The organism is Pseudomonas sp. BJa5 (genome assembly GCF_030272875.2).
In the GTDB taxonomy this organism is placed as follows: Bacteria; Pseudomonadota; Gammaproteobacteria; order Pseudomonadales; family Pseudomonadaceae; genus Aquipseudomonas.
In genome coordinates, this window is sequence record NZ_JALRNG020000046.1 from 1 (window position 1) to 41,525 (window position 41,525).

Annotated in this window: 51 protein-coding genes, 1 tRNA gene and 1 pseudogene; 44 read left to right on the forward strand and 9 right to left on the reverse strand. The window is 61.8% G+C overall.

Annotated features, from left to right (window positions below):
• From M2D63_RS22070 to bfr, 31 genes and pseudogenes are all read left to right on the forward strand, one after another.
• Nucleotides 1-129: pseudogene (locus M2D63_RS22070) on the forward strand (elongation factor Tu); the annotation flags it as partial.
• Between the two features lie 142 nt (nucleotides 130-271).
• Nucleotides 272-583: a 30S ribosomal protein S10 gene (rpsJ, locus tag M2D63_RS22075; RefSeq protein WP_003186070.1), complete on the forward strand. Its 312-nt coding sequence runs from the start codon at nucleotides 272-274 to the stop codon at nucleotides 581-583.
• A gap of 80 nt (nucleotides 584-663) precedes the next feature.
• Complete coding sequence (gene rplC, locus M2D63_RS22080) at nucleotides 664-1,299, forward strand: 50S ribosomal protein L3 (protein WP_285865154.1); 636 nt, start codon at nucleotides 664-666, stop codon at nucleotides 1,297-1,299.
• A 12-nt stretch (nucleotides 1,300-1,311) separates the two neighbouring features.
• A complete protein-coding gene (gene rplD / locus M2D63_RS22085) occupies nucleotides 1,312-1,914 on the forward strand; it encodes a 50S ribosomal protein L4 (RefSeq protein ID WP_285865156.1) in 603 nt (200 codons plus the stop codon).
• Nucleotides 1,911-2,210, forward strand: coding sequence for a 50S ribosomal protein L23 (gene rplW / locus M2D63_RS22090; protein WP_010220306.1), 300 nt, complete (start codon nucleotides 1,911-1,913; stop codon nucleotides 2,208-2,210). The genes rplD and rplW overlap by 4 nt, the downstream gene beginning before the upstream one ends.
• Before the next feature lie 14 nt (nucleotides 2,211-2,224).
• Nucleotides 2,225-3,049 (forward strand): 50S ribosomal protein L2, encoded by an 825-nt coding sequence (gene rplB, locus M2D63_RS22095; RefSeq protein WP_010220307.1) that lies wholly within the window; start codon nucleotides 2,225-2,227, stop codon nucleotides 3,047-3,049.
• Between the two features lie 16 nt (nucleotides 3,050-3,065).
• On the forward strand, nucleotides 3,066-3,341 hold the full coding sequence (gene rpsS, locus M2D63_RS22100) for a 30S ribosomal protein S19 (RefSeq protein WP_002555486.1): 276 nt from the start codon (nucleotides 3,066-3,068) through the stop codon (nucleotides 3,339-3,341).
• An 11-nt stretch (nucleotides 3,342-3,352) separates the two neighbouring features.
• A complete protein-coding gene (gene rplV, locus M2D63_RS22105; protein WP_003103908.1) occupies nucleotides 3,353-3,685 on the forward strand; it encodes a 50S ribosomal protein L22 in 333 nt (110 codons plus the stop codon).
• Between the two features lie 13 nt (nucleotides 3,686-3,698).
• A complete protein-coding gene (gene rpsC / locus M2D63_RS22110; protein ID WP_010220308.1) occupies nucleotides 3,699-4,385 on the forward strand; it encodes a 30S ribosomal protein S3 in 687 nt (228 codons plus the stop codon).
• 12 nt (nucleotides 4,386-4,397) lie between these two features.
• Nucleotides 4,398-4,811, forward strand: coding sequence for a 50S ribosomal protein L16 (rplP, locus tag M2D63_RS22115; protein ID WP_003255479.1), 414 nt, complete (start codon nucleotides 4,398-4,400; stop codon nucleotides 4,809-4,811).
• A complete protein-coding gene (gene rpmC / locus M2D63_RS22120) occupies nucleotides 4,811-5,002 on the forward strand; it encodes a 50S ribosomal protein L29 (protein ID WP_002555481.1) in 192 nt (63 codons plus the stop codon). Before rplP ends, rpmC begins: the two co-directional genes overlap by 1 nt.
• A 2-nt stretch (nucleotides 5,003-5,004) precedes the next feature.
• On the forward strand, nucleotides 5,005-5,271 hold the full coding sequence (rpsQ, locus tag M2D63_RS22125; protein ID WP_003255478.1) for a 30S ribosomal protein S17: 267 nt from the start codon (nucleotides 5,005-5,007) through the stop codon (nucleotides 5,269-5,271).
• A 23-nt stretch (nucleotides 5,272-5,294) separates the two neighbouring features.
• On the forward strand, nucleotides 5,295-5,663 hold the full coding sequence (gene rplN, locus M2D63_RS22130) for a 50S ribosomal protein L14 (RefSeq protein ID WP_002555479.1): 369 nt from the start codon (nucleotides 5,295-5,297) through the stop codon (nucleotides 5,661-5,663).
• 11 nt (nucleotides 5,664-5,674) lie between these two features.
• On the forward strand, nucleotides 5,675-5,989 hold the full coding sequence (gene rplX, locus M2D63_RS22135) for a 50S ribosomal protein L24 (protein ID WP_009397501.1): 315 nt from the start codon (nucleotides 5,675-5,677) through the stop codon (nucleotides 5,987-5,989).
• A gap of 20 nt (nucleotides 5,990-6,009) precedes the next feature.
• Nucleotides 6,010-6,549, forward strand: a complete 540-nt coding sequence (gene rplE / locus M2D63_RS22140) for a 50S ribosomal protein L5 (protein ID WP_028944480.1) — start codon at nucleotides 6,010-6,012, stop codon at nucleotides 6,547-6,549.
• A 13-nt stretch (nucleotides 6,550-6,562) separates the two neighbouring features.
• Entirely contained in the window at nucleotides 6,563-6,868 is a 306-nt protein-coding gene (gene rpsN / locus M2D63_RS22145) for a 30S ribosomal protein S14 (protein ID WP_010220312.1), read from the forward strand.
• Nucleotides 6,869-7,077: 209 nt separating this feature from the next.
• Nucleotides 7,078-7,470, forward strand: coding sequence for a 30S ribosomal protein S8 (gene rpsH, locus M2D63_RS22150; protein WP_010220313.1), 393 nt, complete (start codon nucleotides 7,078-7,080; stop codon nucleotides 7,468-7,470).
• A 12-nt stretch (nucleotides 7,471-7,482) separates the two neighbouring features.
• Nucleotides 7,483-8,016, forward strand: coding sequence for a 50S ribosomal protein L6 (gene rplF, locus M2D63_RS22155; RefSeq protein ID WP_010220314.1), 534 nt, complete (start codon nucleotides 7,483-7,485; stop codon nucleotides 8,014-8,016).
• A 10-nt stretch (nucleotides 8,017-8,026) separates the two neighbouring features.
• Entirely contained in the window at nucleotides 8,027-8,377 is a 351-nt protein-coding gene (gene rplR / locus M2D63_RS22160) for a 50S ribosomal protein L18 (RefSeq protein ID WP_043861927.1), read from the forward strand.
• A 3-nt stretch (nucleotides 8,378-8,380) separates the two neighbouring features.
• Complete coding sequence (gene rpsE, locus M2D63_RS22165) at nucleotides 8,381-8,881, forward strand: 30S ribosomal protein S5 (RefSeq protein WP_010220316.1); 501 nt, start codon at nucleotides 8,381-8,383, stop codon at nucleotides 8,879-8,881.
• 2 nt (nucleotides 8,882-8,883) lie between these two features.
• The gene (gene rpmD, locus M2D63_RS22170) at nucleotides 8,884-9,060 is read left to right on the forward strand and encodes a 50S ribosomal protein L30 (RefSeq protein WP_097086946.1); all 177 of its coding nucleotides are present in this window, start codon (nucleotides 8,884-8,886) and stop codon (nucleotides 9,058-9,060) included.
• A 3-nt stretch (nucleotides 9,061-9,063) separates the two neighbouring features.
• Nucleotides 9,064-9,498 carry a 50S ribosomal protein L15 gene (gene rplO / locus M2D63_RS22175; RefSeq protein ID WP_010220318.1) on the forward strand — a complete coding sequence of 145 codons (435 nt, stop codon included), beginning with the start codon at nucleotides 9,064-9,066 and terminating at the stop codon, nucleotides 9,496-9,498.
• On the forward strand, nucleotides 9,499-10,830 hold the full coding sequence (secY, locus tag M2D63_RS22180; RefSeq protein ID WP_285865161.1) for a preprotein translocase subunit SecY: 1,332 nt from the start codon (nucleotides 9,499-9,501) through the stop codon (nucleotides 10,828-10,830).
• 28 nt (nucleotides 10,831-10,858) lie between these two features.
• Entirely contained in the window at nucleotides 10,859-10,975 is a 117-nt protein-coding gene (rpmJ, locus tag M2D63_RS22185; RefSeq protein ID WP_002555468.1) for a 50S ribosomal protein L36, read from the forward strand.
• A gap of 131 nt (nucleotides 10,976-11,106) precedes the next feature.
• Entirely contained in the window at nucleotides 11,107-11,463 is a 357-nt protein-coding gene (rpsM, locus tag M2D63_RS22190) for a 30S ribosomal protein S13 (protein ID WP_128323183.1), read from the forward strand.
• Nucleotides 11,464-11,493: 30 nt separating this feature from the next.
• Entirely contained in the window at nucleotides 11,494-11,883 is a 390-nt protein-coding gene (rpsK, locus tag M2D63_RS22195; RefSeq protein ID WP_002555466.1) for a 30S ribosomal protein S11, read from the forward strand.
• Nucleotides 11,884-11,898: 15 nt separating this feature from the next.
• Complete coding sequence (gene rpsD / locus M2D63_RS22200; protein ID WP_285865165.1) at nucleotides 11,899-12,519, forward strand: 30S ribosomal protein S4; 621 nt, start codon at nucleotides 11,899-11,901, stop codon at nucleotides 12,517-12,519.
• Nucleotides 12,520-12,541: 22 nt separating this feature from the next.
• On the forward strand, nucleotides 12,542-13,543 hold the full coding sequence (locus M2D63_RS22205; RefSeq protein ID WP_003186012.1) for a DNA-directed RNA polymerase subunit alpha: 1,002 nt from the start codon (nucleotides 12,542-12,544) through the stop codon (nucleotides 13,541-13,543).
• A 42-nt stretch (nucleotides 13,544-13,585) separates the two neighbouring features.
• A complete protein-coding gene (gene rplQ, locus M2D63_RS22210) occupies nucleotides 13,586-13,972 on the forward strand; it encodes a 50S ribosomal protein L17 (RefSeq protein WP_009397469.1) in 387 nt (128 codons plus the stop codon).
• A gap of 172 nt (nucleotides 13,973-14,144) precedes the next feature.
• Nucleotides 14,145-15,593 carry a catalase gene (locus M2D63_RS22215; protein ID WP_285865171.1) on the forward strand — a complete coding sequence of 483 codons (1,449 nt, stop codon included), beginning with the start codon at nucleotides 14,145-14,147 and terminating at the stop codon, nucleotides 15,591-15,593.
• Between the two features lie 154 nt (nucleotides 15,594-15,747).
• Entirely contained in the window at nucleotides 15,748-16,212 is a 465-nt protein-coding gene (gene bfr, locus M2D63_RS22220; RefSeq protein WP_285865172.1) for a bacterioferritin, read from the forward strand.
• A gap of 121 nt (nucleotides 16,213-16,333) precedes the next feature.
• On the opposite strand, the gene uvrA is transcribed toward bfr, so the two are convergent.
• Nucleotides 16,334-19,168, reverse strand: a complete 2,835-nt coding sequence (gene uvrA, locus M2D63_RS22225) for an excinuclease ABC subunit UvrA (protein ID WP_285865174.1) — start codon at nucleotides 19,166-19,168, stop codon at nucleotides 16,334-16,336.
• A 129-nt stretch (nucleotides 19,169-19,297) separates the two neighbouring features.
• On the opposite strand from uvrA, the gene M2D63_RS22230 reads away from it, so the two are divergent.
• The 9 genes from M2D63_RS22230 to M2D63_RS22270 all read left to right on the forward strand — a co-directional run bounded on the left by M2D63_RS22230 (nucleotide 19,298) and on the right by M2D63_RS22270 (nucleotide 30,629).
• Nucleotides 19,298-20,692, forward strand: coding sequence for an MFS transporter (locus tag M2D63_RS22230; RefSeq protein WP_285865175.1), 1,395 nt, complete (start codon nucleotides 19,298-19,300; stop codon nucleotides 20,690-20,692).
• Between the two features lie 9 nt (nucleotides 20,693-20,701).
• On the forward strand, nucleotides 20,702-21,229 hold the full coding sequence (locus tag M2D63_RS22235; protein ID WP_285865176.1) for a single-stranded DNA-binding protein: 528 nt from the start codon (nucleotides 20,702-20,704) through the stop codon (nucleotides 21,227-21,229).
• A gap of 206 nt (nucleotides 21,230-21,435) precedes the next feature.
• Nucleotides 21,436-24,501 (forward strand): formate dehydrogenase-N subunit alpha, encoded by a 3,066-nt coding sequence (fdnG, locus tag M2D63_RS22240; protein WP_285865178.1) that lies wholly within the window; start codon nucleotides 21,436-21,438, stop codon nucleotides 24,499-24,501.
• Nucleotides 24,501-25,451 (forward strand): formate dehydrogenase subunit beta, encoded by a 951-nt coding sequence (fdxH, locus tag M2D63_RS22245; protein WP_285865179.1) that lies wholly within the window; start codon nucleotides 24,501-24,503, stop codon nucleotides 25,449-25,451. Before fdnG ends, fdxH begins: the two co-directional genes overlap by 1 nt.
• A complete protein-coding gene (locus M2D63_RS22250; RefSeq protein WP_285865180.1) occupies nucleotides 25,448-26,101 on the forward strand; it encodes a formate dehydrogenase subunit gamma in 654 nt (217 codons plus the stop codon). Before fdxH ends, M2D63_RS22250 begins: the two co-directional genes overlap by 4 nt.
• Nucleotides 26,102-26,105: 4 nt before the next feature.
• Entirely contained in the window at nucleotides 26,106-27,023 is a 918-nt protein-coding gene (gene fdhE / locus M2D63_RS22255; RefSeq protein WP_285865181.1) for a formate dehydrogenase accessory protein FdhE, read from the forward strand.
• Nucleotides 27,024-27,180: 157 nt separating this feature from the next.
• Nucleotides 27,181-28,611: an L-seryl-tRNA(Sec) selenium transferase gene (gene selA / locus M2D63_RS22260; protein WP_285865182.1), complete on the forward strand. Its 1,431-nt coding sequence runs from the start codon at nucleotides 27,181-27,183 to the stop codon at nucleotides 28,609-28,611.
• Nucleotides 28,608-30,527: a selenocysteine-specific translation elongation factor gene (selB, locus tag M2D63_RS22265; RefSeq protein ID WP_285865184.1), complete on the forward strand. Its 1,920-nt coding sequence runs from the start codon at nucleotides 28,608-28,610 to the stop codon at nucleotides 30,525-30,527. The genes selA and selB overlap by 4 nt, the downstream gene beginning before the upstream one ends.
• Before the next feature lie 6 nt (nucleotides 30,528-30,533).
• Nucleotides 30,534-30,629: transfer RNA gene (locus tag M2D63_RS22270), tRNA-Sec, on the forward strand.
• A 4-nt stretch (nucleotides 30,630-30,633) separates the two neighbouring features.
• On the opposite strand, the gene M2D63_RS22275 is transcribed toward M2D63_RS22270, so the two are convergent.
• Entirely contained in the window at nucleotides 30,634-31,626 is a 993-nt protein-coding gene (locus tag M2D63_RS22275) for an asparaginase (RefSeq protein WP_285865185.1), read from the reverse strand.
• A 1-nt stretch (nucleotide 31,627) separates the two neighbouring features.
• Nucleotides 31,628-33,070 (reverse strand): sodium:alanine symporter family protein, encoded by a 1,443-nt coding sequence (locus M2D63_RS22280; protein ID WP_285865187.1) that lies wholly within the window; start codon nucleotides 33,068-33,070, stop codon nucleotides 31,628-31,630.
• 178 nt (nucleotides 33,071-33,248) lie between these two features.
• On the opposite strand from M2D63_RS22280, the gene M2D63_RS22285 reads away from it, so the two are divergent.
• Nucleotides 33,249-34,067, forward strand: coding sequence for a helix-turn-helix transcriptional regulator (locus M2D63_RS22285; RefSeq protein ID WP_285865189.1), 819 nt, complete (start codon nucleotides 33,249-33,251; stop codon nucleotides 34,065-34,067).
• Between the two features lie 3 nt (nucleotides 34,068-34,070).
• Here M2D63_RS22285 and M2D63_RS22290 read toward each other — a convergent pair whose 3' ends face one another.
• Nucleotides 34,071-34,910: an alpha/beta hydrolase gene (locus M2D63_RS22290; RefSeq protein ID WP_285865191.1), complete on the reverse strand. Its 840-nt coding sequence runs from the start codon at nucleotides 34,908-34,910 to the stop codon at nucleotides 34,071-34,073.
• A gap of 216 nt (nucleotides 34,911-35,126) precedes the next feature.
• Here M2D63_RS22290 and M2D63_RS22295 point away from each other — a divergent pair, with 216 nt between their 5' ends.
• The gene (locus M2D63_RS22295; RefSeq protein WP_285865192.1) at nucleotides 35,127-36,011 is read left to right on the forward strand and encodes a sugar nucleotide-binding protein; all 885 of its coding nucleotides are present in this window, start codon (nucleotides 35,127-35,129) and stop codon (nucleotides 36,009-36,011) included.
• The gene (locus M2D63_RS22300) at nucleotides 36,004-36,933 is read left to right on the forward strand and encodes an NAD-dependent epimerase/dehydratase family protein (RefSeq protein ID WP_285865194.1); all 930 of its coding nucleotides are present in this window, start codon (nucleotides 36,004-36,006) and stop codon (nucleotides 36,931-36,933) included. The genes M2D63_RS22295 and M2D63_RS22300 overlap by 8 nt, the downstream gene beginning before the upstream one ends.
• Nucleotides 36,934-37,010: 77 nt before the next feature.
• Here the strand turns inward: M2D63_RS22300 and M2D63_RS22305 are convergent, their stop codons facing one another.
• From M2D63_RS22305 to M2D63_RS22325, 5 genes are all read right to left on the reverse strand, one after another.
• On the reverse strand, nucleotides 37,011-37,694 hold the full coding sequence (locus M2D63_RS22305; RefSeq protein ID WP_285865196.1) for an OmpW family protein: 684 nt from the start codon (nucleotides 37,692-37,694) through the stop codon (nucleotides 37,011-37,013).
• 109 nt (nucleotides 37,695-37,803) lie between these two features.
• Nucleotides 37,804-38,319 (reverse strand): DUF3299 domain-containing protein, encoded by a 516-nt coding sequence (locus M2D63_RS22310; RefSeq protein WP_285865197.1) that lies wholly within the window; start codon nucleotides 38,317-38,319, stop codon nucleotides 37,804-37,806.
• Nucleotides 38,320-38,327: 8 nt separating this feature from the next.
• On the reverse strand, nucleotides 38,328-39,593 hold the full coding sequence (locus M2D63_RS22315) for an ABC transporter permease (protein WP_285865199.1): 1,266 nt from the start codon (nucleotides 39,591-39,593) through the stop codon (nucleotides 38,328-38,330).
• Nucleotides 39,593-40,312 (reverse strand): ABC transporter ATP-binding protein, encoded by a 720-nt coding sequence (locus M2D63_RS22320; RefSeq protein WP_285865201.1) that lies wholly within the window; start codon nucleotides 40,310-40,312, stop codon nucleotides 39,593-39,595. The genes M2D63_RS22315 and M2D63_RS22320 overlap by 1 nt, the downstream gene beginning before the upstream one ends.
• 47 nt (nucleotides 40,313-40,359) lie before the next feature.
• The gene (locus tag M2D63_RS22325) at nucleotides 40,360-40,935 is read right to left on the reverse strand and encodes a DUF2796 domain-containing protein (protein ID WP_285865203.1); all 576 of its coding nucleotides are present in this window, start codon (nucleotides 40,933-40,935) and stop codon (nucleotides 40,360-40,362) included.
• Nucleotides 40,936-41,068: 133 nt separating this feature from the next.
• Between M2D63_RS22325 and M2D63_RS22330 the strand changes: the two genes are divergently transcribed.
• Nucleotides 41,069-41,416: a hypothetical protein gene (locus tag M2D63_RS22330; protein ID WP_285865204.1), complete on the forward strand. Its 348-nt coding sequence runs from the start codon at nucleotides 41,069-41,071 to the stop codon at nucleotides 41,414-41,416.
• The last annotated feature ends 109 nt before the right edge of the window (nucleotides 41,417-41,525 follow it).

Genomic DNA, 41,525 nt, shown 5'->3' on the forward strand with positions numbered 1-41,525 from the left:
CCAGGTGACAACATCCAGATGACTGTCACCCTGATCAAGACCATCGCAATGGAAGACGGTCTGCGCTTCGCTATCCGCGAAGGCGGCCGTACCGTTGGCGCCGGCGTCGTTGCCAAAATCATCGAGTAATCGTTGATCGCTTGAAAAAGCCCCCGCTCAGCGGGGGCTTTTTTATTGGGTTGACACTCGGTGGGGCCCTCTATAGAATCACGCCTCCTTTTAACGGGCGTAGTGCGCCCGGTGGGAATAGCAGCCTGGAGTCTGAAATCCAATGCAAAATCAGCAAATCCGTATCAGGTTGAAGGCTTTTGACCATCGCCTGATCGACCAATCCACCCAGGAAATCGTGGAAACCGCGAAACGTACTGGTGCTCAAGTGCGTGGTCCAATTCCACTGCCTACCCGTAAAGAGCGGTTCACCGTTCTGGTCTCCCCGCACGTCAACAAAGACGCGCGTGACCAGTACGAGATCCGTACTCATAAGCGCGTTCTGGACATCGTCCAGCCAACGGATAAAACCGTTGATGCACTTATGAAGCTTGATCTTGCGGCCGGCGTGGAAGTGCAGATCAGCCTCGGCTAAGACTCTGTCTTAGTCGTGTAACGCTCTGAAATGGGCGGCCATAGCGGGTGAAAGCCCCGTACACTCATGAGGTTTACAACATGACTATTGGTGTAGTCGGTCGTAAATGCGGTATGACCCGTATTTTCACCGAAGAAGGTGTCTCCATTCCGGTCACGGTCATCGAGATCGAACCGAATCGCGTCACCCAGTTCAAAACCGAAGAAACCGATGGCTACCGTGCAGTGCAAGTCACTGTAGGTGAGCGTCGTGCTTCGCGCGTGACCGCAGCTCAGGCTGGTCACTTCGCCAAGGCGAACGTTGCCGCTGGTCGCGGCGTCTGGGAATTCCGTCTTGAAGAAGGCGAGTTCCAGGCTGGCGACTCGATCAACGCTGAAATCTTCGCTGCAGGTCAGCTGGTAGACGTTACCGGCCAGTCCAAAGGTAAAGGCTTCGCCGGTACCATCAAGCGCTGGAATTTCCGTGGTCAGGACAACACCCACGGTAACTCCGTATCCCACCGCGTCCCGGGCTCTATCGGCCAGTGCCAGACTCCTGGTCGTGTATTCAAGGGCAAGAAAATGTCCGGTCACATGGGCGCCGAGCGCGTGACCGTTCAGTCCCTGGAAGTAGTGCGCGTCGACGCTGAACGCAATCTGTTGCTGGTCAAGGGTGCCGTTCCAGGCGCTACTGGCGGTGACGTGGTTGTGCGTCCGGCTGCCAAGGCTCGCGGTTAAGGGGAAGCTGACATGCAACTTAATGTAAATGACGCTCAAGCGATCGAAGTTTCCGAACTGACTTTCGGTGGCGAATTCAACGAGACGCTGGTACACCAAGCAGTCGTGGCCTACATGGCCGGCGGCCGTCAGGGCACCAAGCAGCAGAAAACCCGTTCCGACGTTGCTGGTGGCGGCAAGCGCCCATGGCGTCAGAAAGGTACTGGTCGCGCTCGTGCCGGTACTACCCGTGGTCCAATCTGGCGTGGCGGTGGTGTAACCTTCGCAGCTCGTCCTCAGGATCACTCGCAGAAGCTCAACAAGAAGATGTATCGCGCAGCCCTGCGCTCCATCCTCGCTGAGCTGGTGCGTACCGATCGTCTGGTCGTGGTTCAGGACTTCTCCGTTGAAGCACCGAAAACCAAAGACCTGCTGAGCAAGCTGAACGGCATGGGTCTGAACGACGTACTGATCGTTTCGGACGCTGTTGATCAGAACCTGTACCTGGCTGCTCGTAACCTGCCGCACGTCGACGTACGTGACGTTCAAGGTTCCGATCCGGTCAGTCTGATCGCATACGAGAAAGTGCTGGTCACTGTCTCGGCCGTGAAGAAATTCGAGGAGCTGCTGGGATGAACCAGGAACGCGTATTCAAAGTCCTCCTTGGCCCGCACGTTTCCGAGAAGGCTACCGTTCTGGCTGAGAAAAAAGGCCAGTTCGTATTCAAGGTTGCTACCGATGCAACCAAGCTGGAAATCAAGAAAGCTGTCGAAGGCCTGTTCGGCGTAAAAGTCGAAAACGTGTCGACCGTTAACGTTCTGGGTAAAACCAAGCGTACCGCACGTGGTCTGGGCAAGCGTAATGACTGGAAAAAAGCGATCGTATCGCTGCAGCCAGGCCAAGATCTCGATTTCAGCAGCAGTGCTGAGTAAGGAAGGGGTGCATCATGGCAATCGTTAAATGCAAACCGACTTCCCCTGGCCGCCGTTTCGTGGTCAAGGTGGTCAACAAGGAGCTGCACAAAGGCGCTCCTCACGCACCGCTGCTCGAGAAGAAGTCGAAGTCTGGTGGTCGTAACAACAATGGCCGCATTACCACTCGTCACGTAGGTGGTGGTCATAAGCAGCATTACCGTATGGTCGATTTCCGTCGCAACGACAAAGATGGCATCGTCGCCACTGTCGAGCGTATCGAATACGATCCAAACCGTACTGCTCACATCGCACTGCTGTGCTACGCAGACGGCGAGCGCCGCTACATCATCGCCCCTAAAGGCGTTGTTGCTGGCGACCAGCTGATCGCAGGCGCTCTGGCTCCAATCAAGCCAGGCAACTCCCTGCAACTGCGCAACATCCCAGTGGGTAGCACCATTCACGGCATCGAACTGAAGCCGGGCAAAGGTGCTCAGATCGCTCGTTCCGCTGGTGCTTCGGCTCAGCTGATCGCTCGCGAAGGTGTCTATGTGACCCTGCGTCTGCGCTCTGGTGAAATGCGTAAAGTCCTGGCTGAGTGCCGTGCGACCCTGGGCGAAGTCTCGAACTCCGAGCACAGCCTGCGTTCGCTGGGTAAAGCTGGTGCCAAACGCTGGCGCGGCGTTCGCCCAACCGTTCGTGGTGTTGCCATGAACCCGGTTGACCACCCACATGGTGGTGGTGAAGGTCGTACCTCCGGTGGTCGTCATCCGGTATCGCCATGGGGCTTCCCGACCAAGGGTGCGAAGACCCGTGGTAATAAGCGTACCGACAACATGATTGTCCGTCGTCGCAAGTAACTAGAGGGATACGACAGTGCCACGTTCTCTGAAAAAAGGTCCTTTTATCGATCTTCACCTTCTGAAGAAGATCGAAGTGGCGGCGGAAAAGAACGATCGCAAACCAGTTAAGACCTGGTCGCGCCGTTCCATGATCCTGCCACAAATGGTCGGTCTGACCATCGCGGTACATAACGGTCGTCAACACGTCCCAGTTCTCGTGAACGAAGACATGGTCGGCCATAAACTGGGCGAGTTCGCCGGTACCCGCACCTATCGCGGGCACGTGGCTGACAAGAAAGCCAAGCGTTAAGGGGTTAGGAAATGGAAGTAGCCGCTAAGTTGTCGGGCGCTCGAATCTCCGCCCAGAAAGCCCGCTTGGTCGCCGACCAGATCCGCGGGAAGAAGGTGGGCGAAGCGCTCAACCTGTTGGCTTTCAGCAGCAAAAAAGCCGCTGAAATCATGAAGAAAGTCCTCGAGTCGGCCGTAGCCAACGCCGAGCATAACGAAGGCGCAGACGTTGATGACCTGAAGGTCTCCACCGTTTTCGTCAACGAAGGGCGTTCGCTGAAGCGCATCATGCCGCGTGCCAAAGGCCGCGCTGATCGCATCGTCAAGCGGTCTTGCCATATCACTGTCAAGGTTGCGGACAAGTAACGGAGTCGATCAGATGGGTCAGAAAGTACATCCCACTGGCATTCGCCTGGGAATCGTCAAGGAGCACACCTCCGTCTGGTACGCAGACGGTCGGACTTATGCGGACTATTTGCTCGCAGATCTGAATGTGCGTGAGTACCTCCAAGACAAACTAAAAAGCGCGTCCGTTAGCCGTATCGATATCCATCGTCCGGCTCAAACTGCACGCATCACCATCCACACCGCTCGTCCAGGTATCGTTATCGGGAAGAAAGGTGAAGATGTTGAAAAACTGCGTCAGGACCTGACCAAGCAGATGGGTGTGCCTGTGCACATCAACATCGAAGAGATCCGCAAGCCGGAACTCGACGGTATGCTGGTAGCTCAGAGCGTAGCTCAGCAGCTGGAGCGTCGTGTGATGTTCCGTCGCGCCATGAAGCGCGCCGTACAGAACGCCATGCGCATTGGTGCCAAAGGCATCAAGATCCAGGTGAGCGGTCGTCTCGGCGGTGCTGAGATCGCACGTACTGAATGGTATCGCGAAGGTCGTGTGCCACTGCACACCCTGCGTGCCGATATCGACTATGCCACCTACGAAGCTCACACCACCTACGGTGTGATCGGTGTCAAGGTTTGGATCTTCAAAGGCGAAGTAATTGGTGGTCGCCAAGAAGAACTGAAACCACAAGCACCAGCGCCTCGTAAAAAAGCTGCTAAGTAAGGGGTACGCCAAATGTTGCAACCAAAGCGTACAAAATTCCGCAAGCAGATGACTGGCCACAACCGTGGTCTGGCACTGCGCGGTAGCAAGGTCAGCTTCGGCGAGTTCGCCCTGAAAGCTGTTGCTCGCGGTCGTCTCACCGCCCGCCAGATTGAGTCGGCACGTCGTGCTCTGACCCGTCACGTAAAACGTGGCGGTAAAATCTGGATCCGTGTGTTCCCGGACAAGCCGATCTCCAAGAAGCCTCTCGAAGTGCGGATGGGTAAAGGTAAAGGTTCCGTGGAATACTGGGTTGCCCAGATCCAGCCAGGCAAAGTCCTGTACGAGATCGAGGGTGTTTCTGAAGAGCTGGCGCGTGAGGCTTTCGCCTTGGCGGCTGCAAAGCTGCCTCTCGCCACCTCCTTTGTTAAGCGGACGGTGATGTGATGAAAGCGAATGAACTTCGTGAAAAATCAGCACAGCAACTGAACGAGCAACTGCTCGGCTTGCTGCGCGACCAGTTCAATCTGCGTATGCAGAAAGCAACTGGCCAGTTGGGGCAGTCGCACCTGCTCTCGCAAGTTAAGCGTGACATCGCTCGCGTGAAAACTGTGCTCAACCAGCAGGCAGGTAAGTGATCATGGCTGAAGCTGAAAAAACCGTCCGTACGCTGACTGGCCGTGTCGTCAGCGACAAGATGGACAAGACCATCACCGTCCTGATCGAGCGTCGCGTAAAGCACCCGATCTACGGTAAATACGTTAAGCGTTCGACTAAGCTGCACGCGCACGACGAAGCCAACCAGTGCAAGATCGGCGACAAGGTTTCCATCCGTGAAACCCGTCCGCTGGCCAAGACCAAGTCCTGGGCACTGGTTGAAGTTCTCGAACGCGCTGTTGAAGTCTAAGGGCTAAGGGTCGGAGAAATTTTATGATTCAGACTCAATCCATGCTCGATGTGGCCGATAACAGCGGCGCTCGTCGCGTCATGTGCATCAAGGTTCTCGGCGGTTCGCACCGTCGTTACGCCGGCATCGGTGACATCATCAAGGTAACCGTCAAGGAAGCAATTCCTCGCGGTAAAGTGAAGAAAGGCCAAGTGATGACTGCTGTTGTAGTCCGCACTCGCCACGGTGTCCGTCGTGCTGACGGCTCCATCATCCGCTTTGATGGCAATGCTGCTGTTCTGCTGAACAACAAGCAAGAGCCGATCGGCACCCGTATCTTTGGGCCAGTGACCCGTGAACTTCGTACCGAGAAGTTCATGAAGATCGTCTCGCTCGCCCCAGAAGTGCTGTAAGGAGATCCGACATGCAAAAGATTCGTCGTGACGACGAGATCATCGTGATCGCCGGCAAAGACAAAGGTAAGCGCGGTAAGGTGCTCAAGGTTCTCGCTGACGACCGTCTGGTCGTTGGTGGGATCAACCTGGTGAAGCGTCATACCAAGCCTAACCCGATGTCGGGCGTACAAGGCGGTATCGTCGAGAAAGAAGCGCCACTGCACGCTTCCAACGTCGCCATTTTCAACGGCGAAACCAACAAGGCTGACCGCGTTGGTTTCAAAGTAGAAGACGGCAAGAAAATTCGTGTCTTCAAGTCGACCCAAAAAGCGGTTGATGCTTGAACACTGCTAGGTAGAAGACCATGGCACGACTGAAAGAGATTTACCGGAAGGAAATTGCTCCCAAGCTTAAGGAAGAACTTAAGCTGGCGAACGTGATGGAAGTTCCGCGCGTTACCAAGATCACCCTGAACATGGGTCTGGGCGAAGCTGTCGGCGACAAAAAAGTCATCGAGCACGCTGTTGCTGACCTGGAAAAGATCACCGGTCAGAAAGCCGTTGTGACTTTCGCTCGGAAATCCATCGCGGGCTTCAAAGTCCGTGAGGGCTGGCCGATCGGCGTTAAAGTTACCCTGCGCCGTGATCGTATGTACGAATTCCTGGACCGCCTGCTGGCGATCTCCCTGCCTCGGGTTCGCGACTTCCGCGGCCTGAATGCCAAGTCCTTCGACGGTCGTGGCAACTACAGCATGGGCGTGAAAGAGCAGATCATCTTCCCGGAAATCGACTACGACAAGATCGATGCTCTGCGCGGTCTGGACATTACCCTGACCACCACTGCCAAGAACGATGACGAAGGCCGCGCTCTGCTGCGTGCTTTCAAATTCCCGTTCCGCAACTGATTGGAGTAGGAAAATGGCCAAGAAGAGCATGAAAAACCGTGAGCTGAAGCGTCAGCTCACTGTTGCCAAGTACGCCAAGAAGCGTGCCGAGCTGAAAGCGACCATCGTCAACCTGGAAGCAACTCCAGAAGAGCGTTTCGCTGCTGTTGTAGCTCTGCAGAAGCAGCCACGTGATGCCAGCGCTTCGCGCCTGCGTAACCGCTGCCGCATCACCGGTCGTCCACACGGCGTTTACCGCAAGTTCGGCCTCGGCCGTAACAAGCTGCGTGAAGCAGCAATGCGCGGTGACGTTCCAGGTCTGGTTAAAGCCAGCTGGTAAGACGTACCGGCAGCGTCCAGGTGGCGGGGGAGCAATCTTCCGACCACCGGTGACCTTGCAACGAAACAAGCCCCTTATGGGGCTTGTTTCGTTTCTGGGAACTGTCTAGAATGACCGGCTCTCCTGAGCCCGGGTTTTTTGACCTGGCGATCTCAGGCGACTGTAGTAGCCGAGAGGCTAATTTTTCTTGTATCAGGAGCGTCTAGCCCATGAGTATGCAGGACCCGTTAGCGGACATGCTAACTCGCATCCGTAATGCCCAGATGGCTGAAAAGTCCGTCGTAAGCATGCCTTCGTCGACTCTGAAGGTTGCGGTAGCCAAAGTTCTGAAAGACGAAGGTTACATCGCTGGCTACCAGGTCAGCAGCGAAGTCAAACCATCGCTGTCCATCGAGCTGAAATACTTCGAAGGCCGTCCGGTCATCGAGGAAGTCAAGCGCGTAAGTCGTCCAGGCCTGCGTCAGTACAAGTCCGTCGAAGAACTGCCAAAAGTACGTGGCGGTCTGGGCGTGTCTATCGTCTCCACCAACAAGGGTGTGATGACTGATCGTGCTGCGCGCGCTGCCGGTGTCGGCGGCGAAGTTCTCTGCACAGTGTTCTAAGGGGGGATAAGCATGTCTCGCGTCGCTAAGAACCCCGTTAAGCTGCCAGCCGGTGTCGAAGTCAAATTCGTCGGCCAACAGCTTTCGGTGAAGGGTGCCAAGGGCACTCTCGAACTGAATGTTCACTCGTCGGTTGAAATCGTTGAAGAAGCTGGTGAGCTGCGTTTCGCTGCTCGCAACGGCGATCAACAAACCCGCGCTATGGCCGGTACTACCCGTGCCCTGGTAAACAACATGGTCCAGGGCGTAAGCCAAGGCTTCGAGCGCAAGCTCCAGCTGGTCGGTGTTGGTTACAAGGCACAGGCTAAAGGCACCGTCCTGAACCTGGCGCTCGGCTTCTCGCATCCAGTGGATTACGAACTGCCGGCCGGTATCACCGCAGAGACCCCAAGCCAGACCGATATCCTGATCAAGGGTATCGACAAGCAGCTGGTAGGTCAGGTGGCCGCTGAAATCCGCGACTTCCGTCCACCAGAGCCGTACAAAGGCAAGGGTGTGCGTTACGCGGACGAAGTCGTCCGTCGTAAAGAAGCCAAGAAGAAGTAGGGCCTAGCAAATGACCGACAAAAAAGTTACTCGACTGCGTCGCGCTCGCAAAGCACGCCTGAAAATGCACGAACTCGAAGTCGTGCGTCTCTGCGTGTTCCGCTCCTCGCAGCACATCTACGCCCAGGTCATTTCGGCCGACGGCAGCAAAGTCCTGGCCAGCGCCTCGACTTTGGACAAAGACCTGCGTGATGGCGCCACCGGCAACATCGACGCGGCCACTAAGGTTGGCAAGCTGGTAGCTGAGCGCGCGAAAGCCGCCGGTGTATCTCAAGTTGCCTTTGACCGTTCGGGCTTCAAGTACCATGGCCGCGTTAAAGCGCTGGCTGATGGTGCGCGTGAAGGCGGGCTGGAGTTCTAAGTTATGGCAAATAACGATCAAAAGCGCGACGAAGGCTACATCGAGAAGCTGGTTCAAGTTAACCGCGTTGCCAAAACCGTAAAAGGCGGCCGTATCTTCACTTTCACCGCGCTGACCGTGGTGGGTGATGGTAAAGGTCGTGTCGGCTTCGGCCGTGGCAAATCGCGCGAAGTTCCAGCCGCGATCCAGAAAGCCATGGAAGCTGCTCGCCGCAACATGATTCAGGTTGACCTGAACGGCACCACCCTGCAGTACGCTACCAAGTCCGCCCACGGCGCGTCGAAGGTGTACATGCAGCCTGCCTCCGAAGGTACCGGTATCATCGCCGGTGGCGCAATGCGTGCCGTCCTGGAAGTTGCTGGCGTTCAGAACGTCCTGGCCAAGTGCTACGGCTCGACCAACCCTGTAAACGTGGTTCACGCCACTTTCAAGGGTCTGAAGGCTATGCAATCTCCTGAGTCCATTGCTGCCAAGCGCGGCAAGAGCGTTGAGGAGATCCGCTGATCATGGCTACCGTTAAAGTTACGCTGATCAAGAGCACCGCCGGCCGTCTCCCTAACCACAAACTGTGCGTTAAGGGTCTGGGTCTGCGTCGCATCGGTCACACTGTAGAAGTCCAGGATACTCCCGAGAACCGCGGGATGATCAACAAGGCTTACTACCTGCTGCGCGTCGAGGGTTAATCGATGAAACTCAATGATCTGAGTCCAGCGCCGGGTTCCCGTCGCGAGAAGCATCGTCCGGGTCGTGGTATCGGTAGCGGTTTGGGTAAGACTGGTGGCCGTGGTCACAAAGGTCAGACCTCCCGTTCCGGTGGCACCATCGCTCCAGGCTTTGAAGGCGGTCAACAGCCGCTGCACCGTCGTCTGCCGAAGTTCGGCTTCGTTTCCCTGAAAGCCATGGACCGCGCCGAAGTGCGTCTGTCCGAGCTGGCCAAAGTGGAAGGCGACGTTGTCACCGTGCAATCCCTGAAGGATGCCAACGTGATTAACCAGAACGTACAGCGCGTGAAAATCATGCTGTCGGGCGAAGTTACTCGCGCAGTCACCATCAAGGGTATCGCAGCCACCAAAGGTGCGCGCGCGGCTATCGAAGCAGCTGGCGGCAAGTTCGAGGAATAAATGGCTAAGCAAGGTGCTCTCTCTTCGCTCGGCAAAGGCGGGATGTCTGAACTCTGGGCTCGTCTGCGTTTTCTGTTCCTGGCGATCATCGTCTACCGGATAGGCGCACACATCCCAGTTCCAGGTATCAACCCGGACCGGCTGGCGGAACTGTTTCGACAGAATGAGGGGACCATTCTTAGCTTGTTCAACATGTTTTCCGGCGGCGCGCTGGAACGGATGAGCATCTTTGCACTGGGGATCATGCCGTACATCTCGGCATCGATCATCATGCAGCTGATGACCGCCGTCAGCCCGCAGCTGGAGCAGTTGAAGAAGGAAGGTGAAGCTGGCCGTCGCAAGATCAGCCAGTACACCCGCTACGGCACCGTAATCCTGGCGCTGGTCCAGGCCATTGGCATGTCCATTGGTCTGGCCGGTCAGGGCGTGGCGTTTTCTGCAGGCTTTGGCTTCCATTTCGTTGCGGTGTCCACCTTCGTGGCCGGCGCAATGTTCATGATGTGGCTGGGCGAGCAGATCACCGAGCGCGGTGTAGGCAACGGTATCTCGATGTTGATCTTCGCAGGTATCGTCGCCGGTCTTCCGAGAGCAATCGGGCAGTCTTTCGAGTCTGCGCGTACAGGCGATATCAACATTTTCGCCCTGGTCGCTATCGGTTTGCTGGCAGTAGCGATTATCGGTTTTGTGGTGTTCATTGAGCGTGGTCAGCGTCGTATCGCCGTTCACTACGCCAAGCGTCAGCAGGGCCGCAAGGTCTTCGCTGCGCAGACCAGCCACTTGCCGCTGAAAGTGAACATGGCGGGCGTTATTCCTGCCATTTTCGCGAGCAGCATCTTGCTGTTCCCGGCTTCGCTGGGTGCCTGGTTCGGTCAGTCCGAAGGTATGGGCTGGTTGCAGGACATCTCGCAGTCGATCGCTCCTGGTCAGCCGTTGAATATTCTGCTGTTTAGTGCAGGGATCATTTTCTTCTGCTTCTTCTATACGGCGTTGATGTTCAATCCGAAAGACGTAGCGGAGAACCTGAAGAAGTCCGGTGCCTTTATTCCGGGCATCCGTCCAGGTGAGCAGTCGGCGCGCTACATTGATGGCGTTCTGACCCGCTTGACCATGTTCGGTGCTCTTTATATGACGGCCGTGTGCCTGCTTCCCCAGTTCCTGGTGGTTGCGGCAAACGTTCCGTTCTACCTTGGCGGGACCTCGTTGCTGATCGTGGTAGTGGTTGTGATGGACTTCATGTCCCAAGTACAATCGCACCTCGTTTCGCACCAGTACGAATCCCTGATGAAGAAAGCCAACCTGAAAGGCTACGGTGGCAGCGGTTTGCTGCGCTGAGAGACCCTTAAGGTTCGAGGAGTTGGTGATGAAAGTTCGTGCATCGGTGAAAAAGCTGTGCCGTAACTGCAAAATTATTCGCCGCGAAGGTGTCGTTCGAGTAATTTGCAGTGCGGAACCACGTCACAAGCAGCGCCAAGGCTGAGTGTGATCTGCGCTTCAAACCCAGCAGCTAGTGTGCTGCTGGGTTGATTAATTGTTTCTACAGCGATATTATCTCGCGCCCTATTTCTTGGCTTCCGGGGCGTAGGTAGCTGTCAATTGGAGTCCCACTGAATGGCCCGTATTGCAGGCGTCAACATTCCAGATAACAAGCATACTGTTATCTCGCTGACCTACATCTATGGTGTTGGTCGCACTACTTCGCAGAAGATCTGCGAAGCCACTGGGGTCAACCCAGCCGCAAAGATCAAGGATCTGAGCGACGAGCAGGTTGAATCGCTGCGTACTGAAGTTGCGAAGTACATCACCGAGGGTGATCTGCGTCGTGACATCAACATGAAAATCAAGCGTTTGATGGACCTGGGTTGCTACCGCGGCCTGCGTCATCGTCGGGGTCTGCCAGTACGCGGTCAGCGTACCAAGACCAACGCGCGTACCCGTAAAGGTCCGCGTAAGCCGATCCGCAAGTAATCGCACCAGCGAATCGACAGGAATTTAGAAATGGCAAAACCTGCTGCTCGTCCTCGTAAGAAAGTCAAAAAGACAGTGGTTGATGGCATCGCCCACATCCATGCGTCTTTCAACAACACCATCGTGACCATCACCGATCGTCAAGGTAACGCTCTGTCCTGGGCTACCTCCGGCGGTTCGGGTTTCCGCGGTTCCCGCAAGTCCACCCCGTTCGCTGCTCAGGTAGCTGCTGAACGTGCTGGTCAAGCTGCGCTGGAATATGGTCTGAAGAACCTCGACGTCAACGTCAAGGGTCCAGGTCCAGGTCGTGAGTCCGCTGTTCGTGCTCTGAACGGTTGTGGCTATAAGATCGCCAGCATCACCGACGTGACGCCAATCCCGCACAACGGGTGCCGTCCGCCGAAGAAGCGCCGCGTGTAATCAGGAGACAGATAAATGGCACGTTACATTGGTCCAAAATGCAAACTGTCTCGTCGTGAAGGCACCGATCTGTTCCTGAAGAGCGGCGTTCGCGCTCTGGAATCGAAGTGCAACATCGAAGCAGCCCCAGGTATCCACGGTCAGCGCCGCGGTCGTCAGTCCGACTACGGCACCCAGCTGCGTGAGAAGCAAAAAGTACGTCGCATCTACGGCGTTCTCGAGCGTCAGTTCAGCGGTTACTACAAGCAAGCAGCCTCGTCGAAAGGCGCTACTGGTGAGAACCTGCTGCAACTGCTCGAATGCCGTCTGGATAACGTCGTTTACCGCATGGGCTTTGGCGCTACTCGTGCCGAATCCCGTCAGCTGGTTTCGCACAAAGCGATCAGCGTTAACGGCAAGACTGTAAACATTCCATCCTACCAAGTTCGTCCGGGTGACGTGGTCGCAGTTCGCGAGAAATCGCAGAACCAGCTGCGCATTGTTCAAGCCCTTGAACTGTGCGCCCAGCGTGGCCGCGTTGAGTGGGTAGACGTGGATGCTGCCAAGAAGTCGGGCGTTTTCAAGAACGTTCCTGCTCGCAGCGACCTGTCCGCCGACATCAACGAAAGCCTGATTGTCGAGCTCTACTCCAAGTAAGGGCTAGAAAATAGGTGCATCCATGCAGATTTCGGTAAATGAGTTCCTGACGCCCCGCCACATTGATGTGCAGGTCGTCAGTCCAACCCGCGCTAAAATCACGCTCGAGCCTCTCGAGCGTGGCTTTGGCCATACCCTGGGCAACGCGCTGCGCCGCATCCTGTTGTCCTCCATGCCTGGCTGTGCAGTAGTCGAGGCCGAGATTGACGGCGTACTCCACGAGTACTCGGCAATCGAAGGTGTACAGGAAGACGTCATTGAAATCCTGTTGAACCTGAAAGGCCTGGCTATCAAACTGCACGGTCGTGACGAAGTTACGCTGACCTTGTCGAAAAAGGGTTCGGGGGTGGTTACCGCTGCCGATATTCAGCTGGATCATGATGTCGAGATCGTTAACCCCGATCACGTAATCGCTAACCTGGCGTCCAACGGCGCCCTGAACATGAAGCTCACCGTAGCTCGTGGTCGTGGTTATGAACCGGCCGATTCGCGTCAGAGCGATGAAGACGAAAGCCGCAGCATTGGTCGCTTGCAGCTGGACTCTTCGTTCAGCCCGGTTCGCCGTATCGCATACGTGGTGGAAAACGCCCGTGTCGAACAGCGTACTAACCTGGACAAGCTGGTTATTGATCTGGAAACCAACGGTACCCTGGATCCTGAAGAGGCTATCCGTCGTGCTGCAACCATCCTGCAACAGCAGCTGGCTGCGTTCGTCGACCTCAAAGGTGACAGCGAACCTGTGGTAGTCGAACAGGAAGACGAGATCGATCCGATCCTGCTTCGTCCGGTTGACGATCTGGAATTGACCGTACGTTCGGCCAACTGCCTTAAGGCGGAGAACATTTACTACATCGGCGATCTGATTCAGCGCACCGAAGTAGAACTGTTGAAGACTCCGAACCTGGGCAAGAAGTCCCTGACCGAAATCAAGGACGTTCTGGCCTCCCGTGGTCTGTCCCTCGGCATGCGCCTCGACAACTGGCCGCCTGCAAGTCTTAAGAAGGACGACAAGGCGACTGCCTGATCGTCGTAATCACCGAACGTAGTGTTTGGTAAGGAATGAATCATGCGTCATCGTAAAAGTGGACGTCACCTGAGCCGTACCAGCTCTCACCGCAAAGCCATGTTCCAGAACATGGCGGTGTCGCTGATCGAGCACGAGCTGATCAAAACTACCCTGCCAAAAGCCAAGGAACTGCGCCGCGTTGCCGAGCCGCTGATCACCCTGGCCAAGGAAGACAGCGTAGCTAACCGTCGTCTGGCTTTCGACCGTACCCGTTCGAAAGAAGCCGTTGGTAAGCTGTTCAACGATCTGGGCAAGCGCTATGCCACCCGTCAGGGCGGCTACCTGCGTATCCTCAAGTGCGGCTTCCGCGCTGGCGATAACGCACCTATGGCGTACGTCGAGCTGGTTGATCGTCCTGTCGGTGGCTCGGTAGAAGCTGCTGAGTAAGGCGACAGTCTGAAACAGAAAACCGGGCCCAGTGCCCGGTTTTTTGTATCTGTATGTATTGAAGCATTCTATTGATCTGAGTCACGTAATGAATTTGTTCTTGTAATACTCCTGGTCGATACTCGTTCCAGGCCGATTAGCCGGCAGTTCGAGACCGATAGGGAGATTACGCATGAGCCAGAGCAAGACACTGACCACCGCCAGCGGCGCACCGGTTGCCGACAACCAGAACTCGCGTTCTGCAGGTCCGCGGGGGCCGTTGTTGCTGGATGATTTCCACCTGATCGAAAAGCTCGCGCACTTCAACCGCGAGAACATCCCTGAGCGTCGTGTTCACGCAAAAGGTTCGGGCGCCTATGGCACCTTCACGGTAACCCGCGATATCACCCGCTACACCAGCGCGCGGCTGTTCAGCGAGGTGGGCAAGCAGACCGAGACCTTCCTGCGTTTCTCTACCGTCGGTGGCGAGCGTGGCTCGGCGGACACCGAGCGTGATCCGCGCGGTTTTGCTCTCAAGTTCTACACCGAAGAAGGCAACTGGGACATCGTCGGCAACAACACCCCGGTGTTCTTCATTCGCGACCCGCTGAAGTTCCCCGACTTTATCCACACCCAGAAGCGTCTCCCGCAAAGCAACCTGAAAAGCCCCCAGGCGATGTGGGATTTCTGGTCGCACTCCCCGGAAGCGCTGCACCAGGTCACCATCCTGTTCTCCGATCGCGGCATCCCGGATGGCTACCGCCACATGCACGGTTTCGGCAGCCACACCTACAGCCTGATCAATGCGCAGGGCCAGCGGACCTGGGTCAAATGGCACTTCAAGACCAAGCAGGGCATCAAGAACCTCTCGCCTGCCGACGCGGCGCGTCTGGCCGGTACCGATCCGGATTACGCCCAGCGTGACCTGTTCGAGGCGATCGAGCGCGGTGATTTCCCGAAATGGGCAGTCTGCATCCAGGTCATGAGCGAAGAGGAAGCGGCCTCCCGCGACGAAAACCCGTTCGATGTGACCAAGACCTGGTCGCAGAAAGACTACCCGCTGATCGAGGTCGGCGAGCTGGAGCTCAACCGCAATCCGCTCAACTACTTCGCCGAAGTGGAACAGGCGGCGTTCGGTCCGAGCAACATGGTCCCGGGGGTCGGTCTGTCGCCCGACCGCATGCTCCAGGGCCGCGTATTCGCCTACGCTGACGCCCATCGCTACCGGGTCGGTACCAACCATCAGCAACTGCCGGTAAACGCCCCACGCAGCCCGGTGAACACCTACCAACGTGACGGCGCCATGGCGTTTGGCAGCAATGGTGGTGCGGCGCCGAACTACGAGCCCAATAGCTACGCCAATGCGCCGAAGCAGGCGCCGCAACATGCTGAACCGGCGCTGGCCCTTAACGGCGTGGCGGGCCGCTATGATCACCGCGAAGACACCGACTACTACAGCCATGCCGGTGCGCTGTTCCGCTTGATGAACGCCGAGCAGAAGGCCCTGTTGATCAGCAACATCGCCGGGGCCATGGCAGGTGTTAGCGTCGATGTCGTCGAGCGCCAGCTGCGGCACTTCTTCAAGGCCGATCCGGCCTATGGGGAAGGGGTTGCCAAGGCTTTGGGCATAAATATCGCCTAAGTCGAAGTGATAAGAAGAACCGCCCTCATTTGGGCGGTTTTTCAATGAATATCACTACCGTTTACCTGCTTTTTTCGCATGTTTTGCCCGAATCTCAGTGACCTTCGAGTCATCCTGGTTCAAACTATTACTTTCGAACAGGGAGAGCAGGGCGATGCAAGGTCACCCGGACGTAATCGATTATCTCAACACGTTGCTGACGGGCGAACTGGCGGCACGCGACCAATATTTCATCCACTCGCGCATGTACGAAGACTGGGGCCTGAGCAAGCTCTACGAGCGTATCAACCACGAGATGGAAGAAGAGACGCAACACGCCGATGCCCTGATGCGTCGTATCCTCATGCTCGAAGGCACGCCGCGCATGCGTCCCGATGACCTGGACGTCGGCGCCACGGTACCGGAGATGCTCGCCGCCGACCTGCGCCTGGAGTACAAGGTGCGCGCTGCGCTGTGCAAGGGCATCGAGTTGTGCGAACTGCACAAGGACTACATCAGCCGCGACATCCTGCGCCTGCAACTGGCTGATACCGAGGAAGATCACGCCTACTGGCTGGAGAAGCAGCAGGGCCTGATCAAGTCCATCGGCCTGGAGAACTACCTGCAGTCGCAGATGTAAGTTTGCCGAAACAAAAAGCCCCGCCAGTGCGGGGCTTTTTTGTTCTGTAGGAGCGGGCTTGTCCCGCGATCGCGGTGTCACAGATTCACCGCAATCGCGGGGCAAGCCCGCTCCTACAGGGTCAAGCGCGGTCGCGCTCCAACAACGGCTTGAGGTAATGGCCGGTGTGGGACTGCTTCATCCCGGCCACTTCTTCAGGCGTACCGAAGGCGATGATCTGGCCGCCCTTGGAGCCGCCCTCGGGGCCGAGGTCGACAATCCAGTCGGCGGTCTTGATCACGTCCAGGTTGTGCTCGATCACCACCACGGTGTTGCCGTGGTCGCGCAGGCGGTGCAAGACATCGAGCAATTGCTGGATATCGGCGAAATGCAGCCCCGTGGTCGGCTCGTCGAGGATGTACAGGGTCTTGCCGGTATCGCGCTTGGACAACTCGCGTGACAGCTTGACCCGTTGCGCCTCGCCGCCGGAGAGGGTGGTCGCCGACTGCCCCAGCTTGATGTAGGACAGGCCGACATCCATCAGGGTCTGCAGCTTGCGCGCCAGGGCCGGCACCGCATCGAAGAACTCGCGGGCTTCCTCGATGGTCATTTCCAGCACCTCGTGGATGTTCTTGCCCTTGTACTTGATCTCCAGGGTTTCGCGGTTGTAGCGCTTGCTCTTGCACACGTCGCACGGCACGTAGATGTCCGGCAAGAAGTGCATCTCGACCTTGATCAGGCCGTCGCCCTGGCACGCCTCGCAGCGTCCGCCCTTGACGTTGAAGGAGAATCGTCCCGGGCCGTAACCGCGCGAGCGCGACTCCGGCACCCCGGAGAACAGTTCACGAATCGGCGTGAACAGCCCGGTGTAGGTCGCCGGGTTCGAGCGCGGGGTACGGCCGATCGGGCTCTGGTCGATGTCGACCACCTTGTCCAGGTGCTGCAGGCCGTCACAACTGTCGTGGGGCGCGGCTTCCAGGCTGCTGGCACCGTTCAGCGCCGTAGCACTGAGCGGGAACAGGGTGTTGTTGATCAGCGTCGATTTGCCCGAGCCGGATACGCCGGTGACACAGGTCAGCAGGCCGATCGGGATCTCCAGGTCGACATTCTGCAGGTTGTTGCCACGGGCGCCCTTGAGCTTGAGGGCGAGCTTCTTGTTGCGCGGGGTGCGCTCGGCCGGCACGGCAATCTTGACCCGACCGGACAGGTACTTGCCGGTCAGCGAGTCCGGGTGGGCCATGACCTCGGCGGGAGAGCCCTCGGCGACGATCTGGCCGCCATGCACGCCGGCGCCCGGGCCGATGTCGACCACGTAGTCGGCCAGGCGGATGGCATCTTCGTCGTGCTCGACCACGATCACCGTGTTGCCGATATCGCGCAGGTGATTGAGGGTCGCCAGCAAGCGATCGTTGTCGCGTTGGTGCAGGCCGATGGACGGCTCGTCGAGGATATACATCACCCCCACCAGGCCGGCGCCGATCTGGCTGGCCAGGCGAATACGCTGGGCCTCGCCGCCGGACAGGGTGTCGGCGCTGCGGTCCAGGGTCAGGTAGTCGAGACCGACGTTGACCAGGAACTGCAGGCGCTCGCAGATTTCCTTGAGGATCTTGTCGGCGATTTCGCCGCGTCGTCCGGTCAGCTTGAGGCCACCGAAGTAGTCGCTGGCGTCGCCGATCGGCAGGTTGGTGACCGCCGGCAAGGTCTTCTCGCCCACCCACACATGCCGCGCCTCGCGGCGCAGGCGGGTGCCGCGGCAATCCGGGCACGGCTGGGTGCTGAGGAACTTGGCCAGCTCTTCGCGCACGGTGGCCGACTCGGTCTCGCGGTAGCGCCGCTCAAGGTTGGGCACGATGCCTTCGAACGGGTGCGAGCGCTTGACGATATCGCCGCGATCGTTGAGGTACTTGAAGTCGACGTTCTGCTTGCCGCTGCCGTGCAGGATGACCTTCTGTTGCTCGGCCGGGAGCTCGCCGAACGGCACCTCGAGGCTGAAACCGTAGTGCGCGGCCAGCGAGCCGAGCATCTGGAAGTAATAGACGTTGCGCCGGTCCCAGCCGCGTATCGCGCCTTCGGCCAGGGTCAGTTCATTGTTGACCAGGCGCTTGGTGTCGAAGAACTGCTTGACCCCCAGGCCGTCGCAGGTCGGGCAGGCGCCAGCGGGGTTGTTGAAGGAGAACAACTTGGGTTCCAGCTCGCTGATGGCGTGGCCGCAGATCGGGCAGGCGAAGCGGGCCGAGAAGATCATTTCCTCGAACGGCTCGTCGTCCATCGACGCCACCAGGGCGATACCGTCGGCCAGCTTCAACGCGGTCTCGAACGACTCGGCCAGGCGCTGCTGCAGGTCTTCACGGACCTTGAAGCGGTCGACCACCACGTCGATGGTGTGTTTTTTCTGTTTATCCAGCTTGGGCAGTTCATCGAGCTCGAACAGCTTGCCATTGACCCGGGCCCGTACGAAGCCCTGGGCGCGCAGTTCGTCGAACACCGCCAGGTGCTCGCCCTTGCGCTCGCGGATTACCGGGGCCAGCAGCATCAGCTTGCTGCCTTCGGGCTGGGCCAGCACCAGGTCGACCATCTGGCTGACGGTCTGGGCTTCCAGCGGGATGTCGTGGTCCGGGCAGCGCGGGGTGCCGACACGGGCGTAGAGCAGGCGCAGGTAGTCGTAGATCTCGGTAATGGTACCGACGGTCGAGCGCGGGTTGTGCGAAGTCGACTTCTGCTCGATGGAGATGGCCGGCGACAGGCCTTCGATGGTGTCGACGTCGGGCTTTTCCATCATCGACAGGAACTGCCGGGCATAGGCCGACAGCGATTCGACGTAACGCCGCTGCCCCTCGGCATACAGGGTGTCGAAGGCCAGCGACGACTTGCCGGAACCGGACAGGCCGGTGATCACGATCAGCTTGTCCCGGGGCAGGGTCAGGTCGATGTTCTTCAGGTTGTGGGTGCGTGCCCCACGTATCAGGATCTTGTCCACTGCGGCCTCGCTCGGCGGGCATAAACGATTGAGTATACGGCGCCCTGCCATTACGCGGCAAAGCGTCGCGTAGATGCCGTTAGGCGATGGGACTGGTAGAATCGCCGCCGGTTCACACGAGGTTTATCCATGCACGATACCCACAGCGAAGGCATGAGTGGCAGCGAAACCCGCGCCGCAAGCGGCCTGGCCCTGGTGTTCGCCTTTCGCATGCTGGGCATGTTCATGGTCCTGCCGGTACTGGCGACCTATGGCATGGACCTGGCGGGCGCCACCCCGGCACTGATCGGCCTGGCCATCGGCGCCTATGGCCTGACCCAGGCATTCCTGCAGATTCCGTTCGGGATCATTTCCGACCGCATCGGTCGTCGCCCGGTGATTTACCTGGGCCTGGTCATCTTTGCCCTGGGCAGCGTACTGGCGGCCCAGGCCGACTCGATCTGGGGCGTGATCGCCGGACGAATCCTGCAAGGTGCCGGGGCGATTTCGGCGGCAGTGATGGCGCTGCTGTCAGACCTTACCCGCGAGCAACACCGGACCAAGGCCATGGCCATGATCGGCATGAGCATCGGTCTGTCGTTCGCCGTGGCCATGGTGGTCGGCCCCTTGCTGACCCGCGCTTTCGGCCTGTCCGGACTGTTCCTGGCCACCGCCGCCATGGCCCTGGTCGGCATCGGCCTGATCGCCTTCGTGGTGCCGGCGTCCCACGGGGCCTTGCAGCACCGGGAGTCGGGCGTGGCCAAGCAGGCCCTCGGCCCGACCCTGCGCCATCCCGACTTGCTGCGCCTGGACGTGGGTATCTTCGTCCTGCATGCGATCCTGATGGCCAGCTTCGTCGCCTTGCCCCTGGCCTTCGTCGAGCGCGGCGGCCTGCCCAAGGAAGAGCACTGGTGGGTGTACCTGACTGCCTTGCTGATCTCATTTTTTGCAATGATCCCGTTCATCATCTACGGCGAGAAAAAGCGCAAGATGAAACGTGTCCTGCTGGGCGCGGTCAGTGTGTTGATGCTCACCGAGCTGTTCTTCTGGCTGTCGGCAGACAACTTGCACCAACTGGTGATCGGCACCGTGATATTCTTTACTGCCTTCAACCTGCTGGAGGCATCCTTGCCTTCGCTGGTGAGCAAGGTGTCGCCCGCCGGCGGCAAGGGCACGGCCATGGGGGTGTATTCCACCAGCCAGTTCCTTGGTGCCGCGCTGGGAGGAATTCTCGGTGGCTGGTTGTTCCAGCACGGTGGCCTGAGCACGGTGTTCCTGGGCTGTGCAGCCCTGTGTGCACTGTGGTGGATCGTGGCCATCAGCATGCGTGAACCGCCGTACGTGACCAGCCTGCGCATGCCGTTGTCGGCCGAGGCGATCCGCGAGGCGGGACTGACCGAACGGCTGCTGGCCGTACCGGGTGTGACCGACGCAGTGGTGGTGGCCGATGAAGCCGCCATCTATATCAAACTTGATACACAAATTTTGGATCGCACGACCCTGGAGCGCCTGGTAAACCCGGCCTCCGAAGCGTGCGAAGCCTAGGAGAACGTTATGGCCCGTGGGGTTAACAAAGTCATTCTGGTCGGTACCTGCGGTCAGGATCCCGAAGTCCGCTACCTGCCCAACGGTAACGCCGTGACCAACCTGAGCCTGGCCACCAGCGAGCAGTGGACCGACAAGCAGACCGGCCAGAAGGTCGAGCGCACCGAGTGGCACCGCGTGTCGATGTTCGGCAAGGTTGCCGAGATCGCCGGCGAATACCTGCGCAAGGGTTCGCAGGTCTACATCGAAGGCAAGCTGCAGACCCGCGAGTGGGAAAAAGACGGCATCAAGCGCTACACCACCGAAATCATCGTCGACATGCAGGGCACCATGCAGCTGCTGGGCGGCCGTCCGCAGAACCAGGACGGTGGCAACCAGTACAACCAGGGCGGTAACCAGGGCGGCGGCAACTACAACCAGGCGCCACGCCAGCAGGCCCAGCGCCCGCAGCAAGCCCCTCAGCGTCCGGCGCCACAGCAGCCGGCTCCGCAGCCTGCACCTGATTTCGACAGCTTCGATGACGATATTCCGTTCTGATTCGAAACGCTGACCGCCACACCCTCAAGACGCCCGGTGCACCGCATCGGGCGTTTTGCTTTGTTACGACCAGCAATCCGCTTTCATCGCACTCCCGAAAATCTTGACTAGAGTATCAAGTGGCGGCCATCAATATGCCGCCACCGTGATCGTTCAAGAGACGCCGGCAATGCCCCGCGCGTCCACCACCTGATCAGGAGTGCACGATGGATCTCAACCGTCGGCAGTTCTTCAAGGTCGCCGCTGTCGGCCTTGGAGGTTCGAGCCTGGCTGCGTTGGGCATGGCCCCTACACCGGCCTTCGCCGAGCAGGTGCGTCACTTCAAGCTGGCGCACAGCAAGGAAACCCGTAACACCTGTCCGTACTGTTCGGTCGGCTGCGGCCTGATCATGTACAGCCAGGGCGACGCGGCGAAGAACGTAGCCCAGAACATCATCCACATCGAAGGCGACGCCGACCATCCGGTGAACCGCGGCACCCTGTGCCCGAAAGGCGCCGGCCTGCTCGACTTTATCCACAGCCCCAACCGCCTGCAGTACCCGCAGGTGCGCAAGCCGGGCAGTCAGGAATGGACCCGGGTATCCTGGGACGAGGCGCTCGATCGCATCGCCGACCTGATGAAGACCGACCGCGACGCCAACTTCGTCGAGAAAAATGCCCAGGGCCAGACGGTCAACCGCTGGCTGACCACGGGTTTCCTGGCCGCTTCGGCGTCCTCCAACGAAGCCGGCTACATGACCCACAAGGTCATCCGCAGCCTCGGCATGCTGGGATTCGATAACCAGGCACGTGTCTGACATGGCCCGACGGTGGCAAGTCTTGCCCCGACGTACGGCCGTGGAGCCATGACCAACCACTGGACCGATATCGCCAACGCGAATCTGATCCTGGTGATGGGTGGCAACGCTGCAGAAGCCCACCCCTGTGGCTTCAAATGGGTAACCGAGGCCAAGGCCCACAACCAGGCCCGGCTGATCGTGGTCGACCCGCGTTTTACCCGGACCGCTTCGGTGGCCGACTATTACGCGCCGATCCGTACCGGCACGGATATCGCCTTCATGGGCGGGCTGATCAATTACCTGCTGACAGAAGACAAGATCCAGCACGAATACGTGCGCAACTACACCGACGTGGCGTTCATCGTCAAAGCCGGCTTCAGCTTCGAGGATGGCCTGTTCAGCGGTTATGACGCGGCCAAGCGCAGCTACACCGACAAGTCCGGCTGGGGCTACGAGATGGGCGAGGACGGTTTTGCCAAGGTCGACCCGACCCTGCAGGACCCGCGTTGCGTCTATCAGCTGATGAAACAGCACTACAGCCGCTACACCCTGGAGCTGGCCAGCCAGATCTGCGGCATGCCGGTCGACAGCCTGCGCAAGATCTGGGAAGAGATCGCCACCTGCTCGCAACCGGGCAAGACCATGACGATTCTCTATGCCCTGGGCTGGACCCAGCATTCGATCGGCTCGCAGATCATCCGCAGTGCGGCCATGGTCCAGTTGTTGCTGGGCAACGTCGGCATGCCGGGGGGCGGGGTCAACGCCCTGCGCGGTCACTCCAATATCCAGGGCCTTACCGACCTGGGCCTGCTCTCCAACCTGCTGCCGGGCTACCTGTCGCTGCCGGCGGATGCCGAGCAGGACTACGACGCCTACATCGCCAAACGGGCGCCCAAGCCGATACGGCCGGGGCAGCTGTCCTACTGGCAGAACTACGGCAAGTTTCACGTGAGCCTGATGAAAGCCTGGTACGGCGCCAACGCCACGGCCGATAACCATTGGGGCTACGACTACCTGCCGAAGCTGGATATCGCCGGTTACGACGTGTTGAAGATGTTCGACATGATGGCCAAGGACCAGGTCAACGGTTACTTCTGCCAGGGCTTCAACCCGATTGCCGCCTTGCCGGACAAGAACCGCGTCACCGCCGCCCTGAGCAAGCTCAAGTGGCTGGTGGTGATGGACCCGCTGGCCACCGAGACCTCGGAGTTCTGGCGCAATGCCGGGCCGTTCAACGATGTCGACTCGGCCAAGATCCAGACCGAGGTGATCCGCCTGCCCACCACCTGCTTTGCCGAGGAAGACGGCTCGCTGGTCAACAGCAGCCGCTGGCTGCAATGGCACTGGAAGGGCGCCGAAGGGCCGGGCCAGGCCCGTACCGACGTGTGGATCATGACGGCGCTGTTCCTGCGCCTGCGCGAGCGATACCAGCGCGAGGGCGGGGCCTGGGCCGAATCCATCCTCAAGCTCAACTGGCCCTACAAGGTGCCCCATGAGCCCTCGCCGGAGGAAATCGCCAAGGAGTTCAACGGTTACGCCGTGGCCGACCTCACCGACGCCACCGGGGCGACGATCAAGGCCGGGCAGCAACTGGGCGGCTTCGCCCAGCTCAAGGACGATGGCAGCACCGCTTCGGGCTGCTGGATCTTCTGCGGCAGCTGGACCGAGCAGGGCAACCAGATGGCCCGGCGCGACAACGCCGACCCGTTCGGCATGAAGCAGAACCCGGGTTGGGCCTGGGCCTGGCCGGCCAACCGGCGGATCCTCTACAACCGCGCCTCGGCCGACCTGCAGGGCAAACCCTGGTCGCCGCACAAGCGCCTGGTGTGGTGGAACGGCAAGGCCTGGGGCGGTACCGACGTGCCGGACTACAAGGTTGATGTGGCACCGGAAGCGGGGATGAGCCCGTTCATCATGAACCCGGAAGGCGTGGCGCGTTTCTTCGCCCTCGACAAGATGGCCGAAGGGCCGTTCCCCGAGCACTACGAGCCGTTCGAAACGCCCATCGGTATCAACCCCCTGCACCCGAACAACAAGCAGGCGACCAGCAACCCGGCCGGCCGCGTGTTCGATTCGGTGTGGGACAGCCTCGGGCAAGCCAAGGACTTCCCGTATGCCGCCACCAGCTACCGCTTGACCGAGCACTTCCACTTCTGGACCAAGCATTGCCCGATCAATGCCGTGACCCAGCCGGAGCAGTTCGTCGAGATCGGCGAGGCGCTGGCCAAGGAGAAGGGCATCGCCGCCGGCGACCGCGTGCGTGTCACCTGCAAGCGCGGGCATATCGAGGCCGTGGCGGTGGTGACCAAGCGCATACGTCCGCTGCAGGTCAACAACCAGACCGTGCACCAGATCGGCATTCCGCTGCACTGGGGCTTTACCGGCGTGACCCGCCACGGCTACCTGACCAACACCCTGGTGCCGTTTCTCGGTGACGGTAATACCCAGACCCCGGAATCCAAGTCGTTCCTGGTCAACGTGGAGAAAATCTGATGGCCAGCCAAGACATCATTGCCCGTTCGGCCACCACCACGCCGCCGCCGTCGATCCGCCAGCAGGAAGAGGTGGCCAAGCTGATCGACACCACCAAGTGCATCGGCTGCAAGGCCTGCCAGGTCGCCTGCTCGGAATGGAACGAGCTGCGTGACGAGGTCGGCCACAGCTACGGCACCTACGACAACCCCCACGACCTGAGCGCAGAGACCTGGACCCTGATGCGCTTCACCGAGCATGAAAACGCCGAGGGCAACCTGGAGTGGCTGATCCGCAAGGACGGCTGCATGCACTGCGCCGATCCCGGTTGCCTGAAGGCCTGCCCGAGCCCCGGGGCGATCATCAAGCACGCCAACGGCATCGTCGACTTCAACCAGGACCACTGCATCGGTTGCGGCTACTGCATCACCGGTTGCCCGTTCAACATCCCGCGGATTTCGCAGAAGGACCACAAGGCCTACAAGTGCACCCTGTGTTCCGACCGCGTGGCCGTGGGGCTGGAGCCGGCCTGCGTGAAAACCTGCCCGACCGGGGCGATCGTGTTCGGCAGCAAGGAGGACATGAAGGAGCATGCCGCCGAGCGCATCGTCGACCTCAAGTCGCGCGGCTTCGCCAACGCCGGCCTGTACGACCCCGATGGCGTCGGCGGTACCCATGTGATGTACGTGCTGCACCATGCCGACCAGCCGAAACTGTATGCCGGCCTGCCGGACCAGCCGGTGATCAGCCCGATGGTGGCGCTGTGGAAAGGCGTGAGCAAACCGCTGGCGCTGCTGGCCATGGGCGCGGCGGTGCTGGCCGGGTTCTTCCATTACGTGCGGGTCGGCCCGCAGCGGGTGGAGGAGGACGAGCACCCGAGCGCGCCGGACACCAGCGTGCACGTCGTCGATCCGACGGTGCATGTGTATGACCCAGGCAAATCCAGCGGGCCAGGGGAGGAACGACCATGAGCGACAAACCCATCCTGCGCTACAACGCCAATGAGCGGAGCAACCACTGGCTGGTGGCGATCCTGTTCATTCTGGCCGGGTTGTCGGGGCTGGCGCTGTTCCATCCGGCGCTGTTCTGGCTCAGCCACCTGTTCGGCGGCGGGCCCTGGACGCGGATCCTGCACCCGTTCCTGGGTCTGGCGATGTTCGTGTTTTTCCTCGGCCTGGTGATTCGCTTCTGGCGTGCCAATGTATTCATCAGCAATGACCGGCTGTGGCTGCGGCGCATCGACCGGGTGATGCGCAACGAGGAGGAGGGCGTGCCGCCGATCGGCAAGTACAACCCCGGACAGAAGCTACTGTTCTGGACCCTGCTGCTGTGCATGCTGGTGCTGCTGTTCAGCGGCGTGGTGATCTGGCGCGCCTGGTTCAGTCAGTACTTCGGCATCGGTTCGATCCGCCTGGCCACTTTGCTCCATGCTCTGGCGGCCTTCGTGCTGGTGCTGAGCATCATCGTGCATATCTACGCCGGGATCTGGATCAAGGGCTCGGGGAGCGCGATGTTGCATGGCTGGGTCAGCCGCGCCTGGGCGAAAAAGCACCATGAGCTATGGTATCGGGAAGTGACCCGCGACGATCCGCAGGACCCGCACATCAGCAAAAAAGGATGATGGCTTGAGTACGATTCTCGAACCCGGGCAGATCGAAGCGGCGGCCAGTGCGCCGCCGTTTCTGCACCTGCCACCCGCGAACCTGTTCGCCCTGCGGGCGGCGCGTCTGGACAGCCTGGCCGCAGACCATGCGCTGGGCGACTACCTGCGGCTGATCGCCAGCTTGTGCCGGATTCAGCAGAGCCTGCTGGATGAGCCACCGCTGGCACCTCCCCTGGACAGCGAGCGCCAGCGCTTGTGCCTGGAGCACGGTTTGCCGCCGCTGGCGGCCGACAGCCTGGTGCGCGAGGGGCAGTGGCTGGCCTGGCTGGATGCGCTGTTGCAGCGCTTTCCTTCACCGGCTGGCGCCGAACTCAAGGCTGCAGTCAGCACCTTGGGCGACGCCAGCGCCGAGCAGCGCAAGCTGTGGGGCATCGCCTTGCTGACCGGGCAGTACAACGCCGTGCCGGCAGCGCTGGTGCCCTTCCTCGGCGCGGCCCTGCAAGCGGCCTGGAGCCACTGGCTGTTGAGCCTGCCAGGCACTACGCTCAAACCCGGCGACAACCTCTGCCAGTGCCCGGCCTGCGGCTCGCCGGCCATGGCCGGGGTGATCCGCCACCGGGGCAAGTTCAACGGCCTGCGCTACCTGGTGTGCTCGCTGTGTGCCTGCGAGTGGCATGCGGTGCGGGTCAAGTGCATCTATTGCGAGCAGAGCAAGGGGCTTGAGTACTTCAATCTCGAGGATGATCGCCATGCCGCCGGCAAGGCGCCGCTGCGGGCCGAGTGTTGTCCGGGTTGCAAGGTCTACCTCAAGCAGCTCTACCTGGAGTGCGATGCCGAGGCCGAAGCCTTGTCGGCGGACCTGGCGAGCCTGGCCCTGGACCTGCGCCTGGACCAGGAGGGCTACCAGCGACTGGCACCGAACCTGATGCTGGCGCCCTAGGGTCTACACTCAGGTTTTTGTGGGAATGTGTGGGAGCTGGCGAAGCCTGCGATCGACCGCGAAGCGGTCGTGATCCGGACGCAGAAAATGTGTCACCCGGGCCGGGCTCATCGCCGGCCCGGGCGGCTCCCACAGTGGATATGGCCGGAGCCTTTGAATGCCTGTAAATGTCACGACGCTCGCTGCTCGCTTACCCTCCATCGACACCCTGCTGCGCCATCCCGCCTGCCTTGCGCTGATCGACCGCTATGGCCGTGATGCTTTGCTGGCCACCTTGCGCCAGTTGCTCGATGACCTGCGCGAACCGGCCCGCCAGGGCCAGCTGGACGCGTCTGAGCTGGCACCGGCGGTGCTGGCCGGGCGAGCGGGCGAACGCCTGGCGGTCCAGCACCGCAGCCAGGTACGGCGGGTGTTCAACCTCACGGGCACGGTGCTGCACACCAACCTTGGCCGGGCGTTGCTGCCGGACGAAGCCATCGACGCGGTGCAGATGGCCGCGCGCTACCCGCTGAACCTAGAATTCGACCTGGCCACCGGCAAGCGCGGCGACCGCGACGACCTGATCGAAGGCCTGATCCGCGAGCTGACCGGTGCCGAGGCCGTCACCGTGGTCAACAACAATGCCGCGGCGGTGCTGCTGGCGCTCAACAGCCTGGGCGCGCGCAAGGAAGGCATCATCTCCCGCGGTGAGCTGATCGAGATCGGCGGCGCCTTTCGCATCCCCGACATCATGGTCCGGGCCGGGGTCAAGCTGCATGAGGTGGGCACCACCAACCGCACCCACGCCCGCGACTACGAAGCCGCCATCGGCCCGCGCAGCGGCCTGCTGATGCGCGTGCATTGCAGCAACTACAGCATCCAGGGCTTCACCACCCAGGTGTCGACAGCGGAGTTGGCGCAGCTGGCGCACCGGCACGAGCTGCCCTTGCTGGAAGACCTGGGCAGCGGCAGCCTGCTCGACCTCACGCGCTGGGGCCTGCCGGCCGAGCCCACGGTGCGCCAGGCCCTGGTCGACGGTGCCGACATCGTTACCTTCAGCGGCGACAAACTACTGGGCGGGCCCCAGGCCGGCATCATCGTCGGCCGCAAGGCGCTGATCAGCAGGATCAAGAAGAATCCCCTCAAGCGTGCCCTGCGGGTCGACAAGCTGACCCTGGCCGCTCTGGAAGCAGTGCTGGGCCTGTACCGCAACCCTGACCGCCTGGCGGAGCGCCTGCCCAGCCTGCGCCTGCTGACCCGTCCCCAGGCCGAGATCCTCGCCCAGGCCCGGCGCCTGGCACCGGTGCTGGCACAGGTGCTCGGCGAGCAGTGGCAGGTCGAGGCAGTGCCGGCCTTGAGCATGATCGGCAGCGGCAGCCAACCCGTCGCCCGCTTGCCCAGCGCCGCGCTGTGCCTGCGCCCGCAACAGGCCCGGCGCTGGCGCGGGCGTAGCCTGCTCGGTCTGGAAGCGGCACTGCGAACGCTGCCGATCCCGGTGCTCGGGCGCATCGATGACGATGCCCTGTGGCTCGATTTGCGTCAGCTGGATGACGAGGCGGGCTGGCTGGCGCAGTTGTCCGGGCTGCAACTGGCGGAGGCCTTGAGGTGATCGTCGGCACCGCCGGGCACATCGACCACGGCAAGACCTCCTTGCTCGAAGCACTGACCGGCCAGGCCGGGGACCAGCGCCGGGAGGAGCGCGAACGCGGCATGACCATCGACCTGGGCTATCGCTACGCTTCGCTGCAAGAAGGCGCGCCCTTGACCGGCTTTATCGATGTGCCGGGGCACGAGCGTTTTATCCACAACATGCTGGCCGGTGCCCAGGGCGTCGACCTGGTGTTGCTAGTGGTGGCAGCGGATGACGGGGTGATGCCCCAGACCCGCGAGCACCTGGCCATCGTCGAACTGCTGGGTATTCCCCGTGTGCTGGTGGCGATCAGCAAGTGCGACCGGGTCGAACCGGAGCGGGTGCGGGAGGTGGGGGCACAAGTGGCTGCCTTGCTGGCAGCCGGTCCGTATGCGGACGCTGCACAGTTCCCGCTCTCCAGCGTGACCGGCGACGGTGTCGATACCTTGCGCCGGGCGTTGCTCGAAGCCCAGGGCCAGATCCGCGAACGCAGCCGACGGGGCGGCTTTCGCCTGGCAATAGACCGCGCCTTTGCCGTGGCCGGGGCGGGCATCGTGGTCACCGGCACGGCGCTGGATGGCCAGGTCCAGCTGGGCGACACCCTGGTGCTGGGCCGGGCGGCAAAGCCGGTGCGGGTGCGCGGGCTGCATGCGCAGAACCAGTCGGTGGTCGAGGCCTGGGCCGGGCAGCGGGTGGCCTTGAACATCAGCGCCGAGCGCCTGGAGCTGGCGCAGATTCACCGTGGCGACTGGCTGCTCGCCGAGTGGCTGCATGCGCCAACCCAGCGGGTCGATATCGAGCTGCAACTGCTGGCCAGCGAGACCCGCAGTTTTATCCATTTCAGCCCGGTCCACGTGCACCTGGGCACCCAGGATGTCACGGCGCGGGTGGCCTTGTTGCAGGGCGAGCAATTGTTGCCCGGTGGCCGCATGTTCGCCCAGTTGCAGGTCAATGCGCCGTTGCAGGCGGTGCATGGTGATCGCCTGGTGCTGCGCGACCACAGCGCGCAACGCACCCTCGGCGGCGGCCGGGTGCTCGATCCCTTCGCCCCGGCGCGCCAGCGGCGTAGCGAGGCACGCCTGGCCCAGTTGCAGGGGCTGGCCAGTGCCGACAGCCTGGAGCAGGCCTTGCCGGTATTGCTGGCCAACGATGAGACCGGCCTTGATCCGCAGCACCTGGAGCGGCAGTTCAACCGTCTGCGCAGCAGCTGGAAGCTGCCGGCCGAGGTGAGCGTCATTGCCACACGCCAAGGCCCCTTGTTGTTCACCGACGCGCGCTGGCAGGCGCTGAAACAGGCGGTGCTGGCGCAACTGGCGCAATTCCATGAACAGGAGCCCGACCAGCTCGGTCCTGACCGCGATCGCCTGCGACGCTTTGCAGCCTTGCCGCTGGAGCGCCCGGCGTTCATCAGCCTGCTCGATGACTTGCTGGCCAGCGGCGCGGTGGTCGGCAACGGGCCCTGGTTGCATCTGCCCGAGCATCGGGTACGCCTGAGCGATGCCGACACCGCGCTCTGGCAGCAACTGCAGCCAATGCTGGCGCAAGGCGGCTTCGATCCGCCCTGGGTGCGTGACCTGGGCAGGGTGGCGGCGGTAGAGGAAGCAGAGGTTCGACTGTTGCTGCGCAAGCTGGCGAGGCTGGGGCAAGTGCACCAGGTGGTACGCGATCTGTTCTATCCTGAGGCCACGATCCGACAAATGGCAGCTATGCTCTTGCAGCTGGCCAGTGACGATCCGGTGGTGCAGGTGGCGGCCTTTCGCGATGTGCTGGGCATTGGTCGCAAACGCAGCATCCAGGTGCTGGAGTATTTTGATCGCATCGGCTTGACCCGGCGGGTCGGTGACCGGCGTCAGGTCCGTGCCGACAATGCCCTGGCACAAGCACCAGGGCACTGAGTTCAAGGAAGGCAATCGCGCCCGGTGGCGCGGCCGGGCTTCAAACCCGGTTGGGGACGGCAGCCGTTCCCGGGCAGGTTCGACTCCCGCTGCCTTCCGCCACTTTCTACTGCGCCCGTTCCCCGCACAGGTCCAGGGCGAACCAGTATTCGGCCGCTTGCACATCGAGGCCCGCACCCAGCAGGGCGAACATCTTGCCCAGCGCGGCTTCGCGGGTCATGCCGCCACCACTGACCAGCCCGGTGTCGCGCAAGCGGCTACCGGCGGCGTAGGTGTCGAAATGCACGGCCCCTTGCGGACACTGGCTGATGGCGGCGATCAGCACGCCGCCTTCGCGGGCGTCGTGCAGGGCGTCGAGCAGGTCCTGGTCATCGGAAGGCCCGGTACCGCTGCCGTAGCATTCCAGCAACAGGCCTTGCACGCCGCTGCCGAGCAGGGCGCGCAAATGACTCACCTGCAAGCCCGGGAACACCGGCAGCACCGCCAGGTTCACGGTGTGGCGTGGCTGTCGGTAGTCCAGGCGCGCCGGTACTGCGTCGACACGCTGACCGTCGCGCTGGCGTGGCAGGCTGGCAAAGGCATCGAAGGCTTCGCTGCGCAGTTTCGAGGTGCGGGCGCCGTGCAGCAGCTGGCCGTGGAAGTACAGCTGCACGCCGTTCTCGATGCCCGTGGCCATCAACTGCAGGGCGCCGCCCAGGTTGCCCCAGGCGTCGCTGTCCGGGGCGCCGGCAGGCAGCATCGAGCCGGTCAGCAGCACCGGCACCGGCAGGCCCAGCAGCAGGAACGACAGGGCCGCGGCGCTGTAGGCCAGGGTGTCGGTGCCGTGCAGCAGCAGGACACCGTCATGGCCGTCGCGCTCCACCGCCTCGACAATCGCATCACGCATGGCCAGCCAGTTGGCTTGCTGCATGTTGGCGCTGTCGAGCAGTGGCGTCAGCTCGCGCAGGCGCCAGTTCAGTGCCGGGGCATCCGCCTGCTGATCGAAGTGGGCGCGCATGCGCGCCTCGAAGCCGCCGGCGGGGGCCAGGCCTTGTGGCGTCTCAAGCATGCCGATGGTGCCTCCGGTGTAGAGGACCAGCAGATTCTTGACGGCGCGCATTTCAGTTCTGCACCTGGGCGGTGGCGGCGCGGACATCGGCCTTGGCGTCGACCACCGGGTTGACCGGCCAGGCGTCGCGGTCCAGGTCCAGGTCGGCGAAGCGTGCGGCGTCGAATACCGGCTGCTGGATGCCGGCGCGGCGCTGTTCGTCGTAGTCGCGCATCACCCGCAGGCCGACCTTGAACAGCAGGGCCAGGGCCACCAGGTTGACGAATGCCAGGCAGGTCATGGTGATGTCGGCGAAGGCGAACACGGTCGACAGGTTCTGCACCGAGCCCCAGAGGATCAGCAGCAGCACCAGGCCGCGGTAGCCCAGCAGCACCGCACGGTTGCGGGTGAAGAACTGCAGGCTGGTCTCGCCCAGGTAGTAGTTGTAGAGGATGCAGGTGAAGACGAACAGCGACAGCGCCACGCTGACGAAGATCCGGCCCCAGTCACCGACCACCGCGGCCAGGGAGTTCTGGGTCAGGGCGATGCCGTCACCTTCGAAGCCCGGGGTGTAGAAGCCCGACAGCAGGATCAGCAGGGCGGTGCAGGTGCAGATCACGAAGGTATCGAGGAACACGCTGAACGCCTGGACCACGCCTTGTGCGGCCGGGTGCTTGACGGCCGCCACGGCGGCTACGTTCGGCGCACTGCCAAGGCCGGCTTCGTTGGCGAACACACCGCGCTTCACGCCCATGACAATGGCGCTGCCCAGCAGGCCGGCAAAGGCCGGGTCGAGGCCGAAGGCGCTTTTGATGATGGTTTCGAGCATGGCAGGCACGTGTTCGATCTGGGTGAAGATCACATACAGGGTCACACCAATGTACGCCAGGGTCTTGACCGGCACCAGCAGATCGGACACTGCGGCGATGCGCTTGATGCCGCCGAGGAACACCAGGCCCAGCAGCACGGCGAGGGCGATGCCGGTGTACTTGGGTTCGAAACCGAAGGCATTCTGCAGCGAGTGGGTCACCGTGTAGGACTGCAGGCCGTTGAAGGTGAAGCCGTAGGTCACCAGCAGCAGGATCGCGAACACCACCGCCAGCCAGCGCAGTTTCAGGCCGTGCTGGATGTAGTAGGCCGGGCCGCCACGGTACAGGCCGTCACCGTCGCTGCGCTTGTAGACCTGGGCCAGGGTACATTCGAAGAAGCTGCTGGACATGCCCACCAGTGCGGTGACCCACATCCAGAACACCGCGCCTGGGCCGCCCAGGGTTACGGCGATGCCGACACCGGCGATGTTACCGGCACCGACGCGACCGGCCAGGCTCAGCATCAGTGCCTGGAACGAGCTCAGCTGGCCAGCCTGGCCGCGCAGGGATTCCTTGAACACACTGAACATATGGCCGAAGTGGCGGAACTGGACGAAACGGGAGCGGATGGTGAAGTAACCGCCGAGTCCGACGATCAGTACGATGAGAAGCTTCCCCGAAAGGAAATCATTGAGCGCTTCGAGCATGGGAAAACCTCGATTCTTATTCTTTGCATGAAAAGACAGCGGGTCCGGTGTCGATGCACCGGTATCCGATGCGCGCATGGTTGGCCAAGATAAATATGGTTACAATTTCGCGGGTTGCTCTGAGTTGATGCGACTTGATGCTAAAATGGCGTCTGTCGCATCACCTGGAACGGCTCGCATGAGCGAAAACCTCGGCATCAACCTCAAACTCGCCTGCAGTCACTACCGCTCTATCTCGGAGGTTTGCCGGCAGCTTTCGATCAACCGCGCGCAGTTCAACAAGTACCTGAGCGGGCAAAGCCAGCCGACCCCCTTCAATCTCAAGCGCATCGGCGACTTCTTCGGCGTCGAGGACTATGAGCTGGGTTTGCCGCCCGAGCAGTTCGCCCGCCTGATCGGCGCGCGCAATCCGGCCGCGGTCACGACCGCAGCGCAAGACCCACTCAGCGAGCTGCTGCGCCCGCTGCGCGAGCAGGGCGGCAACCTGTCGCGCTACTGCGGTTACTACTTCGAATACTCCAACTGCATGTCGGTGCCGGGCACCATCCTGCTGTCGCTGGTGCACCTGCGCGAAGAGCGCGGCACCTACCTGTTCGAGCGCCAGGAGCGCCAGGAGCGTTCAAGCAGCACCGATGTGCAGGCCGAGGACTGGGTGCGCTGTCGCTACCTGGGTGCGGCGTTCCAGTTGCAGGACCGGCTGTTCCTCATCGACTACGAGTCGCTGACGGTCAACGAAATGAGCCAGACCATCCTCATCCCCAGCTTCAAGAGCCGCATCACCCGCCTCAATGGCCTGAAAACCGGTGTATCCAGCGGCGACCGACGCACACCGGCCTGCACCCGGGTGGTCTGGGAGTACCTGGGCACCGAGATCAACCGCATCAGCGCCTACCGCCAGGTCAAGCTGTATCGCCCGGACGACCCGCGCATCGACGAGGACGTGCGCGAGCGGCTGAAGGTCGGGGAGATCAGCAACGGCCTGTTCGAGATCGAGTGAGTCTCAACCCAACAGCAGGTCGGCGACGGTGTTCGCCACTTGATCGGCCACCTCCGGCGCGCTACGCAAATGCGCGGCAATGCCGTGGTCGCAATCGGCGAGCAGCAGGCACTCCAGATGCGGTGGCGGCACGGCACCGAGCAGGCCGCGGGTGACTTCTTCCGGGATCGGGCTGTAACGCTCGGCGCCGGCCAGCCACAGGGTGCCGGCCGAGGTGCCTGCTCCATGCCCGTAGCGGTGCGAATTGAGCCCGTCGTATTCGCCCATCACCAGCAGCACGCGGCCCTGGAACTGGCGCAGGAATTCGAAGCTGTCGCAGTCGAGAAAGCCGTAAGGCTTGCTGATCGCCGCCTTGAACGCCGGGCCGAAGGGCGCCTGATGGGCGGCATCGGGATAAATGGCCGGACAGATCAGCACCAGGGTATCGATGGCCGGTGTTTGCGCCGCCAGCTTCAGGGCAATGGCGGCGCCCAGGCTGTGACCTATCAACGTGCGACAGCGGGGCGCGATATGGCGGTGAAAGCGCCGTGCTTCCTCAAGATTGCTGGCCAGCGACGGCTCGGCTGCGCCCGGCTCGCTGGCCAGACTGTGGCCGGACAGGTTGCCGGTGAGCGAACCGATACCCAGCTGTTGCAGGCGGTACAGCAGCGGGTTGAGTCGGGTGAAGTCCGAGCGCGCGCCACCGACGACGAACACCGGCGCGGCACGTTCCTGGTCGGGGATCAGCAAGCGGGCCTGTTGTTGGTAAGCGCCGAAGGACTCGGTGATGAACTGCTCCTGGCCGAAGCAGGGTTCGTCGAATTGCCAGGTGGAGCGCTGGGTCGAGTTCGTTTCAAAATGCATGAAAGCCGCCTGGAGGAAATGATGACGCTGCCACTCGCCCGCGCGAACGAATGAGCTAGCTTTTAACCCGGTCTTCGTCTGCGCAACAGTCAGTTGATTCCGGGCGAAGTATAAGCAGTATCCTGAACGCTGCACTGGCCCTGCGTTGGACTTCCCCCGCCGGAAACCGCAAAATGCGCCATTCCCTCAATCAACCTGATCGGACCTGCTGACTCTATGCGAATGCGCCTGATGCTGTTGGGTGGTGGAAATGCCCTCGGGCAAGCGCTGATTCGCCTCGGAGCCGAGGAAGACATCGGCTTTCTGGCACCGCGTCCGCCGGAAAACGGCTGGGATCCGGCCAGCCTGACCCAGCTGCTGGATGACACCCGCCCCGATGCGCTGGTGAACCTGGCCTACTACTTCGACTGGTTCCAGGCCGAGTCGGTCAGCGAACAGCGCCTGGCCCTGCAGGAGCGCTCGGTGGAGCGCCTGGCCGAGTTGTGCCAGCACCACAACATTATCCTGGTCCAGCCGTCGAGCTACCGGGTGTTCGATGGCTCGCGGGCCACGGCCTACAGCGAGAAGGACGAGCCGGTGCCCCTGGGCCTGCGTGGCCAGGCACTGTGGCGCATCGAGCAGAGCGTGCGGGCAACCTGTCCGCAGCACGTGATGCTGCGCTTTGGCTGGCTGCTCGACGAGAGCATCGATGGCGTGCTGGGGCGCTTCCTGACCCGCGCCGAACAGCCCCAGGAGCTGCTGCTGGCCGATGACCGCCGTGGCAACCCGACGCCGGTGGACGACGCCGCCCGGGTGATTCTCTCGGTCCTCAAGCAGCTCGATTGCGCCGCGCCCCTTTGGGGCACCTATCACTACGCCGGCAACGAAGCCACCACGCCGCTGGCGCTGGGACAGGCTATCCTCTCTGAGGCATCCCAGCTGCACAAGCTGGCTGTCGAGGCGCCGACCGCGCAGGCCCATGCCGCACGGCCGGATGCCAGCGAAGAGCCGCAACACGCCGTGCTGGCCTGCAAGAAAATTCTGCACACATTCGGCATCAAACCCCGCGCCTGGCGTGCCGGTTTGCCGCCCCTACTGGATCGATTCTATCGACATGGCTGATGCTCCAATTCTGATCACCGGTGGCGCAGGCTTCATCGGTTCCCACCTCAGTGACGCGTTGCTGGAAAAGGGCTACGCGGTACGCATCCTCGATGACCTGTCCACCGGCAAGCCCGGTAACCTGCAGATCGACAACCCCAGGCTCGAACTGATCGAAGGCGACGTGGCCGATGCCGACCTGGTCCTGCGCGCGGCAGCCGGCTGCCAGGCCGTGGTGCACCTGGCGGCGGTGGCTTCGGTGCAGGCGTCGGTGGACGATCCGGTGAAAACCCACCAGAGCAACTTCATCGGCACCTTGAATGTCTGCGAGGCCCTGCGCATCAACGGCATCAAGCGCGTGCTGTTCGCTTCCAGTGCGGCGGTCTACGGCAACAACGGTGAAGGCCTGGCGATCGATGAAGACACCCCCAAGGCACCCTTGACCCCTTATGCGGTCGACAAACTGGCGGGCGAGCAGTACCTGGACTTCTACCGTCGCCAGCACGGCCTGGAGCCGGTGGTGTTCCGCTTCTTCAACATCTTCGGCCCGCGCCAGGATCCGTCCTCGCCGTATTCGGGTGTGATCAGCATCTTTTGCGAACGGGCCCTGAAAGGACAGCCCATCACCCTGTTCGGCGATGGCGAGCAGACCCGTGACTTCGTCTATGTCGGTGATCTGGTCACGGTAATGGTCCAGGCCCTGGAGCAGGCGCAGGTCGAAGAGGGTGCGGTGAATATCGGCCTGAGCAAGGCCACTTCGCTGAACCAGTTGCTGGCGGCGTTGAAGTCGGTGGTGGGCGAGTTGCCGGCGATCAGCCATGGGCCGGCGCGTTCGGGCGACATCCGTCATTCGCGGGCGAACAACCAGCGTCTGCTGACGCGTTTTAAGTTCCCCGAACCGACGCCGATGGCCGAGGGGCTGGCGCGCTTGTTGGGGCGCTAAGGCCTGAAATGCATCGCGGGGCAAGCCCGCTCCTACGGTAGGAGCGGGCTTGCCCCGCGATTGACGTTAACGCTGACTTAGAACTTGTAACCCACACCCACCATGTAGACCCATGGATCGACATCCACGTCGACCTTGGTCCTGCTCACACCCAGCGCGCTCGGGCCGTCCATGGTGGCCTCGGTATCGATGTCCACGTACCAGACGGCGGCGTTGACCAGGAAATGGTCGGTGATCATGTAGTCCATACCCAGTTGCCCGGCCAGGCCGAACGAGTCCTTGAGTTCCAGGTTGCTGAAGCCCTGGGCCTTGCGGTTGCTGCTCAGGTCTTCGTCGAAGAACAGGGTGTAGTTCAGGCCGATACCGGCGTACGGCTGGAACTTCGAGCTCGGCTCCATCGGGTAGTACTGCAACGACAGGGTCGGTGGCAGTTGCTTGATGTCGCCCAGCTTGCCGTCCAGGCCAGGGCCCAGGCCCTTGACGCCGACGGTGTGCTGGAACGGGGTGGCAGCCAGCAGTTCCAGGCCAATGTGGTCGGTCAGCATGTAGGCGAAGGTCAGGCCCAGTTGGGTGTCGCTGTCCAGGGTTGCCTTGGTGCCGGACACCTTGGTGCCGTCGAGCTTGATGTCACCGCTGTCCTCGTTGGGAGCGGTGGTGATCGCGCCGGCACGCATGATGATGTCGCCAGCCTGGTGGGCATGGGCAACAGGGGCTGCAAACGCCAGGGCAATAAGCGAGGCGCTGAGCAAGGACTTGTTCATGGAAGCTCCCAAAGGACGTTTAGAATTGGATGGGTCCAATGGTAAGGAGCTTGCGGACTGGCGATTTGACACAGCTCAATGAAAGCGTCAAAGCCGCGGCGGGGGCCATTCATTCTAGTTCATAGGCGTAGATTTTCTCGGCATCCATCTGGTAGCCGGCATCGGCCAGTTCGCTGCTGGCGGTCTTCACCTGCATCCGCCCTTCGATCCAGTAGGGTTGGTAGAGGTCTTCGACGCGAACCCCCATTTCGCTGGCGACGTGCACGATCTGGTTCGACGGCGGTGGGGGCACATGGATGCAGGCACCGTAATACGGCACCAGGAGAAACTCGGTGGTGCGGCCTTCTTCACTGACTTCCAGTGGCACGATATAGCCCGGCAAGCGTACCTGCTGGCCATCCAGCGCCTTGACCACCGGGGCATCGGGCACCTGCTGGCGGGCCGCGGGGGCGGATTCGGCGGCCAGGGCGTCACCCAGTTGCGACAGGTCATGCATCGGCGCCAGGGCCTGGCGGATCAGCGACGCCCCCGGCGGGACCAGCTGCGACCATTCAAGGGTGCGTGGCTCGCCGGCCCACAGGGGCGTGACCACCAGCAGCAACAGCGACAGCAGAACACGGGGCATGGCGGTTCTCACAGGTGAATGGACAGGCCGTCCGCCAGGGACTGCCGGTAGGCTCGCCAGGCTGGCACGCTACCCATCAGCAGCGCGGCGGCGAGGATGATCGCCAACAGGCTCCACTCATGGGGGCTGGGCCAGGCCAGGGGCAGGAACAGGCCGTAGTTGGCCTGCACATAGCCCTGGGCCAGGGCGATCCCCAGGTACAGCAAGCCCAGCCCTGCGAGGATGCCGGCCACTGCCAGGGCCAGCGCTTCGAGCACCAGCAGCCCGGCGATGTGCCAGGGGCGGGCGCCGACCGAACGCAGGATCGCCATCTCCCGACGGCGTTCGTTGAGGCTGGTGAGGATGGCCGTGAGCATGCCGATCAGCCCGGTCAGCACCACGAACAGCGAGACCACGAACAGCGCCTGCTCGGCGGTGCCCATCAGGCTCCAGAGTTCCTGCAGGGCGACCCCGGGCAAGATCGCCAGCAGGGGCTCGTTGCGGTACTCGTTGATCTCCCGCTGCAGGCTGAAGGTGGCGATCTTGTTGTTCAGGCCGAGCATGACGGCGGTGATGGCCGCAGGCTTGAGGTCCATGTGGCGTGCCTGCTCGGCACTGACCTTGCCCGCCCCGCGAGCCGGTATGCCGTTGTGCCAGTCGATGTGGATCGCTTCCATGCCGCCCAGGCTGATGTGCAGGGTGCGATCGACAGGCGTGCCGGTGCGCTGCAGTACCCCGACCACGGTGAACGGCTTGTCGTCATGCTTGACCAGGCTGACGGCGGCCACGCCATGGGCCAGCACCAGCTGGTCGCCAAGCTTGTAGTGCAGCGCTTCGGCCACCTCGGCACCCAGCACCACTTCGAAGGGGTCGCTGGCGAATGCCCGGCCCTGGGCCAGTTGCAGGTTCTGCCGGCGGCCGTACTGATAATGCTCGAAATAGCTGGCGGTGGTGCCCATCACCCGGTAGCCGCGATGGGAGTCGCCCAGGGAAATGGGGATCGCCCATTTCACCCGCTTGTCGTTGGCGTAGTGTTCGTAACTGTCCCAGCGGATGTTGTTGGTGGCATTGCCGATGCGAAATACCGAGTAAAGCAAGAGGTTCACCGAGCCTGAGCGGGCGCCGACGATCAGGTCGGTGCCGCTGATGGTGCTGGCGAAGCTGGCGCGGGCTTCGGTGCGGACCCGTTCCACGGCCAGCAGCAGGCACACCGACAGGGCGATGGCAAAAGCGGTCAGCAAGGCGGTGAAGCGGCGGTTGGCCAGGCTGGCCAGGGCAAGGCGGAGCAGGTACATCAGGCCTCCAGGTCACTGGCCGGGCGGGCCGCGCGGTTGAGTTCAAGCAGCGAAAGCTGGCGGTCGAACAACGGCGCCAGGCTCTGGTCGTGGCTGACGAACAGCAGGCTGGAACCGGCGTCGCGGCATTCGGCGAACAGCAGGCGGATGAAGGCTTCGCGGGTGTCGGCATCGAGTGCCGAGGTCGGTTCGTCGGCGATCACCAGCTCCGGCTGGCCGATCAGCGCGCGGGCGGCGGCAACCCGCTGTTGCTGGCCGATGGACAGGCTGTCGGCGCGGCGTGCGAGCAACCCGGGATCTTTCAGGCCCAGGTGGGCCAGCAGGGTGGCAGCAGCCTGGTCGATGCTGCCGTGGCGCTCGCTGGCGCGTCGTGCACGGGTGGGCGAGAAGCGGCAGGGCAGTTCGACGTTTTCCCGGACCGACAGAAACGGCAGCAGGTTGAACTGCTGGAAGATGTAGCCGGTGTGATCGACACGAAAACGGTCCCGGGCCGCCAGCTTCAGCTGCGCAAGGTCCTGGCCGAGCAGGCGGATACAGCCACGGTCGGGCTTTTGCACGCCACCGAGCAGGCCGAGCAGGGTGGTCTTGCCACTGCCGCTCGGGCCTTTGAGAAACAGGGATTCGCCTGCCTGCAGGCGCAAGGCCGGAATATCCAGCAGAGGGGCTTGCCCCGGCCAGGCAAAGCCCAGGTCGGTCAGTTCAATCAGTGCCTGGCTCATAGAGTGACGCCCGGGTTGCCCCGGGGCGCTTCGCTGCAAAGTGGCTGTCAGAAGGTGATCGAGGCGTTGGCCGGGGTCGCTTCGACACCCTGCTGGCCGCTGGGCCCGATCAGTTGTAGCTGAATTTTCCGGGTGGCAGGGAAGGCCTTGAACAACGGGCCGAGGTCCAGGGCCTTGAGCTGCTCGGGATTCTCGCACTGCAGCCGGTAATGGGCGTGGATATCGCTGTGGTCATGACCGGCCTCGTCGGCATCGTCATCGACTGCCGGTTGGTCGCCGAACAGCGGGCTTTGCAGTTCCTGGTCAGTCTCGCTGCAGTTCGCGGCCTTGGGCAGGGCGAACAGCGCCAGGGGCTTTTCCAGCTGGGCGCGTACGGCGGCGACCCTGGCCTTGTCGGCATCGCTGCTGGCGGCATGTTCGAAGCCCACCAGGTTCATCGCCGGGCTGTCCAGCTCCAGTTCCAGGGCCTTGCCATCGAGCACTGCGTTGACGCGGGCAGCCCCGTGCTCGTGGGCAGCAAGGCTGCCATGGGCGTGGTCGTGATCATGGTCGTGGTCCTCATGGGCATGAGCGATGGCCAGGGGCAGCAAGGCGAACGGCAAGGCAAGCAACAGACGACGCATGAACAGGACTCCACGAGAGCACGGGATTTGATTTAGTAATGTTATAACAACTTATTCTCGCGATGCCAGTGTCGCTTGGCGCGGGGTCGTCGCCGTGGGAGCATGGAGCCGTCACTGTGCAGAGGAAATGACCGTGCGAATTCGTGGACATATCGGCGATTGGCCGGTGGATCTGACCCTGGAACTGGAGCCGGCGGAGTGGGCACAGCTGGGAGGGCAGTTGTCTGCCGTGGCGCCTGTTGCAACGTCAGCGGCAACCGCAGCGGTGCCGGCAGCACGGCCGGACGATGCGCTCTGGCAGGCGGCGCGTGAAGTGCTGCGCCAGGCCGGACAGCTCAACGGGCCGGAACTGCTCGAACACCTGGAAGGGTTGGCGGGCAATGTTGCGGCGGGCAAGCGCCTGCTGGTGCGTTTGCGCCACAGTGCCGAAGTGAAGGTGGAAAGCGGGGCGGATGCGCCGGTGTATCACTGGGTGGGGTGATTGGTGGTGCAGCTATCGCGGGGCAAGCCCCCGACGAAACCGCCGTTTGGGGGGGGCATGGGGCGCCAGGCAGGCAAAGCGGCCACGGGAACCAGGAGCGACAGCAGCT

Excerpts from the sequence above, each read along its gene's own strand:
- rpsJ (WP_003186070.1), top strand. The coding sequence starts at position 272 with ATGCAAAATCAGCAAATCCGTATCAGGTTGAAGGCTTTTGACCATCGC.
- rplC (WP_285865154.1), top strand. The coding sequence starts at position 664 with ATGACTATTGGTGTAGTCGGTCGTAAATGCGGTATGACCCGTATTTTC.
- rplD (WP_285865156.1), top strand. The coding sequence starts at position 1,312 with ATGCAACTTAATGTAAATGACGCTCAAGCGATCGAAGTTTCCGAACTG.
- rplW (WP_010220306.1), top strand. The coding sequence starts at position 1,911 with ATGAACCAGGAACGCGTATTCAAAGTCCTCCTTGGCCCGCACGTTTCC.
- rplB (WP_010220307.1), top strand. The coding sequence starts at position 2,225 with ATGGCAATCGTTAAATGCAAACCGACTTCCCCTGGCCGCCGTTTCGTG.
- rplV (WP_003103908.1), top strand. The coding sequence starts at position 3,353 with ATGGAAGTAGCCGCTAAGTTGTCGGGCGCTCGAATCTCCGCCCAGAAA.
- rpsC (WP_010220308.1), top strand. The coding sequence starts at position 3,699 with ATGGGTCAGAAAGTACATCCCACTGGCATTCGCCTGGGAATCGTCAAG.
- rplP (WP_003255479.1), top strand. The coding sequence starts at position 4,398 with ATGTTGCAACCAAAGCGTACAAAATTCCGCAAGCAGATGACTGGCCAC.
- rpmC (WP_002555481.1), top strand. The coding sequence starts at position 4,811 with ATGAAAGCGAATGAACTTCGTGAAAAATCAGCACAGCAACTGAACGAG.
- rpsQ (WP_003255478.1), top strand. The coding sequence starts at position 5,005 with ATGGCTGAAGCTGAAAAAACCGTCCGTACGCTGACTGGCCGTGTCGTC.
- rplN (WP_002555479.1), top strand. The coding sequence starts at position 5,295 with ATGATTCAGACTCAATCCATGCTCGATGTGGCCGATAACAGCGGCGCT.
- rplX (WP_009397501.1), top strand. The coding sequence starts at position 5,675 with ATGCAAAAGATTCGTCGTGACGACGAGATCATCGTGATCGCCGGCAAA.
- rplE (WP_028944480.1), top strand. The coding sequence starts at position 6,010 with ATGGCACGACTGAAAGAGATTTACCGGAAGGAAATTGCTCCCAAGCTT.
- rpsN (WP_010220312.1), top strand. The coding sequence starts at position 6,563 with ATGGCCAAGAAGAGCATGAAAAACCGTGAGCTGAAGCGTCAGCTCACT.
- rpsH (WP_010220313.1), top strand. The coding sequence starts at position 7,078 with ATGAGTATGCAGGACCCGTTAGCGGACATGCTAACTCGCATCCGTAAT.
- rplF (WP_010220314.1), top strand. The coding sequence starts at position 7,483 with ATGTCTCGCGTCGCTAAGAACCCCGTTAAGCTGCCAGCCGGTGTCGAA.
- rplR (WP_043861927.1), top strand. The coding sequence starts at position 8,027 with ATGACCGACAAAAAAGTTACTCGACTGCGTCGCGCTCGCAAAGCACGC.
- rpsE (WP_010220316.1), top strand. The coding sequence starts at position 8,381 with ATGGCAAATAACGATCAAAAGCGCGACGAAGGCTACATCGAGAAGCTG.
- rpmD (WP_097086946.1), top strand. The coding sequence starts at position 8,884 with ATGGCTACCGTTAAAGTTACGCTGATCAAGAGCACCGCCGGCCGTCTC.
- rplO (WP_010220318.1), top strand. The coding sequence starts at position 9,064 with ATGAAACTCAATGATCTGAGTCCAGCGCCGGGTTCCCGTCGCGAGAAG.
- secY (WP_285865161.1), top strand. The coding sequence starts at position 9,499 with ATGGCTAAGCAAGGTGCTCTCTCTTCGCTCGGCAAAGGCGGGATGTCT.
- rpmJ (WP_002555468.1), top strand. The coding sequence starts at position 10,859 with ATGAAAGTTCGTGCATCGGTGAAAAAGCTGTGCCGTAACTGCAAAATT.
- rpsM (WP_128323183.1), top strand. The coding sequence starts at position 11,107 with ATGGCCCGTATTGCAGGCGTCAACATTCCAGATAACAAGCATACTGTT.
- rpsK (WP_002555466.1), top strand. The coding sequence starts at position 11,494 with ATGGCAAAACCTGCTGCTCGTCCTCGTAAGAAAGTCAAAAAGACAGTG.
- rpsD (WP_285865165.1), top strand. The coding sequence starts at position 11,899 with ATGGCACGTTACATTGGTCCAAAATGCAAACTGTCTCGTCGTGAAGGC.
- M2D63_RS22205 (WP_003186012.1), top strand. The coding sequence starts at position 12,542 with ATGCAGATTTCGGTAAATGAGTTCCTGACGCCCCGCCACATTGATGTG.
- rplQ (WP_009397469.1), top strand. The coding sequence starts at position 13,586 with ATGCGTCATCGTAAAAGTGGACGTCACCTGAGCCGTACCAGCTCTCAC.
- M2D63_RS22215 (WP_285865171.1), top strand. The coding sequence starts at position 14,145 with ATGAGCCAGAGCAAGACACTGACCACCGCCAGCGGCGCACCGGTTGCC.
- bfr (WP_285865172.1), top strand. The coding sequence starts at position 15,748 with ATGCAAGGTCACCCGGACGTAATCGATTATCTCAACACGTTGCTGACG.
- M2D63_RS22230 (WP_285865175.1), top strand. The coding sequence starts at position 19,298 with ATGCACGATACCCACAGCGAAGGCATGAGTGGCAGCGAAACCCGCGCC.
- M2D63_RS22235 (WP_285865176.1), top strand. The coding sequence starts at position 20,702 with ATGGCCCGTGGGGTTAACAAAGTCATTCTGGTCGGTACCTGCGGTCAG.
- fdxH (WP_285865179.1), top strand. The coding sequence starts at position 24,501 with ATGGCCAGCCAAGACATCATTGCCCGTTCGGCCACCACCACGCCGCCG.
- M2D63_RS22250 (WP_285865180.1), top strand. The coding sequence starts at position 25,448 with ATGAGCGACAAACCCATCCTGCGCTACAACGCCAATGAGCGGAGCAAC.
- selA (WP_285865182.1), top strand. The coding sequence starts at position 27,181 with ATGCCTGTAAATGTCACGACGCTCGCTGCTCGCTTACCCTCCATCGAC.
- M2D63_RS22275 (WP_285865185.1), bottom strand. The coding sequence starts at position 31,626 with ATGCGCGCCGTCAAGAATCTGCTGGTCCTCTACACCGGAGGCACCATC.
- M2D63_RS22280 (WP_285865187.1), bottom strand. The coding sequence starts at position 33,070 with ATGCTCGAAGCGCTCAATGATTTCCTTTCGGGGAAGCTTCTCATCGTA.
- M2D63_RS22285 (WP_285865189.1), top strand. The coding sequence starts at position 33,249 with ATGAGCGAAAACCTCGGCATCAACCTCAAACTCGCCTGCAGTCACTAC.
- M2D63_RS22290 (WP_285865191.1), bottom strand. The coding sequence starts at position 34,910 with ATGCATTTTGAAACGAACTCGACCCAGCGCTCCACCTGGCAATTCGAC.
- M2D63_RS22295 (WP_285865192.1), top strand. The coding sequence starts at position 35,127 with ATGCGAATGCGCCTGATGCTGTTGGGTGGTGGAAATGCCCTCGGGCAA.
- M2D63_RS22300 (WP_285865194.1), top strand. The coding sequence starts at position 36,004 with ATGGCTGATGCTCCAATTCTGATCACCGGTGGCGCAGGCTTCATCGGT.
- M2D63_RS22305 (WP_285865196.1), bottom strand. The coding sequence starts at position 37,694 with ATGAACAAGTCCTTGCTCAGCGCCTCGCTTATTGCCCTGGCGTTTGCA.
- M2D63_RS22310 (WP_285865197.1), bottom strand. The coding sequence starts at position 38,319 with ATGCCCCGTGTTCTGCTGTCGCTGTTGCTGCTGGTGGTCACGCCCCTG.
- M2D63_RS22315 (WP_285865199.1), bottom strand. The coding sequence starts at position 39,593 with ATGTACCTGCTCCGCCTTGCCCTGGCCAGCCTGGCCAACCGCCGCTTC.
- M2D63_RS22320 (WP_285865201.1), bottom strand. The coding sequence starts at position 40,312 with ATGAGCCAGGCACTGATTGAACTGACCGACCTGGGCTTTGCCTGGCCG.
- M2D63_RS22325 (WP_285865203.1), bottom strand. The coding sequence starts at position 40,935 with ATGCGTCGTCTGTTGCTTGCCTTGCCGTTCGCCTTGCTGCCCCTGGCC.